66 protein-coding genes and 1 riboswitch (2 of these 67 running past the window's edge) are annotated in these 53,197 nt (G+C 71.1%); of the genes, 31 read left to right on the top strand and 35 right to left on the bottom strand.

Going from position 1 to position 53,197, the window contains the following annotated elements; genetic code table 11:
* The 4 genes in view from CRP55_RS55040 to CRP55_RS29735 are tightly spaced (at most 8 nt apart) and all read right to left on the bottom strand, a layout consistent with a single transcriptional unit that may run on beyond the window.
* Nucleotides 1-701 carry the 5' portion of a WXG100 family type VII secretion target gene (locus CRP55_RS55040; RefSeq protein ID WP_245923469.1) on the bottom strand. Its footprint begins 379 nt before the window's first position, so the window shows 701 of its 1,080 coding nt (coding positions 1-701); its start codon is at nt 699-701; its stop codon lies beyond the left edge, outside the window.
* Nucleotides 702-709: 8 nt separating this feature from the next.
* Nucleotides 710-865, bottom strand: coding sequence for a hypothetical protein (locus CRP55_RS53315; RefSeq protein WP_179855382.1), 156 nt, complete (start codon nt 863-865; stop codon nt 710-712).
* Nucleotides 862-1,179, bottom strand: a complete 318-nt coding sequence (locus CRP55_RS29740) for a type VII secretion target (protein ID WP_097323673.1) — start codon at nt 1,177-1,179, stop codon at nt 862-864. Before CRP55_RS29740 ends, CRP55_RS53315 begins: the two co-directional genes overlap by 4 nt.
* The gene (locus CRP55_RS29735; protein ID WP_097323671.1) at nt 1,169-1,480 is read right to left on the bottom strand and encodes a YbaB/EbfC family nucleoid-associated protein; all 312 of its coding nucleotides are present in this window, start codon (nt 1,478-1,480) and stop codon (nt 1,169-1,171) included. The genes CRP55_RS29740 and CRP55_RS29735 overlap by 11 nt, the downstream gene beginning before the upstream one ends.
* A gap of 83 nt (nt 1,481-1,563) precedes the next feature.
* Between CRP55_RS29735 and CRP55_RS29730 the strand changes: the two genes are divergently transcribed.
* Together CRP55_RS29730 and CRP55_RS29725 are read left to right on the top strand one after the other, a co-directional pair.
* On the top strand, nt 1,564-2,067 hold the full coding sequence (locus tag CRP55_RS29730; protein WP_097323668.1) for a hypothetical protein: 504 nt from the start codon (nt 1,564-1,566) through the stop codon (nt 2,065-2,067).
* 79 nt (nt 2,068-2,146) lie between these two features.
* Nucleotides 2,147-2,929, top strand: a complete 783-nt coding sequence (locus tag CRP55_RS29725; RefSeq protein ID WP_097323665.1) for a polysaccharide lyase family 7 protein — start codon at nt 2,147-2,149, stop codon at nt 2,927-2,929.
* Nucleotide 2,930: 1 nt separating this feature from the next.
* Here CRP55_RS29725 and CRP55_RS29720 read toward each other — a convergent pair whose 3' ends face one another.
* From CRP55_RS29720 to CRP55_RS29700, 5 genes are all read right to left on the bottom strand, one after another.
* Nucleotides 2,931-3,173 carry a hypothetical protein gene (locus CRP55_RS29720; protein ID WP_143234979.1) on the bottom strand — a complete coding sequence of 81 codons (243 nt, stop codon included), beginning with the start codon at nt 3,171-3,173 and terminating at the stop codon, nt 2,931-2,933.
* The gene (locus CRP55_RS29715; RefSeq protein ID WP_143234977.1) at nt 3,170-3,904 is read right to left on the bottom strand and encodes an STAS domain-containing protein; all 735 of its coding nucleotides are present in this window, start codon (nt 3,902-3,904) and stop codon (nt 3,170-3,172) included. The genes CRP55_RS29720 and CRP55_RS29715 overlap by 4 nt, the downstream gene beginning before the upstream one ends.
* A 10-nt stretch (nt 3,905-3,914) precedes the next feature.
* Nucleotides 3,915-4,259 carry an STAS domain-containing protein gene (locus CRP55_RS29710; RefSeq protein ID WP_097323659.1) on the bottom strand — a complete coding sequence of 115 codons (345 nt, stop codon included), beginning with the start codon at nt 4,257-4,259 and terminating at the stop codon, nt 3,915-3,917.
* 111 nt (nt 4,260-4,370) lie between these two features.
* The gene (locus CRP55_RS29705) at nt 4,371-4,832 is read right to left on the bottom strand and encodes a hypothetical protein (protein WP_097323656.1); all 462 of its coding nucleotides are present in this window, start codon (nt 4,830-4,832) and stop codon (nt 4,371-4,373) included.
* Nucleotides 4,833-4,883: 51 nt separating this feature from the next.
* Complete coding sequence (locus tag CRP55_RS29700; protein WP_097323653.1) at nt 4,884-6,326, bottom strand: amino acid permease; 1,443 nt, start codon at nt 6,324-6,326, stop codon at nt 4,884-4,886.
* 65 nt (nt 6,327-6,391) lie between these two features.
* On the opposite strand from CRP55_RS29700, the gene CRP55_RS29695 reads away from it, so the two are divergent.
* On the top strand, nt 6,392-6,994 hold the full coding sequence (locus tag CRP55_RS29695; RefSeq protein WP_097323649.1) for a GDSL-type esterase/lipase family protein: 603 nt from the start codon (nt 6,392-6,394) through the stop codon (nt 6,992-6,994).
* A gap of 10 nt (nt 6,995-7,004) precedes the next feature.
* A complete protein-coding gene (locus CRP55_RS29690; protein ID WP_097323647.1) occupies nt 7,005-7,841 on the top strand; it encodes a DUF6910 family protein in 837 nt (278 codons plus the stop codon).
* A 3-nt stretch (nt 7,842-7,844) separates the two neighbouring features.
* Here the strand turns inward: CRP55_RS29690 and CRP55_RS29685 are convergent, their stop codons facing one another.
* A complete protein-coding gene (locus CRP55_RS29685; RefSeq protein WP_097323645.1) occupies nt 7,845-8,279 on the bottom strand; it encodes a VOC family protein in 435 nt (144 codons plus the stop codon).
* A gap of 126 nt (nt 8,280-8,405) precedes the next feature.
* Between CRP55_RS29685 and CRP55_RS29680 the strand changes: the two genes are divergently transcribed.
* Nucleotides 8,406-10,232, top strand: a complete 1,827-nt coding sequence (locus CRP55_RS29680) for a glycoside hydrolase family 15 protein (protein ID WP_097323642.1) — start codon at nt 8,406-8,408, stop codon at nt 10,230-10,232.
* Between the two features lie 124 nt (nt 10,233-10,356).
* The gene (locus CRP55_RS29675; protein ID WP_218854729.1) at nt 10,357-11,238 is read left to right on the top strand and encodes an alpha/beta fold hydrolase; all 882 of its coding nucleotides are present in this window, start codon (nt 10,357-10,359) and stop codon (nt 11,236-11,238) included.
* Here CRP55_RS29675 and CRP55_RS29670 read toward each other — a convergent pair.
* Nucleotides 11,235-11,747, bottom strand: a complete 513-nt coding sequence (locus CRP55_RS29670) for a helix-turn-helix domain-containing protein (RefSeq protein ID WP_097323640.1) — start codon at nt 11,745-11,747, stop codon at nt 11,235-11,237. The two genes, CRP55_RS29675 and CRP55_RS29670, sit on opposite strands and share 4 nt — an antisense overlap.
* Nucleotides 11,748-11,878: 131 nt before the next feature.
* On the opposite strand from CRP55_RS29670, the gene CRP55_RS29665 reads away from it, so the two are divergent.
* The 4 genes from CRP55_RS29665 to CRP55_RS29650 all read left to right on the top strand — a co-directional run bounded on the left by CRP55_RS29665 (nt 11,879) and on the right by CRP55_RS29650 (nt 14,556).
* Nucleotides 11,879-12,838, top strand: a complete 960-nt coding sequence (locus tag CRP55_RS29665) for an NADH-quinone oxidoreductase subunit B family protein (RefSeq protein WP_097323637.1) — start codon at nt 11,879-11,881, stop codon at nt 12,836-12,838.
* Nucleotides 12,835-13,308 carry a NifU-related iron-sulfur-binding protein gene (locus tag CRP55_RS29660; RefSeq protein ID WP_097323634.1) on the top strand — a complete coding sequence of 158 codons (474 nt, stop codon included), beginning with the start codon at nt 12,835-12,837 and terminating at the stop codon, nt 13,306-13,308. The genes CRP55_RS29665 and CRP55_RS29660 overlap by 4 nt, the downstream gene beginning before the upstream one ends.
* The gene (locus CRP55_RS29655; protein WP_097323630.1) at nt 13,305-13,859 is read left to right on the top strand and encodes a DUF5947 family protein; all 555 of its coding nucleotides are present in this window, start codon (nt 13,305-13,307) and stop codon (nt 13,857-13,859) included. Before CRP55_RS29660 ends, CRP55_RS29655 begins: the two co-directional genes overlap by 4 nt.
* A 124-nt stretch (nt 13,860-13,983) precedes the next feature.
* The gene (locus CRP55_RS29650) at nt 13,984-14,556 is read left to right on the top strand and encodes a hypothetical protein (RefSeq protein WP_143234975.1); all 573 of its coding nucleotides are present in this window, start codon (nt 13,984-13,986) and stop codon (nt 14,554-14,556) included.
* Here CRP55_RS29650 and CRP55_RS29645 read toward each other — a convergent pair.
* The 13 genes from CRP55_RS29645 to CRP55_RS29590 are packed head-to-tail and all read right to left on the bottom strand — an operon-like array spanning nt 14,520 to nt 26,777.
* The gene (locus tag CRP55_RS29645; protein ID WP_097323624.1) at nt 14,520-15,248 is read right to left on the bottom strand and encodes a DUF6390 family protein; all 729 of its coding nucleotides are present in this window, start codon (nt 15,246-15,248) and stop codon (nt 14,520-14,522) included. The genes CRP55_RS29650 and CRP55_RS29645 overlap by 37 nt on opposite strands.
* Nucleotides 15,249-15,307: 59 nt before the next feature.
* Entirely contained in the window at nt 15,308-16,372 is a 1,065-nt protein-coding gene (hypE, locus tag CRP55_RS29640; protein WP_097323621.1) for a hydrogenase expression/formation protein HypE, read from the bottom strand.
* Nucleotides 16,369-17,472, bottom strand: a complete 1,104-nt coding sequence (hypD, locus tag CRP55_RS29635; RefSeq protein WP_097323618.1) for a hydrogenase formation protein HypD — start codon at nt 17,470-17,472, stop codon at nt 16,369-16,371. Before hypD ends, hypE begins: the two co-directional genes overlap by 4 nt.
* Nucleotides 17,469-17,711 carry a HypC/HybG/HupF family hydrogenase formation chaperone gene (locus CRP55_RS29630; RefSeq protein ID WP_097323615.1) on the bottom strand — a complete coding sequence of 81 codons (243 nt, stop codon included), beginning with the start codon at nt 17,709-17,711 and terminating at the stop codon, nt 17,469-17,471. The genes hypD and CRP55_RS29630 overlap by 4 nt, the downstream gene beginning before the upstream one ends.
* Nucleotides 17,712-17,725: 14 nt before the next feature.
* Nucleotides 17,726-20,569, bottom strand: a complete 2,844-nt coding sequence (gene hypC, locus CRP55_RS29625) for a HypC/HybG/HupF family hydrogenase formation chaperone (RefSeq protein ID WP_097323774.1) — start codon at nt 20,567-20,569, stop codon at nt 17,726-17,728.
* 5 nt (nt 20,570-20,574) lie between these two features.
* Nucleotides 20,575-21,036 carry a hydrogenase maturation protease gene (locus CRP55_RS29620; protein WP_097323611.1) on the bottom strand — a complete coding sequence of 154 codons (462 nt, stop codon included), beginning with the start codon at nt 21,034-21,036 and terminating at the stop codon, nt 20,575-20,577.
* On the bottom strand, nt 21,036-21,155 hold the full coding sequence (locus CRP55_RS56540; protein ID WP_438865825.1) for a DUF6893 family small protein: 120 nt from the start codon (nt 21,153-21,155) through the stop codon (nt 21,036-21,038). Before CRP55_RS56540 ends, CRP55_RS29620 begins: the two co-directional genes overlap by 1 nt.
* Complete coding sequence (locus tag CRP55_RS29615) at nt 21,152-22,336, bottom strand: hypothetical protein (RefSeq protein WP_097323608.1); 1,185 nt, start codon at nt 22,334-22,336, stop codon at nt 21,152-21,154. Before CRP55_RS29615 ends, CRP55_RS56540 begins: the two co-directional genes overlap by 4 nt.
* Nucleotides 22,333-22,977, bottom strand: a complete 645-nt coding sequence (locus CRP55_RS29610; protein ID WP_097323603.1) for a DUF6084 family protein — start codon at nt 22,975-22,977, stop codon at nt 22,333-22,335. Before CRP55_RS29610 ends, CRP55_RS29615 begins: the two co-directional genes overlap by 4 nt.
* Nucleotides 22,974-23,537, bottom strand: a complete 564-nt coding sequence (locus tag CRP55_RS29605; RefSeq protein WP_097323599.1) for a DUF5947 family protein — start codon at nt 23,535-23,537, stop codon at nt 22,974-22,976. Before CRP55_RS29605 ends, CRP55_RS29610 begins: the two co-directional genes overlap by 4 nt.
* Nucleotides 23,534-24,004, bottom strand: coding sequence for a NifU-related iron-sulfur-binding protein (locus CRP55_RS29600; RefSeq protein ID WP_097323596.1), 471 nt, complete (start codon nt 24,002-24,004; stop codon nt 23,534-23,536). The genes CRP55_RS29605 and CRP55_RS29600 overlap by 4 nt, the downstream gene beginning before the upstream one ends.
* Nucleotides 24,001-25,764, bottom strand: coding sequence for a nickel-dependent hydrogenase large subunit (locus CRP55_RS29595; RefSeq protein ID WP_097323773.1), 1,764 nt, complete (start codon nt 25,762-25,764; stop codon nt 24,001-24,003). Before CRP55_RS29595 ends, CRP55_RS29600 begins: the two co-directional genes overlap by 4 nt.
* Complete coding sequence (locus tag CRP55_RS29590) at nt 25,761-26,777, bottom strand: NADH-quinone oxidoreductase subunit B family protein (protein ID WP_097323593.1); 1,017 nt, start codon at nt 26,775-26,777, stop codon at nt 25,761-25,763. The genes CRP55_RS29595 and CRP55_RS29590 overlap by 4 nt, the downstream gene beginning before the upstream one ends.
* A gap of 120 nt (nt 26,778-26,897) precedes the next feature.
* On the opposite strand from CRP55_RS29590, the gene CRP55_RS29585 reads away from it, so the two are divergent.
* The 6 genes from CRP55_RS29585 to CRP55_RS29560 all read left to right on the top strand — a co-directional run bounded on the left by CRP55_RS29585 (nt 26,898) and on the right by CRP55_RS29560 (nt 30,090).
* Nucleotides 26,898-27,239, top strand: a complete 342-nt coding sequence (locus CRP55_RS29585; RefSeq protein WP_245923467.1) for a hydrogenase maturation nickel metallochaperone HypA — start codon at nt 26,898-26,900, stop codon at nt 27,237-27,239.
* A gap of 3 nt (nt 27,240-27,242) precedes the next feature.
* Nucleotides 27,243-27,914 carry a hydrogenase nickel incorporation protein HypB gene (gene hypB, locus CRP55_RS29580; protein WP_097323590.1) on the top strand — a complete coding sequence of 224 codons (672 nt, stop codon included), beginning with the start codon at nt 27,243-27,245 and terminating at the stop codon, nt 27,912-27,914.
* 146 nt (nt 27,915-28,060) lie between these two features.
* A complete protein-coding gene (locus tag CRP55_RS29575; RefSeq protein ID WP_097323587.1) occupies nt 28,061-28,246 on the top strand; it encodes a hypothetical protein in 186 nt (61 codons plus the stop codon).
* A 133-nt stretch (nt 28,247-28,379) separates the two neighbouring features.
* Complete coding sequence (locus CRP55_RS29570; RefSeq protein WP_097323584.1) at nt 28,380-28,583, top strand: cold-shock protein; 204 nt, start codon at nt 28,380-28,382, stop codon at nt 28,581-28,583.
* A 140-nt stretch (nt 28,584-28,723) separates the two neighbouring features.
* Nucleotides 28,724-29,434, top strand: a complete 711-nt coding sequence (locus tag CRP55_RS29565) for a hypothetical protein (RefSeq protein WP_097323580.1) — start codon at nt 28,724-28,726, stop codon at nt 29,432-29,434.
* A complete protein-coding gene (locus CRP55_RS29560; protein WP_097323577.1) occupies nt 29,431-30,090 on the top strand; it encodes a hypothetical protein in 660 nt (219 codons plus the stop codon). The genes CRP55_RS29565 and CRP55_RS29560 overlap by 4 nt, the downstream gene beginning before the upstream one ends.
* Here CRP55_RS29560 and CRP55_RS53310 read toward each other — a convergent pair.
* Nucleotides 30,083-31,348, bottom strand: coding sequence for a gfo/Idh/MocA family oxidoreductase (locus CRP55_RS53310; protein WP_179855381.1), 1,266 nt, complete (start codon nt 31,346-31,348; stop codon nt 30,083-30,085). The two genes, CRP55_RS29560 and CRP55_RS53310, sit on opposite strands and share 8 nt — an antisense overlap.
* Complete coding sequence (locus tag CRP55_RS29550) at nt 31,345-32,373, bottom strand: LacI family DNA-binding transcriptional regulator (protein WP_097323574.1); 1,029 nt, start codon at nt 32,371-32,373, stop codon at nt 31,345-31,347. The genes CRP55_RS53310 and CRP55_RS29550 overlap by 4 nt, the downstream gene beginning before the upstream one ends.
* Nucleotides 32,374-32,473: 100 nt before the next feature.
* Here CRP55_RS29550 and CRP55_RS29545 point away from each other — a divergent pair, with 100 nt between their 5' ends.
* From CRP55_RS29545 to CRP55_RS29515, 7 genes are all read left to right on the top strand, one after another.
* The gene (locus CRP55_RS29545; RefSeq protein WP_245923465.1) at nt 32,474-33,697 is read left to right on the top strand and encodes an amino acid ABC transporter substrate-binding protein; all 1,224 of its coding nucleotides are present in this window, start codon (nt 32,474-32,476) and stop codon (nt 33,695-33,697) included.
* A 5-nt stretch (nt 33,698-33,702) separates the two neighbouring features.
* A complete protein-coding gene (locus tag CRP55_RS29540; RefSeq protein WP_245923464.1) occupies nt 33,703-34,578 on the top strand; it encodes a branched-chain amino acid ABC transporter permease in 876 nt (291 codons plus the stop codon).
* Between the two features lie 10 nt (nt 34,579-34,588).
* Nucleotides 34,589-35,587, top strand: a complete 999-nt coding sequence (locus CRP55_RS29535) for a branched-chain amino acid ABC transporter permease (protein WP_245923463.1) — start codon at nt 34,589-34,591, stop codon at nt 35,585-35,587.
* Nucleotides 35,584-36,300: an ABC transporter ATP-binding protein gene (locus CRP55_RS29530; protein WP_097323564.1), complete on the top strand. Its 717-nt coding sequence runs from the start codon at nt 35,584-35,586 to the stop codon at nt 36,298-36,300. The genes CRP55_RS29535 and CRP55_RS29530 overlap by 4 nt, the downstream gene beginning before the upstream one ends.
* Nucleotides 36,266-37,039, top strand: coding sequence for an ABC transporter ATP-binding protein (locus CRP55_RS29525; RefSeq protein ID WP_097323561.1), 774 nt, complete (start codon nt 36,266-36,268; stop codon nt 37,037-37,039). Before CRP55_RS29530 ends, CRP55_RS29525 begins: the two co-directional genes overlap by 35 nt.
* 160 nt (nt 37,040-37,199) lie before the next feature.
* Complete coding sequence (locus CRP55_RS29520; protein WP_245923462.1) at nt 37,200-37,994, top strand: LamG-like jellyroll fold domain-containing protein; 795 nt, start codon at nt 37,200-37,202, stop codon at nt 37,992-37,994.
* 50 nt (nt 37,995-38,044) lie between these two features.
* Nucleotides 38,045-40,084 (top strand): PQQ-dependent sugar dehydrogenase, encoded by a 2,040-nt coding sequence (locus tag CRP55_RS29515; protein WP_245923461.1) that lies wholly within the window; start codon nt 38,045-38,047, stop codon nt 40,082-40,084.
* A gap of 43 nt (nt 40,085-40,127) precedes the next feature.
* On the opposite strand, the gene CRP55_RS29510 is transcribed toward CRP55_RS29515, so the two are convergent.
* Nucleotides 40,128-40,829, bottom strand: coding sequence for a hypothetical protein (locus CRP55_RS29510; RefSeq protein ID WP_143234973.1), 702 nt, complete (start codon nt 40,827-40,829; stop codon nt 40,128-40,130).
* An 85-nt stretch (nt 40,830-40,914) separates the two neighbouring features.
* On the opposite strand from CRP55_RS29510, the gene CRP55_RS55765 reads away from it, so the two are divergent.
* The 3 genes from CRP55_RS55765 (at nt 40,915) to CRP55_RS29500 (ending at nt 42,384) form a co-directional block, all read left to right on the top strand.
* On the top strand, nt 40,915-41,049 hold the full coding sequence (locus tag CRP55_RS55765) for a hypothetical protein (RefSeq protein WP_281260817.1): 135 nt from the start codon (nt 40,915-40,917) through the stop codon (nt 41,047-41,049).
* 94 nt (nt 41,050-41,143) lie between these two features.
* A complete protein-coding gene (locus CRP55_RS29505) occupies nt 41,144-41,770 on the top strand; it encodes a ClpP family protease (protein WP_097323547.1) in 627 nt (208 codons plus the stop codon).
* Nucleotides 41,767-42,384 (top strand): ClpP family protease, encoded by a 618-nt coding sequence (locus CRP55_RS29500; protein WP_097323544.1) that lies wholly within the window; start codon nt 41,767-41,769, stop codon nt 42,382-42,384. Before CRP55_RS29505 ends, CRP55_RS29500 begins: the two co-directional genes overlap by 4 nt.
* A gap of 138 nt (nt 42,385-42,522) precedes the next feature.
* Here the strand turns inward: CRP55_RS29500 and CRP55_RS56075 are convergent, their stop codons facing one another.
* The 7 genes from CRP55_RS56075 to CRP55_RS29465 are packed head-to-tail and all read right to left on the bottom strand — an operon-like array spanning nt 42,523 to nt 48,261.
* Nucleotides 42,523-42,885 carry a helix-turn-helix domain-containing protein gene (locus CRP55_RS56075; RefSeq protein ID WP_097323541.1) on the bottom strand — a complete coding sequence of 121 codons (363 nt, stop codon included), beginning with the start codon at nt 42,883-42,885 and terminating at the stop codon, nt 42,523-42,525.
* 53 nt (nt 42,886-42,938) lie between these two features.
* Complete coding sequence (locus CRP55_RS29490) at nt 42,939-43,709, bottom strand: carbon-nitrogen hydrolase family protein (protein ID WP_245923460.1); 771 nt, start codon at nt 43,707-43,709, stop codon at nt 42,939-42,941.
* 23 nt (nt 43,710-43,732) lie between these two features.
* Complete coding sequence (locus CRP55_RS29485) at nt 43,733-43,960, bottom strand: zinc ribbon domain-containing protein (RefSeq protein WP_097323538.1); 228 nt, start codon at nt 43,958-43,960, stop codon at nt 43,733-43,735.
* A gap of 14 nt (nt 43,961-43,974) precedes the next feature.
* Nucleotides 43,975-44,490: a copper resistance CopC family protein gene (locus CRP55_RS29480; RefSeq protein WP_097323535.1), complete on the bottom strand. Its 516-nt coding sequence runs from the start codon at nt 44,488-44,490 to the stop codon at nt 43,975-43,977.
* Nucleotides 44,487-45,653, bottom strand: coding sequence for a Dyp-type peroxidase (locus CRP55_RS29475; RefSeq protein WP_097323762.1), 1,167 nt, complete (start codon nt 45,651-45,653; stop codon nt 44,487-44,489). The genes CRP55_RS29480 and CRP55_RS29475 overlap by 4 nt, the downstream gene beginning before the upstream one ends.
* 2 nt (nt 45,654-45,655) lie before the next feature.
* Nucleotides 45,656-46,267 (bottom strand): copper chaperone PCu(A)C, encoded by a 612-nt coding sequence (locus CRP55_RS29470; RefSeq protein WP_245923459.1) that lies wholly within the window; start codon nt 46,265-46,267, stop codon nt 45,656-45,658.
* Entirely contained in the window at nt 46,267-48,261 is a 1,995-nt protein-coding gene (locus tag CRP55_RS29465; protein ID WP_245923458.1) for a bifunctional copper resistance protein CopD/cytochrome c oxidase assembly protein, read from the bottom strand. Before CRP55_RS29465 ends, CRP55_RS29470 begins: the two co-directional genes overlap by 1 nt.
* A gap of 124 nt (nt 48,262-48,385) precedes the next feature.
* Here CRP55_RS29465 and CRP55_RS29460 point away from each other — a divergent pair, with 124 nt between their 5' ends.
* Nucleotides 48,386-48,934, top strand: coding sequence for a hypothetical protein (locus CRP55_RS29460; RefSeq protein ID WP_097323524.1), 549 nt, complete (start codon nt 48,386-48,388; stop codon nt 48,932-48,934).
* On the opposite strand, the gene CRP55_RS29455 is transcribed toward CRP55_RS29460, so the two are convergent.
* On the bottom strand, nt 48,903-49,265 hold the full coding sequence (locus CRP55_RS29455; protein ID WP_097323522.1) for a hypothetical protein: 363 nt from the start codon (nt 49,263-49,265) through the stop codon (nt 48,903-48,905). The genes CRP55_RS29460 and CRP55_RS29455 overlap by 32 nt on opposite strands.
* A 111-nt stretch (nt 49,266-49,376) precedes the next feature.
* On the opposite strand from CRP55_RS29455, the gene CRP55_RS29450 reads away from it, so the two are divergent.
* The 4 genes from CRP55_RS29450 to CRP55_RS29435 form a co-directional block, all read left to right on the top strand.
* Nucleotides 49,377-50,804, top strand: coding sequence for a PepSY-associated TM helix domain-containing protein (locus CRP55_RS29450; RefSeq protein WP_097323519.1), 1,428 nt, complete (start codon nt 49,377-49,379; stop codon nt 50,802-50,804).
* A gap of 55 nt (nt 50,805-50,859) precedes the next feature.
* Nucleotides 50,860-51,888: a S66 family peptidase gene (locus CRP55_RS29445; RefSeq protein WP_097323518.1), complete on the top strand. Its 1,029-nt coding sequence runs from the start codon at nt 50,860-50,862 to the stop codon at nt 51,886-51,888.
* A gap of 34 nt (nt 51,889-51,922) precedes the next feature.
* A riboswitch (cobalamin riboswitch) is annotated at nt 51,923-52,095 on the top strand.
* A gap of 29 nt (nt 52,096-52,124) precedes the next feature.
* On the top strand, nt 52,125-53,147 hold the full coding sequence (locus CRP55_RS29440; RefSeq protein ID WP_097323515.1) for an ABC transporter substrate-binding protein: 1,023 nt from the start codon (nt 52,125-52,127) through the stop codon (nt 53,145-53,147).
* A 23-nt stretch (nt 53,148-53,170) separates the two neighbouring features.
* Nucleotides 53,171-53,197, top strand: the 5' end (the start) of a protein-coding gene (locus tag CRP55_RS29435) for a FecCD family ABC transporter permease (RefSeq protein WP_245923457.1). It continues 939 nt past the right edge of the window; 27 of the gene's 966 nt are visible here — the first part of the coding sequence; it begins with the start codon at nt 53,171-53,173; the stop codon falls past the right edge of the window.

Here is a 53,197-nt window from a genome sequence, read left to right as displayed (position 1 = left end):
CTCCGAAGATGTATTCGTATTCCTGACGCAGCAACTCGTGAAGCCGGTCGCGCCCTCACGGACGATGACCTCGACACCGGCCTCCTCGGCCTCCCGCATCGCGGCGTCCCACTCGGCCGGATGAGTCTCGCGGGCGGGCCCGTGTCGGCGCAGCGGATCGGCCCCACCGTGGAACAGATGCGTGCCGCGTGACGGCGCGCCCCGGGGCTGCCGGCGTTCCGGCCGAGCCGGCGCAGGCTCGCGACAAGGCCGTCCAGCAGGCGGGCGATCCGGGCGAGCCATTTGCCGACCAGGGTCGTGACCTGGGTGACCACCCAGGGCGTGCCCAGTCCCAGGGTGAGCCCGGCTTCGGCCAGCCATTTCCAGAGCCGCACGGCGAGCACGGAGACGAAGTCGGCGATCAGGTCGCGGACCATCATGCGGACGGTGGCGACCAGCATGCCCGCGCCGGCGGTCATCTCGCCGAGAGCCGCCGTCGCCTTGGACAGGGCCCTCAGCGACGCCTCGTGCTCGCCGGCGACATGCCGATAGCCGCGGGCCGCGACGCCGGTCCATTCACCCAGTTGGCGTACCGCGCCCTCGTGCAGCGATTCCTGTGCACCCGTCACCGCCCGCGAGACGTTGCTCCAGGTCTGCGCGAACGCGGCGATCTGATCGGGGTCGCCGGCCAGGGCGTCGAGGGCGTCCGACAGCGGTTTCACATGTTCGATCAGCCAGCTGCCACCCCACCGATGGCCGGGTCGATCCAGCCGCCGCCGGAGAAGGAGGCCATCAGCGAGTCGACGTCCTCGGCCAGGAAGACGCCGCTGTACCAGCGGGTGCTGTCCTCGCGCGGCGCGACCAATGGATTGGCGGTGTCGCTCACCGGTCCGGTCCGCTCCGGAAAGCGGTGGCCGTGCGGTCGTCCGCGGCGCTGTAGTTCCGAGCGGTGGTGCGCAGGTCGTCGGCCGAGCGCTCAAGCGAGTCGGCCGCCTCCGGAAGAGCGGAGATGGTCGAGTCCTGCACCTCTTCGAGCAACGCCGGAATCATCTTGCACAGGAAGCCGTACGCGTCGCGGCCCATGTGCACGACCGAAGCGGCCGATCTTCCCTGCCCCACCTGGGCCGCGACCTCGTCGACAATGCCGGCGTGCTCGATGATCGCCGCCGCCTGGGCCTGAAAGCCCGAGTCACCGGTCATCGGCGTCGTCACCCTCAACGGGCCGGGGGAAGCGGCTGTCGAAACTCGACACCACCGACCGACCGGTGGGGGAGTCTGCTCCGACCGTCCGGTGCGCGATCTCGGCGACCGCGCCGGCCAGCTCGGCCTGGGCGCGGCGCATCGTCCGCAGGATCTCGGCCGCGAGCCGGTCGTCGTCGTAGCCGCGGGCCCGGCGATCCAGCCGCAGGTCGGTCACGCACCCCGAGCCGTCGACGGTGACCGAAATGGTGCGGTCCCGGTCGGAGGAAAGCCCAACGCGGACCGCGCACCTCGGGTTCACCGGACGAAGCGCTCGTCACTTTCGGGGTCCTTCCGGGCCCGTACGGGAGAAGTATGGGTCTCAGCCTTGGAAGGAGAAGTGTGATGACCCCTCTCGGTGCGGTTGTTCGGGGACTGGTGGCCGGTGCCGTGGGCACGCTCGCCATGGACACGCTCTGGTATCTGCGCTATCGACGTGGCGGTGGCCAGGACGGCTTCCAGACCTGGGAATTCTCCGCGAGCGTCAAGACCTGGGAGGACGCGCCCGCGCCGGCTCAGGTCGGGCGGCGGCTGTTCGAGGGGCTTTTCCAGCGCAAGCTCGACGACCGTTACGCCGCCGTCGTCAACAACATCACCCATTGGGGGTACGGGATGGGGGGCGGCGCCGCCTACGGCCTGCTCGCCGGTTCTCTGCGCAAGCCCCGGGTGGCTTACGGGCCGCCGTTCGGCGCGGCCGTCTGGGGCACCAGCTATGCGGTTCTGCCCGCCGCCGGTCTTTACAAGCCTATTTGGGAGTACGACCGCAAGACGCTCGCCAAGGATCTCAGCGCGCACCTGGTCTTCGGCACCACGACGGGCGCCGTCTTCCGGGCTATTAAGGATATTTAAGGTTTCGGGGGCTGCCGGGGCATCGATGGACAGCTTTATTGTTAAGCGTCTTGCCAATCCCCCGTAGGGCAGGTTCCCCATGAACAAGCGCAAGTTCCTGGCCGTCGCGGTGTCCGCGGCCGTCGTCGGCACGCTCGGCGTCATCGGCATCACCAGCGCGAACGCCGCCACCCTCGACCCGTCGCTGCCGCCCGGCGGCAACTTCAACCTGGCCGTGTGGCAGCTTCAGCTGCCGGTCGGGTCGCCGGGCAAGCCGGACACGATCTCGCCGGCCCGGCTCAAGGGTGCGAACGGGTACAGCAACCCGGCGTACTTCTGGACCGACAAGAACGACGGGTCGATGACCTTCTGGGCCCCGGAGAAGGGTGTCACCACCCCCAACTCCAACTACGCGCGCTCGGAGCTGCGCGAGATGAACGCCGACGGGTCGGCCGCCGACTGGCCGCTCGCCGGCAACCACACGCTCAGCGCGCAGCTGCGCATCCCGCAGGTCACCAAGAACGTGGCCGTCGGGCAGGTGCACCTGGGCTCCGGCGGCAGCTCGACCAAGCCGCTGCTGGAGCTCTACTACCGGCCCAACGGCGACATCTACCTGGGCACCGAGAACTCACCGGCCGGCGGGCAGACCCTGCACAAGGTCGGCAACGTCGCCCTGGGCGTGAAGTGGACGTACGTCATCAACGTCAGCGGCAACAAGATCAACCTGACCGTCAACGGGTCGAGGACCAGCTACACGATCCCGTCGTCGTTCAATCCGTACAAGCAGTATTTCAAGGCCGGCTCGTACAACCAGTCGTCCTCGCAGAGCACCACCAACGGCGCGAAGGTCAAGTTCTACAGCCTGACCGTCAGCCACGGCTGAGCTACGCGCCGGACCGCCGCTTGTCGGCCTCCACGTCGGCCTCGCCGACCGCCGCCCCGTCCGAGTCGCGGGTGGGGTCGGCGAGGTCGGCGTCCGCGCCCGAGCGGGCCGCGTCGGCTTCGGCGTCCGAGGCGCCGACGAGCGCGCCGCCCTCGGCGTTCTCACTGCTTTCGACATCTTCTCGCGTACGCTCGGCGGCCAGCTCGGCCGCGACGGGGAGTCCTGGTACCTGAGGATTCGTCATGTCCGGCGAGTACCCGCGCGGAGCGCCGCCCACACGACTTTGCCGCCGGTTGTCGGCAGCGTGCCCCAGCGCAGCGCCGTCGCGTCGACCAGCAGCAGGCCCCGGGGCGCATCGGGCTCGAGGGAGCCGCCCGGCGACAGCACGGGCATCTCGGTGCTCCCGTCCCGCACGGCCACCATGAGGTAGCGCCGGCCCCGGGTCAGCCGCAGGTCGATCATCGTGTTCGCGTGCTCGACCGCGTTCGTCACCAGCTCGCCCGTGATCAGGGCGCCCGGGCCGGTCAGATGGTCGAGGCCCCACCGCAGGCAGGTCTCGGTGGCCAGGTCGCGGGCGCGGCGGGCGGCGCCCGAGACCGGCAGCAGCACCTCGCTGATCGACGGCATGTGCTGCCGGGGCTCCGCCGTCAGGGCCTCCTCGACCGTGGCGACCACCGCCACCCGGCCGTAGCCGGCGCGCAGGAGCCGGGCCATGCCCGGGTCGGGGGCGACCAGCAGCAGGGGGGTGCCCGGCGACAGGGAGGCCTGGCGGGCGGCGGCCAGGAACACCGTGGCCGCGGGTGGGTCGACCACGGTCGCCCCGGCCAGGTCGACGACCACCGCGTCGGGCCGTTCGGTCAGGCATTTCAGCAGGGTGACGCGGACCGCGGGCACGGACGCCAGCGACAACCGGCCGAGCACGCGCACCAGAAGGCGTGTCCCGGCCGGCTCGACCTCGCAGCGGACGCCGGTCATCCTCCGATTGTCACGCGCCGTGACCGGTGGGCGCGAGGTGCGGCGACAGCAGACCGGACGCGCCACCGGCGATCAAGGTCGCCCGCACCAGGCCGTCCGCGTTGACGACGCCGTAGGCGAGCCCCCGGCTCAGGGCGGCCTGCCGCCCCTCGAGCAGGCTGCGGATGCCGGCCGCGGTGATCAGCCCGAGGCGTTCGAGGTCGATCAGCAGGACCGACACGCCGCCCTGCTCGACGGCGTTGAGCAGCATCATGGTGAGCGCGTTGCTCACGTCGGCGTCGACCTCGCCGCCCAGGACGATACGAACGATCCCGTCCCCGCTGTCGTGCTTGCTCATGGTGAACGGCCCGTTCATGCTGTCCTTCCGCGCTTTCCCCGGCGTTGATTGTGCGGCACGGGGCGCCCGGACGGGCCGCGAATCACCTGGAGGACGGAACGAGTTCCCTCGTCGCGCGGTCGCGGGGGCTCAGGAGCAGTGGCGGGTGACGGGGGTCAGCCACTCCTTCAGGGTCGGGCCCAGCGTGGTGGTCACGTCCTTCTCGGTCTTGATGGCGGCGAAGAACTTCGGGTCGCCCGACTTGGCGCGCAGCTTCTCGGCGGTCTTCTTGCCGTCGGCCCGCAGGGCGGCGTCGCCGCTGGCGCGGGTGGCGTCGTCGACGGCGGTGGCGAACGCGGCCAGCGAATCCTGCGCGCGTTTCTGGGCGTCCGGTGTGCGCCGGCCGACCAGGGTGGTGAGCGATTCGGCGAAAGGCGCCATGCGCTCGCCGTAGACCTGTCCCAGCGCGTCGCACGTGGATTTCAGCTCGACCGGCACGCTCGGCGGCGCGGAGGCGGCGCCGGGTGTGGTGGAGCCGGCCATCGTGCCGCAGCCGGTGGCCGCGGCCGCGGCGGTCAGCAGTACAGCGGTGAGACCCAGAACGCCGCGCATGCGACACCTCCCGAACCGAACGGAACGAGCAAGTGGGAGCGCTCCCACTGCCTATCGGCGTGACGATACGTCAGGAAGCGAAGCCTGTCGATGCCCGTACGCGAAATAGACGACCAGGCCGACCGCGAGCCAGGCCAGGAAGCGCAGCCACGTCTCCACCGACAGGTTGGTCATCAGGTAGAGGCAGGCCAGCGCCGACAGGACCGGCACCACCGGCGACAGCGGCACCCGGAACGGGCGCTCGAGAGCCGGCTTGGTGCGGCGCAGCACGGGCACGGCCAGCGACACGGTCACGAAGGCGAACAGCGTGCCGATGCTGACCAGGTTGGCCAGCGACGACAGCGGCACGAAGCCCGCGAGCAGCGCGATACCGAGCGTCACCGCGATCGTGATCCGGTAGGGCGTACCCCATCGGGTGTGGATCCTCCCGACCGCCGGCGGCAGCAGGCGGTCGCGGGACATGGCGAAGCCGATGCGCCCGATCGCCACGATGTCGACCAGGATCACGCTGGTCAGGCCGGCCACCGCCGCGATCGACACCAGATGCGCGGCCCAGCCCGCCCCGACGCTCTCGAAGGCCGAGGCGATCGGCGCGCCGGGATCGATCTGCCGGTAGTCGACCATGCCGACCACCACGAACGACACCGCCACGTAGAGGACGGCCGAGACGCCCAGCGTCCCGAACAACCCCAGCGGCAGGTCCCGGCTGGGCTTGCGGGTCTCCTCGCCCAGGTTGGCCACGGCCTCGAAGCCGGTGTACGCGAAGAAGACCACCGCCGCCGCCGTCAGCACCCCGGTGATCCCGAACGCCGACGGCTCGATCCCGAACAAAAGCTGCGACAACGGCTGGGTCAGCCCCGACTCGCTCTCGCCGGCGGGCTGGGCCGGCGGCACGAACGGGGTCAGGTTGGCCGCCTTCAGGAAGAACAGCCCGGCCACCACGACGAAGACGCAGATGCCGACCTTCACCAGCACCAGCGCGTTGGTCACCCGCGACGACTGCTGGATGCCGACCGTGGCCACCGCCCCGAGCAGCAGCGTGATCACGATCGCGCCCACGTTGACCACGCTGTCCTCGCCGAACAGGCTGGGCGGCAGGTCGAGCAGCGAGGCCAGATAGCCCGACCAGCCACGCGCCACCACGGCCGCGCCGAGCGCGAACTCGAGCACCAGATCCCACCCGATGATCCAGGCGAAGATCTCACCCATGGTCGCGTACGCGTAGGTGTAGGCACTGCCGGCCGTCGGTACCGAGGACGCGAGCTCCGCGTAACAGAGCGCCGCCAGCAGGCTGGCCACCCCGGCCAGCACGAACGACACGGTGACGGCCGGTCCCGCGTGATCCCGCGCCTCGACACCGGTCAGCGTGAAGATCCCGGTGCCGATCACGATCCCGATGCCGAAGCCCATCAGGCTGAACGGCCCGAGCCGCCGCCGCAGCTCACCGCCCCGCGCCAGGACGTCTTCGACCGCTTTCGTCCGCAACATCGACATGATGCCCGAGCGTCTACCCAGGGCCCTGAGGATTAATCAACGGCCGCCCGCGCGTTGAACCGGGGGTGACTCTCCGTTTCGCGATTCTCGGCGACTCCATCGCGTACGGCCAGGGCGCCGCGACCCGGCAGGACACGGTCGCGGCCCGCCTCTCGGCCGACCTGACCGCCCACGGCGTGGCCAACGAGCCCCGCGTCTTCGCCGTGCCCGGCGCACAGAGCCGCGACCTGCCCGCGCAGGCCCGGCCGGCGGTGTCGTGGCGCCCCGACGTCGTGCTGATCATCATCGGCGCCAACGACCTGACCCGATTCGTGCCGCCCGCGCAGGCGGTGGCCCCTCTGACGGCGGCCGTCCGCACCCTGCGTACGGCCGGCTCCGAAGTTGTCGTCGCCCCCGCCCCCGATCTCAGCGTCGTGCCGTGGGTGCCGGCCGAGATGCGCGCCCTGGTCCAGGCCGGCAGCCGCATCCTGCACGACGCGCAGACCCGGGCCGTCCTGGCCGAGGGCGCCCACGTGGCCGACATCGGCATGTCGTCGGCCGCCGGCTTCGCGGGCGATCTCAGCCTGTTCAGCGCCGACCGCTTCCACCCGTCCAGCGCCGGCTACGCCGTCATCGCCGCCGCCCTGGCCCCGGCGATCCGCCAGGCCGCGAGCGTCGCCGCCGGGTGAGAATGCCGGTATGCGGCTGACGGTACGGGGCGAGACGGCGCTGGTCTTCGACGACGGCTCGCCGGTGCGGGCCGCCTCGGCCGTCGCGCCGTTCGGGGACGGGTGGCTGATCGCGCAGGACGACGCCACCCACGCCGCCTGGCGGCGGCCCGGCTCGACCGTTCCGGTGCGGGTGATCGACCCGGTCGAGGGCTTCGACGTCTTCAGCTCCGCCGCCGGCACCAAGCACCTCAAGCCCGACTTCGAGGCCGCCTTCCCCATCGGGGACGGCGTGCTGCTGCTCGGCTCCGGCTCGACCGCCGCCCGCATGCGGGCCTCGCTGGTCACCCCGGCCGGCTTCACGGTGACCGATCTGAGTCCGCTCTACCACCGGCTGGCCGCCGCTTTCGGCCTTCCGCTGGAGCACCTCAACCTGGAGGGCGCCTGCGCGGCCGGTGACCGGATGCGCTGGTTCCATCGCGGCGCCACCACGTTGTGCGCCGACGTCGAACTGGTGGACGGCCGTCCCACCGAGATCGCCGGCGTGCGCCGCTACGACCTCGGGCGGGTCGGCGGCGTGCCGCTCGCCGTCACCGACGCGGTCGCCCTCGGCGACGGGCGCGTGCTCGTCAGCGCCGCCGCCGAGGACACCCCCAACCCGGTCGACGACGGACCGGTGGTCGGCGCCGCCCTCGCCCTGCTCGACGACGACCGCGTGCTCGGCACCGTCGCGCTCCCGGCGGAGACCAAGGTCGAGGGCCTGACCGTGCGCGCGACGACCGCCGGCGGCCTCAGGCTGCTGGCGGTCGTCGACGCGGACGATCCGGTCATCCCCTCACGGGAGCTCGACCTCGATCTGAGCTGGTGACGCTCACTCGCGGCCGGGGAAGCGCTGCGTGATCTCCTGCAGGAGCCACACGTTGCCGTCCGGGTCGCTGAACTCGGCGTAGCTGCCGTAGGACTTGCGGTCGGGCTCGGGGCCGGACACGCGGCCGCTGGTGTCCAGGCCGCGCAGGCCGTGCCAGACCTCGCCGACCTCGGCCCCCAGCGACTGAAGCTCCTTGCGGGCGGCCTCGATGTCGTCGACGATCAGCATGTTGTCGCGGGCCGAGCCGGGCTCCTGCGCGCTCAGGCCGGTGCCGAACTGGATCGAGGCGGGCGAGCCGGGCGGGGTGAACTGCACGACGCGCAGGTGGTCGTTGATCGGGAAGTCGGCGTCCAGACGCCAGCCGAGGCCCTGGTAGAAGGCCTTGGCCCGGTCGACGTCGCTGACCGGGATCACGGTGACCTCGAAGCGGAAATTCATGGCGGACCTCCATCGGATGTGGTGACACCAGACTGGCTCCGCGGGCACCCCGTGCGAGCCAGGGAGAGTCCCTGGTCCCGGGCTTCCCGTGCCTGGGCGGGACCCTGGCGCGCCGACAATCGAGGCATGAGCAGTGTCCCGATCGCCGCGCACGCCCTGTTGTCCGACTGCCGTTCGGCCGCCCTCGTCACCGACGCCGGCTCGGTCGACTGGCTGTGCTTCCCCCGCTTCGACAGCCCGTCGGTCTTCGGCCGCCTGCTCGACGAATCAGCAGGTCACTGGTCTTTGACCCCGATTCAGCCGTACGAGTCGAGCCGGCGCTACCTCGACGACACGCTGGTCCTTCAGACCGAGTTCCGCACGGCCACCGGAGTGGTCCGGGTCACCGAGGCCCTGGCCATGGGCGCCGGGAACCGGGGCCACGAGCTGGGCCGGGGATCGCCGCATCTGCTCATCCGATCGGTGACCGGCGTCTCGGGCGAGGTGGCGCTCGAGATGACCTACCGGCCGCGACCCGAATACGGGATCCTGCAACCCCTGCTGGGGTACGCCGAGGGCGGCGTCACGGCCCGGGGCGGCGCCGAATGGCTGGTGCTGTCCACACCCGTACGGCCGGATCTGCGTGAATCGACAGCAACCGCGCGTGTTTCGCTCAGCGCGGGCCAGACGGTCGCCTTCGCTCTGCACCGGTCGACGCTGGAGGAGACGCCGGCCCACGTGTGGTCGCAGGAGGAGCTGGCCCGGCGGCTGGCCGACACCATCGAGGCCTGGCGGTCGTGGTCGGCGATCCATCAGACGTACGACGGGCCGTGGCGCGACCTCGTGCGGCACAGCGGCCGGGTGCTCCAGGCCCTCACCTACCGGCCGAGCGGGGCGATCGTGGCCGCGGCGACCACGTCGCTGCCCGAGGCGGCCGGCGGCGAACGGAACTGGGACTACCGCTACGCGTGGGTGCGCGACGCCAGCTTCACCATGGAGGCGCTGTGGGTGGCCGCCTGCCCGGACGAGGCCGGCGACTTCTTCGCCTTCATGACCACGGCCGCGGCCGGCGCACCGATGCCGTTGCAGATCATGTTCGGGGTCGGCGGCGAGCACGACCTCACCGAGCGCACCCTGCCCCACCTGCGTGGATGGCGCGACAGCAAACCCGTGCGGATCGGCAACGGCGCCTGGGAGCAGCAGCAGATCGACGTCTACGGCGAGCTGCTGGGCGCCGCGGTGAAGCTGCAGGACCAGATCAGCGAAATGGACGACGACGTTCGCCGCTTCCTGATCACGCTGGCCGACACGGCCGCGACGCGCTGGCGCGAGCCGGATCAAGGGATCTGGGAGGTACGGGGCCGGCCGCGCCACTTCGTCTATTCGAAGGTGATGTGCTGGGTGGCCCTGGACCGGGCCCTGGTGATCTTTCCTGACTCGGACAAATCGGACGCTTGGCGTTTTGTGAAAGACGAGATCCACGCGACCGTCCTGCGCGAAGGCTTTTCATCGGCACGAGGCGCGTTCACCCAGTCCTTCGGATCGGACGACCTCGACGCCTCGGTGCTCATGCTGCCGATCGTCGGCTTCCTGCCGGCCACCGACCCGCGGATGCGCTCCACCATCGACGCCGTCGCGAAAGACCTGATCGACCCGCGGGGCCTGGTCTACCGCTACCGGGGCGCCGACGGCCTCGACGGCGACGAGGGCACCTTCCTGCTCTGCACCTTCTGGCTGGCCCAGGCCCTGGCCCTGGCCGGCGAGCACGAACGGGCACGCGAGGTGTTCGAACGGGCAGCCGGCCATCGCAACGACGTGGACCTGCTGGCCGAGGAGATCGACCCGGGCACGGGGGAGATGCTCGGCAACTTCCCGCAGGCCTTCAGCCACATCGGCCTGGTCAACGCGGCCTGGGCCATCACCGAGGCCACGCGGTCGCACCCGGGCACCCCTGGTGGGCCCGCCCGGTATTGAGCCAGGGTTTTGCACGGGTTCGGTGAACACCCTGGTGGGGCCAACGTTAGGGACAACGACGGAGCGGCTTCTGGGGGGATCGACCGTGGTAATCCAACTTCACGCGGACCGCAGCAGGAATCCTTTGCGGATCGGCACACACGAGATCGACGTCAACGGCGTCGCTCAGCGCTATCACGTCCGCGGCAGCGGCCCGGAGGTCTGCGTGGCCGTACCGGGCGGCCCGGGACTGTCCTGGGAGTACCTGCGGATGCCGGCCGTCGAGCGGCGCGTCCGGGTCGTCTACGTGGAGCCGCTCGGCACGGGGGCGTCGGGCCGGCTGCCGTCGCATCCGGACGGTTACACCCGGCCCGTGTACGCCGAGGCGCTCGACCGCGTCCTCGACCGGCTCGGCCGCGAGCGGGTGCACCTGCTCGGCCACTGCCACGGCGGCCTGGTCGCCCAGTACTACGCGCTGCGCCACCCCGAGCGCCTGGCCGGGCTGATCCTGCACATGAGCTCACCGGTCACCGGCACCGAGCAGGACGCCGAGACCCGGCACCAACTGGAGCGCTTCGTGCGGCGCAACCAGTGGAACCCGGCCCTGCCGGCGGTGCTCGACGCCCTGCACGCCATCCAGGACGCGGCCGACGACCGCACGCTGACCGCGGCCACCCGCGACGCCCTGCCCACGCAGTTCGCGCACTACTGGGCCCGGCGCGACGAGCTGGCCGGCCTGCGCCCGAAGATCCGCCGCTCCTTCCTGTCGGCGCCGGAGCCGGTCGACGACCGGGCCGACCTGCCCGGCATGCGCGTGCCGACGCTGGTCACGGCCGGGATGTACGACATCATCGGCGGCACGCGCTGGGCCCGGGAGCTGCATTCGCTCATCCCGTACGCCCGCCTGCTGCTCCTCGCCCGCAGTGGCCACCTGGGGCACATCGAGGAGCCGGAGCGCTTCGCCGAGGGCGTCCTCGATTTCGTCGCCGCGACGCCGGCGGCCGTGAAACAGGCGGTGGCGGCCTAGGGGAAGGGCAGCTCGCCGAAGATCTCGCGGATGCGGGACAGGTCGCGCAGGCGCGGTTCGGTCGCGCCGTTGACCCAGCGGCTGACCGTTTTCACCGACACGTCGAGGCGGCGGGCCGCCGCCTCGAGGGTCATGCCCTCGCGCCGCAGAGACCCGGAGAGCCACACCGCGAACGACACTGCCGGCGCGCCGACGGGGGGCGCCGGCGGCGGGGGCGCTTGCTCCTTGTCATCACCCTTGGGAGTGAAAAGAACGTCGACCTCCGCCTGGCTCGGGTGGATCCGCAGCGACACCTGGATCAGCCCTTCCTGGCCGGCCGACTCGAGCAGCAGGTCGGCCACCTGGTCGCACAGGGCTCGCACATCGTCCTCGGACAGGATCTGCGGGGTCAGGCGGCGGCGGACGAAGTCACGAACGTCCGGAAGGGACGACGCCCGGGGCGGAAACGTCCGGGTCACGATGACCAGGGGAACGATCTCGATCTGTTCCGTGCCGGGAGGAGCCTGCATCGCGTCCCCTCTGTCGAGTGAGCCTCCCATGGAGCTTACGGCGCTCTTCTCATGTCCGGGCGGCGGGAATATGCTCGTCCGGATCGGACGGCCGGAATGTCCGGCATGTCGATCTTCCGAGCGTGGGAGCGATGGCTGACATCCTGCACATTCTCTGGATGAACGGCGGCCTCAGCTGCGACGGCGAGTCGGTGGCCCTGACCGCGGCCACCCAGCCCAGCATCGAGGACATCGTGCAGGGCGCGCTGCCCGGCCTGCCCGAGGTGGCCCTGCACTGGCCGTTCTTCGACTACGACTCCGGGCCCAGCTTCATCGAGTGGTACCACCGGGCCGAGCGCGGCGAGCTGGAGCCGTTCGTGCTGATCGTCGAGGGCTCGGTGGCCGACGAGACCAACAAGGACGACGGCTACTGGAGCGGGTTCGGCAACGACCCGGCGACCGGGCAGCCGGTCACCGCCGGCGAGTGGCTCGACCGGCTGGCCCCGCGGGCGGCCGCGGTCATGGCGGTCGGCACCTGCGCGACGTACGGCGGCATCCACGCGATGGCCGGCAACCCGACCGGGGCCATGGGCGTGCCCGACCACCTGGGCTGGGACTGGCGGTCGCGGGCGGGCCTGCCCATCGTCTGCGTGCCCGGCTGCCCGACCCACCCCGACAACCTCACCGAGGTGCTGCTCTACCTGCTCTACCAACTGGCCGGGCAGGCCCCGATGATCCCGCTCGACGAGTTCCTGCGGCCGCGCTGGCTGTTCGAGGCGACCGTGCACACCGGCTGCGACCGGGCCGCCTACTACGACCAGAGCGAGTTCGCCTCCGGCTACGGCTCGCCCACCTGCCTGGTCAAGGTCGGCTGCTGGGGCCAGGTGGTGCGGTGCAACGTGGCCAAGCGCGGCTGGATCAACGGCGTCGGCGGCTGCCCGAACGTCGGCGGCATCTGCATCGCCTGCACCATGCCGGGCTTCCCCGACAAGTTCATGCCGTTCATGGACGAGCCGGTGGCGGCCGCGGCCGACGACGGGCCGGGGTACGGCTCGCTCGTGCGCACGCTGCGCGGCTTCACCGTGCGGGTGTCGACCGGGCCGCCGCGATGACCACCCCCGACGCCGCCGCGGCCCGGGTCGAGGTGCTGATCGAGCAGTTGCGGGCCGGTCCCGATCCCCGGTCCGCGCTGGTGGCCGACGAGCTGGTCAGATGCTTGGTCCAGTTGTACGGCGAGGGACTGCGCCGCGTCGTCGAACGGCTCGGGCCCGAGGGCGCCACCGCCCTGTGCGACGACCCCCTCGTGGAGAGCCTGCTGCTCGTGCACGACCTGCACCCGGCGGGACCGCGGGAACGGATCACCCGCGCCCTCGAACGGCTGCGGCCGCGGGTCGGCGAGCTCGACCTGCTCGGCATCGGCGACGACGGGGTGGTGCGCCTGCGGGCGGCCGGGAGCCGCGGCTGCGGCTCGGCCCAGCGCTCGCTGATCGAGTCGGCGGTCCGGCGGGTGGCGCCCGAGGCGGTCCGGGTCGAGGTGGAGACGCCACCGCCGCTGCTCCAGGTGACCCGGCGCCCGGGATGAGCGGGCCGGGGCTCCGCCGCTTCACCGTGGCGCCGGTGCCCCGCTGCGAGCTGTGCGCCACGGTGATCGGCGAGGAGCACCGGCACGTGCTGGCCTTGGCCGACCGGTCGCTGCTCTGCGCGTGCCACCCGTGCCACCTGCTGTTTCAGGCGCCCGGGGCGGGACGGTTCCGGGCGGTGCCCGATCGCTACCTCGCGCTCGGCCCGGCCGACGGCGAGGCGCTCGGGGTGCCGGTGACGCCCGCCTTCGTGGTCGCCCACGGCGAAGGGGAGCGGCTGGTGGCGAGCTGCCCGAGCCCGGCCGGCACCACCGAGTGCGAGGTGGACGGTGCCGCCTGGGACCGGCTCGCGGCGGCCAACCCGCTGCTGCGGGAGCCGGTCGCGGACGTCGAGGCGATCTACCTGACCGGCCGGGAGGCGTTCCTGGTGCCGGTCGACGCCTGCTACGCCCTGGCCGGCGCGGTCCGGTCACGCTGGCAGGGCGGGGACGGCGGCCCGGCCGTACGTCACCTCCTCGATGCCTTTCTTCACGATCTTCGGTCCCGGGTGTAGCGGACACATGTGTCCGGTCGGTACGCCCTAGCGGGTGGACAAGACTGGGGCTGGTGCGGTTCGCCGCCGCTGGGGCACGCTGTGGTGACTTTCCCCCCGCCCCGATCGATCATGAGGTGAGACCGTGACCCGGCACCTTCGTCAGACCTGCACGGGACTGCGCGCGATGCTGCGGGCACCTTCACCACGGATCCCCTCGCCGCGTCTCGCCGAGACCACCGTGCGGGAGCCGGAGTCCGGGTGGTGGAGCGCCCTCCCGGAATCCGAGCCGCCGCTCGCATGGGTGGGATCGGTGACGATCGCGGTCGTGGGCGAGGCGGAGACCCGGTGGGGTACGGGCGCTGTGGTGGCCCGCCTCGCGGAGCTGGCCGCCACCGACGAGCTGGTGATCGTCTACGGAGCCCAGCATTGGCCCGGCCCCGGGGCGCGATCCGTGGTGGCGGGGTTGAGGGGCCACCTGCCGCGGCACGACGTGGTCGCCGTTCCCGCGCCGGGCTACCGGGGCAGCGCCGCCCTCGCGCCTCTCGTCGAGGGCGGCAGCCTGCCCGTCGTCACCGTCCCGGACCCGTTCGTCCACGATGTCACGGCCGAGCTGGCCAGTGGCCTCGGTGCCGACCGGGTGGTCCGGTTCCGGCGCACGGTCGAGGGCGTCGAGATGCATCAGGTCTGGAGCCGCGCGGCGTTCAGCCTGAGCTGACCGAGCTGCCTTCTCTCGAGGGCGTCCAGCCGCCCGGCCTGCTCGGCCGTCAGCACGTCGCAGATCCAGTCCCAGTGCAGCGCGACCCGGTCACCGGGCGCCGGAGCGCCGATCAGCGCCCGCCCGCCCGCCGACCACCGGACCTCCTCCGGGCGATCCGGTCCCCTGGCCAGAGAGGTGCCGTCACTGACCAGGGGGCCGGACCGGACGACGGCCCGTTCCCCGTCGACCCGGATCACGACGCCGGGCCGGACCCGGCACCGGTCGAGGACCCGCAGGGCCACCGGCGACGGGCCGGCGCCGAGCAGCGCGGCCCACGGATAGACCTCGAAGACGTGGAAGCTGTGGTGCGCCACCGCCCGCTCGCCGGCCGAGCGCCAGGTCCCGCCGCGCTGCCCGCGGAAGCGGTCGCCCAGCCAGGACACGAGCGCCGCCGGTGGCACCTCGTCGAGCAGCGCGTTGCCGATCCAGTACGCCTCCACCACCGTCTCGTCGAGCGGGTCGCCGACCCCGGCCGCGGCCGCCAGCAGCTCCAGATAGCTCCAGGCGCCCTCGAACCCCCGGGCCCGGGCCGCGATCTCGCCCGGCACGCCCGGCGCCAGCAGGGCCGAGGCGCCGTCCGGCCCGCAGTAGCCCAGCTCGTTCGGCGGGTAGGCGTACCGGGCGAACAACAGCTCCCCGGCCTCGCTCACCGTCGCCCCTCCCCTCGGCCTCGTTCGCGTCCACCTCGCTGTCGCCCGCTCGCTCGGTCTCAGCAGATCCGGGGCAGCTGCTCGCCGATCGGCAGCGGCACCACCCGGGTTCCACCCAGAGCCGTGCGGGCGACCACCATGCCCGGATGCTCGGCCACGCAGGCGCCGATCCGCCGTGACCCGGCGCCGAGCGGATGCGCCCGCATCGCCGCCAGCACGTCGTCCGCGCTCTCGGCCGGGACGAAGGCGATCAGCTTGCCCTCGTTGGCCACCTGGAGCGGGTCGAGCCCGAGCAGGCTGCACGCGTCGCGCACCTCGGCCGGCACCGGCAGGTCACGTTCGACCAGGTCGACGCCGACGTGCCCGGCCCGGGCGATCTCGTTGAGCGAGGCGGCCACCCCGCCGCGGGTCGGATCACGCAGCACGTGCAGGTCGGCGCCGGTGGCGAGCATGGCCGCGACCAGCCCGTGCAGCGCCGCGGTGTCGCTGGCCACGGTGGTGCCGAACTCGAGGCCCTCCCGGCAGCTCAGCACGGCCACCCCGTGCACGCCGATGTCCCCGCTGATCAGCACCGCGTCGCCGGCGGCGGCCCGGCCCGGATGGATGTCGGCGCCCTCGGGCACCGCCCCGACGCCGGTGGTGGTGATGTAGACGCCGTCGCCGCTGCCGTTGTCCACCACTTTGGTGTCGCCGGTGACCAGCTGCACGCCGGCCGCCCGGGCGGCCGCGCCCATCGCCTCGGCGACCCGGCCCAGCTCGGTCATCGCGGTGCCCTCCTGAAGGATGAAGGCGGCCGACAGATAGAGCGGGGTGGCCCCGGCCATGGCCAGGTCGTTGACCGTGCCGTTGACGGCCAGGTCGCCGATCGAGCCGCCGGGGAAGAACATCGGCTTGACCACGAACGAGTCGGTGGACAGCGCGATCCGGGTGCCGCCGACCGTGACGACGGCGCAGTCGCTCCGGCCGGAGCCCGCGGGGGCGGCCGACCCGTAGCCGGGCAGGAACAGATGCTCGATCAGGTCGCCGCTCATCGCCCCGCCGCCGCCGTGACCCATCACGACGGCCGGGGTGTCCCGCAGCGGCAGCGGGCAGCTCCAGCCCTCGAAGTCCAGGCCCGCCGTCATGAGATCGACACCAGGTCCAGCCGGCGGTACGCGTAGTAGGCCGCGCACGCCCCCTCGGAGGACACCATCGTGGCGCCCAGCGGATTGCGCGGCGTGCACTGCTTGCCGAAGGCGGCGCACTGATGCGGCTTGATCAGGCCTTGGAGCACCTCGCCGGAGCGGCACAGCGACGACTCCTCGGTGTGGATGCCGGTGACCGCGAACCGGTGCTCGGCGTCGAACGGCCGGTAGCGCGGGGCCAGCCGCCACCCGCTGCCCGGGATCATGCCGATGCCCCGCCACGTCCGGTCGGTCACCTCGAACACCTCGGCGAGCATGGCCCGGGCCACCGGGTTGCCCTCGGCCGGCACGGCCCGCGGATAGGCGTTGCCCACCTCGTGCCGGCCGGCCTCGAGCTGCACCACGGTCTGCCGGATGCCCTCGAGGATGTCCAGCGGCTCGAAGCCGGTGACCACGATCGGCACCCGGTACTTCGCGGCCAGCGGCGGATATTCGCCGGTGCCCATCACGCTGCACACGTGCCCGGCGGCCAGGAACGCCTGCACCCGGCACCGGGGCGACTCCATGATGGCGGCGATGGCCGGCGGCACCAACACGTGCGATACGAGCAGGCTGAAGTTGCCCACGCCGAGCCGCTCGGCCTGGTGGACCGTCATCGCGTTGGCCGGTGCGGTCGTCTCGAAGCCGATGCCGAAGAAGACCACCTGCTTGTCCGGGTTCTCCCGGGCGATGGTCAGCGCGTCCAGCGGCGAATAGACCACCCGCACGTCGGCGCCGGCGCTCTTGACCGCGAACAGGTCCCGGCCGCTGCCGGGCACGCGCAGCATGTCGCCGAACGAGCAGAAGATCACGCCGGGCTGGGCGGCGATGGCCAGGGCCTTGTCGATGGTCTCGAGCGGCGTGACGCAGACCGGGCAGCCCGGCCCGTGGATCATCTCGACGCCCTTCGGCAGCAGCTGGTCGATGCCGTGCCGGATGATCGAATGGGTCTGCCCGCCGCAGACCTCCATCAGCGCCCAGGGCCGGGTGGCCGCGGCGTGGATCTGGTCGAGCAGCCGCCGGGCCAGGTCCGGGTCGCTGAACTCGTCGAGATATCTCACCGGAACTCCTCTTTCAGGATGCCGAGCCGCTCGAAGTTCTCCAGGGTCTCCCGCGCCGACCGCTCGTCGAGGCGCTGGATGGCGAAGCCGACGTGCACGACGACGTACTCGCCGACCGCCGCGTCCGGTACGTACTGCAGGCACACGCTCTTGCGGACGCCGCCGAAGTCCACCTCGGCCATCGTGGTGCCGTCGGCCTCGGTGATGCTGATGACGCGTCCCGGCACGGCCAGGCACATGGGAGGTCTCCTTCCTAGGCGGACGCGGCGGCCATGAGCTGGCCGAGCGCCAGGCCGCCGTCGTTGGGTGGCAGCAGCCGGGGGAGCAGCACGGTGAATCCCCGCTCCCGCAGCGCTTCGGTGGCCGCGCCGGCCAGCAGCGCGTTCTGGAAGACGCCGCCGCCGAGCGCGACGACGCCGAGCCCACTCGACCGGCGGGCGGCCTCGGCCAGATCGGCGATCAGGGCCGCCACCGCGGCGTGGAACCGGGCGGCGATGTCGGCCGCCGGCACGCCCCGGACCACGTCGGCCGCGACCGCCCGGATCACCGGCCCCGGATCGCCGGTGACCGGGAAGCGGTAGGCCCCGGCCGCGAAACCCACCCGGGCCAGCCCGGCGAGCCGGATCGCCGCCTCGGCCTCGTACTCGACGGTGTGGCAGACCCCGGCCAGCGAGGCCACGGCGTCGAACAGCCGGCCCATGCTGGAGGTGGGCACGCAGCCGAACCCGGTCGTCAGCTGCCGGGCCAGCAGCTCGCGCTCGACCGGCGGGCAAGCCGCGACCGGCGGCAGCTCCGGCGTCCAGGGCACCCCGGCCGCACGCAGGTGGGAGAGGGCCATCCGATACGGGCGCCGCACGCTGGCGTCGCCGCCGGCCAGCGGCACGTAGCCCAGATGGGCTTCCCGGTGGTACGCCTTGTAGTCGGCGACGAGCACCTCACCACCCCACACCGCGCCGTCGTCGCCGTACCCGGTGCCGTCGAAGGCCACCCCGATCACCCGCTCGCCGGCGCCGAGCCCGTGCTCGGCCATCACCGAGGCGACGTGCGCGTGGTGGTGCTGGACCAGCCGCACCGGCCGTCCGCCGGCGTGCGCGCGGGCCCACGCGGCCGACCGATATCCGGGGTGGGCGTCGGCCACCAGCACCTCGGGCCGGACGCCGGTGAGCTCCTCCAGATGGGCCTCGGTGGCGCCGAGCGCCTCGATCGTGCGCAGGTCGTCCATGTCACCGATGTGCTGACTGACCCACGCGTACCGTCCGGCGCCGAGCGCACACGTGTTCTTGAGGTCCGCGCCCACGGCGAGGAGAGGCGGCACCTCGAAGGGCAGGGCGATAGGCAGCGGCGCGTAGCCGCGGGACCGCCGGATCGGCAACTCGCCCCCGGCGGCGTGCCGGGTCACCGAGTCGTCACAGGGCACCCGGATCGCCCGGTCGTGCCGCAGCCAGGCGTCGGCCAGTCCACTCAGCCGCTCCTCGGCGTCCCGGTCATCGACGACGATCGGCTCCCCGGACAGATTGCCCGACGTCATCACCAGAACATCCGGCCCAGGCGGATCACCGGCCAGCCCGAACAGCAGAACATGCAGCGGCGTGTAAGGCAGCATCACACCCAGATCAGGATTCCCCGGCGCCACCGCCTCAGCCACCGCGCCGCGTCCCGGAGGGCTGAGCTGTCGGTCCCCGCCTGAGCCGGGTCGCGAGTCCCAGCGGGTGTCGGGCGGCGTATCGCGGCCTGAGCTGGGTCGCGAGTCCCAGCGGGTGTTGGGCGGCGCATCGCGGCCTGGGCCGGGCGCCACATCCCGGCCGGGGCCGGGCGGCACATCCCGGCCGGGACCGGGCGGCACATCTGGCGCGGCTATGTCGGCATAAATCCGGCGGGGCAGCAGCACGATCGGGTGGCGGACGCCGGTCAGCAGCTCCTCCTCGGCCGTGGTCATCGCGACCAGCTCGCGGGCGACCCCCAGGTCGGACACCATGACAGCGAAGGGCTTGCCACCGCGGCGCTTGCGGCGGCGAAGCTCCTCCACGGCCGCCGCGTTCCGGGCGTCGCAGGCCAGGTGATACCCGCCGAGACCCTTGACCGCCACGATGCGCCCCGCGGCAAGCATGGCCCGCGCGGCCGCCAGTGCGCCCGCGCCGCCCGGTGTGTCCGCGCCGCCCGGTGTGTCCGCGCCGCCCGGTGTGTCCGCGCCGCGCGATGCCTCCGCGCCGCCCGGTGTGTCCGCGCCCGATGCCTCCGCGCCGCCCGATGTGTCCGCGCCGCCCAGTGCGGCTGGGGCGACGGTGCCGTCGGCGGTGCGGAGCTCCAGTTCGGGGCCGCAGGCGGGGCAGGCGATCGGTTGGGCGTGGAAGCGGCGGTCGGCCGGGTCCTCGTACTCGCGAAGGCAGTCGGCGCACATGGGGAAACCGGCCATCGTGGTGGTCGCGCGGTCGTACGGGAGGGTTTCGATGATGGTGAAGCGCGGGCCGCAATTGGTGCAGGAGATGAACGGGTGCCGGTAGCGGCGGTCGCGCGGGTCGCGCAGCTCGCGCAGGCAGTCGTCGCAGGTGGCCACGTCGGGGGAGGCCAGGGTGCGTGCCTCGCCGGCCGGGCCCGAGGCGTCGATGGTGAAGCCGGTGCCGCCCTGCGGGGTCATCGCGGTCTCCTCGACGGCGGTGACCATGGCCAGCGGTGGCCCGTCGGCGCGCAGGCGGCGGCCGTACTCGGTGACCGCCTCCGGATCGCCCTCGACCTCGGCCACCACGCCGGCGGCCGTGTTGGCGACCCGGCCGGTCAGCGCCAGGGCGGCCGCGGTCGCGTACGCGAAGGGCCGGAAACCCACCCCCTGGACCAAGCCGGACACGGTGAACCGCCGGCGCACCCGATCGGCCGGGCGGCCCATCAGCTCCAGCCCGGACCGGGCCTCGGCGGCGGCGTCCTCGTCGACGACCTCGACGGCGAAACCCATGTGGATCAGCACCCACTGGCCGGGCTCGGGTGGGACCTCGAGCATGCCGACGTTGACCCGCCGGGAAGCGCCGAGCACGTCGACCAGGGCCAGCTGGCCGTGGAAGCCGTCGAGGACCTCCACCACCCGTCCGGGTATGCCCAGGCACACGGCGCTCACCCGAGCCGGGACAGCACGGAGCGGACGGCGGCGATGGCCTCCGGGATCGCGGCGGTGACCGACGGGCTCAGCCCGATCCACTCGGCCGTGGTGGCCGCGCGGCAGCCGACCAGATAGGTCATCGGGAGCTTGCCGCCCAGCTGTTCGAGATGCGCCAGCATGGCCGCCGGGTCCATGCCGTGCGCGTCGAACTCCCGGCTGTTCCGGTCGTCGGCGTTCACCTTGAGCAGCACCACCTCGCCCGGGCGGCCGCCGCCGGGCAGCGCGTCGACGAGGATCAGCGCGTCGTAGGCGTCCAGCAGGTCGTAGGCCAGGTGCAGGCCGCGGATGCCGTAGTCGGCCACCCGCACGTCCGGCGGCAGCTCCTGCTCGGCCAACTGCCGCACGACCTCGGGGCCGAAGCCGTCGTCGCCCAGCAGGACGTTGCCGACCCCGGCGACCAGCACCCGGGGCGCCATCACATCGCGCGCATCCGTGCGTAGCGCCGGATGTCGGGCAATGCTCTCACGAGCTCGACGGTGACGGACACGGCGAGCGCGGCGAGAGCGGCGGTGGTGATCAGACCGATGAGTCTCACAACGGCTCCAATTCGTCGGGACTGAAGTAGAGGTAACGGCCGTACCACTCGTGCAGGTCGGCGGCGGGATCGTCGAGCAGGGTCAGGGCGACGTGGGTGCTGCCGTCGACGTCGTCGAGGACCGCGGCGATCCGACCCACCCGGCCCGCGAAGAACATGTCCTGCGCATCGGCCCGCCTGCGCGGCCGCACCCGCACCAGGTCACCCGGCTCGGGCCCGGCGGGGTGGGCTGGTCCGGGCGCGCCCGGCTCACGGCCGGCCGGGCGCGGCAAGCCGGGCCGCCGCTCGGGATCGGCGGGGCGCAGCACGCCGTGCAGCCGCTCCAGGTCGGCCGGGGTGAGGGCGTCGCATCGGTCGACGATCTCGGCCGCGCGGGGGTCGGTGGCTCGGGCCTCGGCCTTCTCGGCGTCGGTCATGGTCATCACGCGCAAGGTGAGGATCTCGTCGATCTCGGTGGAGTCGAACAGGTCGCCCGGGCTTTCCTCGGCGATCCGCGGATGGTCGTACAGGATGATCGGCGCGGCCAGCATGACGTCGCCGTCGCCGGCCAGCACCGGCCAGCACCGATGCTGCCGGCACTCCGGCGCCCCGGTCGGCGGATCCTGGGCCGAGACGAAGCGGCCGCCCTCGGCCACGAGAACGAGGTGGGCCGCGAGCAGCGAGCGGCGCATCGCGGCGTCCTTGTCGGCGACCTCGTCCGGGCACTCATTGGTCACCTCGACGGTCAGCCGTATCCAGCCGCCGAGCCGCTCGCCGCTGATCCGGACGCCGGCCGTCAGCGGCCACCGTCGGCCTGCGGCCCCGGCCTGCCCGGCATTTCCGGCTTGTTCGGCAGCACGGAGGCGCCCGCCGGGAACCCGCGCCGGCAGCGTCACCACGGCCGGCAGCTCGACGGTGGGCAGCTCGACGGTGGGCAGCTCGATCTCGTGCGCGACTGCCGCGTCGCCCTGAAGCTGGAGGAAGCGCAGGTAAACCCGGACGCCGGTCGTCGACGGGCTCAGCAGGCACTGGGCCGACATCGTGGGCTCCTCGGCGAAGGCTCCGGCCGCCGCCCGCGGCGGGCCGAGCACGCCGAACTGCCAGCGCGACCGGTTCTTGGTGGCGCCGGCCCTGTATGGATAGAGCAGGTATCCCTCGTAGAGCACCGCGTCCGCCACCGCCCGCACCGCGTCGATGCTCATGACGTGGCCCGTCCCGAAGCGGCCAGCAACGCCCGCACCGTCTCGTCCCAGCTGGTCAGACCCCGCGCGGAGCGGAACCGGGCCAGTTCCTCGATCAGGCCCGACTCCAGGCGCAGCCAGCCGGTGCCCGGGAAGTACGACTCGATCATCTGCCGCCACACCGCGACCGGCAGCCGGTAGCGGGCCTCGCAGTCCCACGGCACCCGGGTCACCTCGAAGCCGCTGCCGCCGCGCAGGAACACCGTGCCCGAGAAGAGCAGGCTCAGCGGCACCTCGCCGGCCTCCAGCGAGTGCAGGTAGCGGGTTCCGATGACCTCCAGGTCGTACGTGCACGGCAGCGCCAGGTCGGTTTCGGTCTGCCCGGTGAAGCCCTGCACGGTCGTGTCGCACTGCATCCACACGAACGGCCGCAGCGTCTGCCCCCACCGGGCGCGCTCGCCGAACAGCCCGAGCAGCCCGTCCTCCTCGTCGCTGGTGTACGTGCGCAGGTGTGGCTCGATGCGGACCTGGCAGTGCAGCGCCAGCGCGTGGACCCGCTCGCCGGTCGTCTGCGCGATCCGCAGCCGGGCCGTCAGCTGCGGGGCGACCGCCCACGGCTCGGCGGTCACGTCGAGCACACTGAAGTCGTATCCCCCGCTCACGCCGGCCGGCTCCGCTCGCGTACGCCGGCGAAGAACTCGCCGAGCACGGCCCGCGCTTCCGCTCCGCCGTCGAAGCCCCGCCAGCAGTCGCGCAGCCGCCCGGCCAGGCCGTAGCAGGCGTCGATCGGCACCAGGTGGCACGTGTCCCCGTACAGCAGAAGGGCCTCGACGTCCGGAACCAGCAGGTCGAGCCGCGGATCGTGGAAGCTCAGCGGCAGCTCCGACTCGGTGGCCCCGGCCGGCCCGGGGTAGAGGGCGACCACCCGGCCCAGGGCCGAGTTGTGGAACAGGAAGGCCAGGCCGACCGGGATGTCCAGCTCCAGAGGACCGGCGAAGGACAGGTAGCGGCTCGGCACCGAGCGGTAGCGCTGCCGCGCGGCCGGATCGGTGAACAGCAGGTAGCAGGGCCGGCAGCCGCAGATCAGCCGGCGGGTCTCCCGGTCGACCAGGTGCCCGTGGCCGGCGCCGATCGGCTCGGCGCACATCTCGCACCGCTCGCCGGCCGCCGCGGGCCGTTGCCGGACGATCCGCCGCAGCGCGGCCAGCGGCGGCCCGGTCATCGCCGCTCCGCCACCCGGGCGTACAGCGCCGACACCGGGATCACCGGCTGCGAATGTTCGACGTGGATCTGCTCGACCTCGGGCGCCGCCGCCTCGATGGCCTCCCGGACGGCCGCGGGGTCCTGACTCGCGAGCACGCGGACCCGTACCACCGTGCCCAGCGAGAGGATCTCGAGGTGGCCGAAGGCGGCCAGGGCCCGTTCGACCCGGGTGGTCACGTCGTACGGATGGAGGCCGTGCACCAGCAACAGGGACGCCACCAGGTCGTCGCCGGCGATCGCGTCGAGCAGGTCGTCGCTCAGCGCGCCGTGGGCGTGCGCCAGCTCCAGCAACCGCTGCAACCCGGCGCCGTAGAGATCGGCCACGAGCCGGACGAGGTCCTCGGCGCGTTCCCGGGCGGGCGCGTCGCCCGCGGCGATCAGCGCGTCGATCCGGCCGCCGGCCGCCCGCCAGTCGTCCCCGCTCACGCCGCACCCGCCGACTGGGCCGGTGAGTGCAGCAACTCCAGCTCCTTGCCGCCGCCCAGATACATGTGCACGCCGCACGGCAGGCACGGGTCGAAGCTGCGGACCGTACGCATGATGTCGATGCCTTTGAAGTTGTCCCGGTCGTTCTCCTCGAAGATGGGCTGGCCCTCGACCGCGTCCTCGTACGGCCCCGGCGTGCCGTAGCTGTCGCGCGGGCTGGCGTTCCACGGTGTCGGCGGGTATGGGTGGTAGTTGGCGATCTTGCCGTCGCGGATGACCATGTGGTGCGACAGGACCCCGCGCACGGCCTCGGTGAAGCCGCACCCGATGCCGTCGGTGGGCACCTCGAAGCGCTCCCACGTCTTGGTGCGCCCGGCCCGGATCTCGGCCAGCGCCTTTTCGGCGAAATGCAGGGCACAGGCCGCGGCGTACGCCTGGAAGTACGTGCGGGCGCGGTTGCGCTCGATCGTGTTGCTCCAGCGCGGGATCGTCCACTCCAGCTCCACCGGCGGCTTGAGCGCCGTCTTGGGCAGGTTGATCTTTACGCTGGTGCCGGTGGCCTGGACGTAGCCGATGTCGACCATGCCGGCCAGGGCGGTCGTCCACAGCCGGGCCAGCGGGCCGCCGCCGGTGTCCAGGGCCAGGTAGTCGTGGCCGTCGTACCAGCGCGGCGACATGACCCAGCTGTATTTGCCGTCCAGATCGCGTTTCTGCGGATGGGGATGGGTGTGCTGGTTCCACGGGTGGCGGTGGTCGACCGGGTTGCCCAGCGGGTCCCGGTTCACGAAGATCTCCTGGCCGGCCCAGTCGTCGTAGTACGAGGAGCCGAGCAGGATCCGGATACCGAGATTGATCCGTACGAGATCGGTCGTCAGCAATTTGCCGTCGACCACGACGCCCGGGGTGACATACATCTTCTGGCCCCAGCTCGTCATGTCGGCGTAGTTGAAGTTGCAGTGCTCCGGGTCCTGGAAGGACCCCCAGCAGCCGAGCAGCACCCGCCGGTCGCCCACCCGCTCGTATCCGGGCAGCGCCTCGTAGAAGAAGTCGAACAGGTCGTCGTGCATGGGGACGACCTTTTTCATGAACTCGACGTAGCGCATGAGCCGGCTCAGATAGTCGGTCATCAGCTGGATCGTGGCGACCGTGCCGACGCCGCCGGGATAGAGCGTGGAGGGGTGCACGTGGCGGCCCTCCATCAGGCAGAACATCTCCCGGGTCATCCGGCTGACCTGCAGCGCCTCGCGGTAGAACTCGCCGCTGAACGGGTTGAGCGAGCGCATGATGTCGCCGATGGTGCGGTAGCCGTGGTCGCCCGCGTGCGGCGCCTCGGTGGTGTTGGCCCGCTCCAGGACACCCGGGTTGGTCTCGGCGACCATCCGCTCGCAGTAGTCCACCCCGACCAGGTTCTCCTGGAAGATGTTGTGGTCGAACATGTACTCGGCGGCCTCGCCCAGGTTGACGATCCACTCGCCCAGGGCCGGCGGCTTCACCCCGTACGCCATGTTCTGCGCGTAACAGGAGCAGGTGGCGTGGTTGTCGCCGCAGATGCCGCAGATGCGGCTGGTGATGAAGTGGGAGTCGCGCGGGTCCTTGCCCTTCATGAAGATCGAGTAGCCGCGGAAGATCGAGCTGGTGCTCTTGCACTCGGCCACGATCCGCTGCTTGAAGTCGATCTTGGTGTAGATGCCGAGGCTGCCGACGATGCGCGTGATCGGATCCCACGCCATGTCCACGAGCTCGGATTTCTGGGTGGTCATCGCGTCGCCTTCCGCCGGCGCCACTTCGGCTCGCGGTCGAGCGTGTGCGCGGTGATGCCGCGCAGCGTCTTGACCGTCTTGCCGTAGGGGCCGATCGCCTTGGTCGACAGGCCGCCGCCGGGCGGCGCGTCCATGAACGGCATGAACTTGTCGGGGAAGCCGGGCATCGTGCACCCGATGCAGATCCCGCCCACGTTCGGGCAACCGCCGACCCCGTTGATCCACCCCCGCTTGGGCACATTGCACCGCACGGCCGGGCCCCAGCACCCCAACTTCACAATGCATTTCGGCGAGCCGTACGCCTCGGCGAAGTCGGCCTGCTCGTAATATCCGGCCCGGTCGCAGCCCTCGTGGACCGTGCCGCCGAACAGCCAGACCGGGCGCAGCGCGTCGTCCAGCGGGATCATCGGCGCCTGACCGGTGGCCTGATAGAGCAGGTAGGTCAGGGTCTCGGCCAGGTTGTCGGGCTGGATCGGGCAGCCGGGCACGCAGACGATCGGGATGCCCGCGGCGGACTTCCATTTCCAGCCCAGATAGTCGGGGACGCCCATCGCGCCGGTCGGGTTGCCGGCCATGGCGTGGATGCCGCCGTACGTCGCGCAGGTGCCCACGGCGATCACGGCCAGCGCCTTGGGCGCGAGCCGGTCGAGCCAGGCGCTGGTGGTGATCGGCTGGTCGGAGCCGGGATCGTTGCCGAAGCCCGACCAGTAGCCCTCCTCGTGCAGCTCTTCGTTGGGGATCGACCCCTCGACGACCAGCACGAACGGATCGAGCTCGCCGCGCTCGGCCCGGAAGAACCACGAGAGGAAGTCGTCGGCGCCGCCGGTGGGCCCGCACTCGAAGTCGATCAGCGGCCAGTGCACCGCCACCTGGGGCAGGCCGGGCAGCGCGCCGAGGGCGATCTCCTCGATGCTCGGCTGGGTCGCGGCGGTCAAGGCGACCGAGTCGCCGTCGCAACTGAGACCCGCGTTGATCCACAGTAGGTGAATCGTCTGATCCTGTGCTGAGGGCATGGCAGGACCGCCCCTCCGGGTCGACACTGATCCCGTCTGTGACGCGCCTAACACCTTAGTGGAGCACTGTGTAACCATGTCAACGAACGAACGGCTGACATCTGTGCTGATCATGGCGTTGTGGGGGCGCGGGTGCACGAGTTGTCGATCACTCAGAGTATTGTCGACGTCTGCTGCGAACGGGCCGGCGACCGGCGGGTCCTCAGCGTCCGCGTCCTGATCGGAGCGCTCACCGCGGTGCTGCCGGACGCCATGCTGTTCTGCTTCGACGTGGCCGCTGAGGGCACCGCGGCCGAGGGGGCGCGGCTCGACATCGAGCACCGCGCCGGCGCCGTGCACTGCCGCGACTGCGGCGCCGACACCGAGCTGGCGGACTACCTGCTGCTGTGCCCCTGCGGCAGCGCCGACGTCCGGGTCGTCGCCGGCAATGAGCTGACGATCGTGTCGATGGAGGTGGGCTGAGCCGTGTGCGCGACCTGTGGGTGCTCCTCATCGCGGGAAGTCGTCACTCTGGAAGAGCGGGTGCTGGCCAAGAACGACTCCCTGGCCGCGGCCAACCGGCGCCGGCTCGCCTCGTCCGGGATCGTCGCGGTGAACCTGATGGGCGCGCCCGGCGCCGGCAAGACCACCCTGCTCGAACGCACGATCGGCGAGCGTGGCGCGATCGCGGTGATCGAGGGCGATCAGGCGACGCCGCTCGACGCCGACCGCATCCGCCGCGCCGGCGGCGCCGTGGTGCAGGTCAACACCGGCGCCGGCTGCCACCTCGACGCCACGATGGTGGCCCGCGCCCTCGACGAGCTCGACCCGCCGGCCGGCTCGCTGCTGTTCATCGAGAACGTCGGCAACCTGGTCTGCCCGGCCTTGTTCGACCTGGGCGAGGCGGCCCGCGTGGTGATCGCCTCGGTGACCGAGGGGGACGACAAGCCGCTGAAGTACCCGCACATGTTCGCCGCGGCCGACCTGGTGGTGATCAGCAAAATCGACCTGGCGCCCTACGTCGCCTTCGACCCGGCCGCCTGCCGCCGGCACATCGCCGCGGTGAACGCGGCAGCGGCGGTCATCGATCTCTCGGCCACCACCGGGGCGGGTTTCGCGGCCTGGCGTGACTGGCTGGCCGATATTTTCGCCGCCTGATGATTTCGGCGCTCCTGAAATCGTTTCGCGTTGCCGATTCGTGCTACGGTCGGCTCTCATTTCTTCCGTCTGCGGCGGCCGACTGATGCAGCGGTCGCCGCAGACGGGAACCGCCCTGCCGGAACACTCCGGAAATCGAGGAAGAAATGATCGTTGCACGGCAGCTCATCGTTGATGAGCTGCGACGGCGTGGCCAATCCAAGCGGGCCGAGTTCGTTGAGGAGCAGCTGCCGGACGAGGTCGACTCCACCCGTCACGGCGGCCTGCTGGCCACCCTGCACATCGACTTGGCCGAGTTGGTGGCCGCCGCGGAGCGTCGCCCGGCCGATTAAAATGGCTTTCTGTGCTACGGTGGCCCGCGTTGCGGTCTTGATTTTCCCTGAGCGTTTCCTTTCCATTCTTTCGCCAGCGTGATCAATTCGGTGACATACCGCGCCATCCACGCCCGCAGGGAGAAAAAAGATCATGGCTACCGGCACTGTGAAGTGGTTCAACGGTGACAAGGGCTTCGGCTTCATCACCCAGGACGGCGGCGGCGCCGACGTCTTCGCCCACTTCTCGGCGATCCAGACGTCCGGCTTCCGCAGCCTCGAGGAGAACCAGCGCGTCGAGTTCGACATCGCGCAGGGCGCCAAGGGCCCCCAGGCGGAGAACATCCGCCCGCTCTGACTTCCCACCCGATGGCCGGCCCTCACGCGAGGGCCGGCCATCGGCGTATCAGCCCGGGATGACGCCGACCGCGATACCGGAACCCCATCGACCATGGTTCACTTCTCCGGCGCGGTTCGAGGCGGAGGATTCACGGGGCTATGCGATACATGGTGGTTGGTGTGGCGGTGGTGCTCGGCCTGGCCGGGTGCGCCGCGCCGGAGAACGGCGGGCGGGAGCCGGAGGCCGCGCCCAGCGTTTCGCTGCCGGCCGATCCGAAGGCGGCCCTGGCCGTCGGGGCGGGAAAGCTGGGCACACAGTCGGCCCGGGTCACGTTCCGCATCGGAACCGGCGAATGGATGCGCGACGGCGATCTCACCGGCGTCACCGATGAGACGGGCCGGACCTACGAGCTCACCGGGCCGGGCTACGTCATCCGGCGCATCGGCGACGACGCCTGGCTCAAGCTGACCACGATGCCCAAGGACGAGGACTTCGACGAGCAGGACCTCAACAAGTGGGTACGGCAGACCGCGGCCGACCTGGAGGACACGATCACCCTGGGCAGCGGCTTCCCCTGGAAGCTCCCGCAGGGAACCGTGAACCAGGGCTCCGGCATCACCCGGGCCGCCGAACGCTCGTACCGCGGAACCTTGATCCGGAAGCCGAAGGCGAAGGACGGGCACTTCGCCGCCGAGCTCGACCACGCGGGCCGGTTCACGCGGGTGACCAGCGGCGTCGGGGAGTCGTTCGACAACCTCTACGTGCTCGAGTTCTCCGGCTACGGCGTGCCGGTGAAGCTCGAGACGCCCCCGTCCGGCGACGTGATCGACCGGCCCCTCGTCAGCTTGGAAACGGTGTGGCTGCGATGAGCCGGCGGTGGTGGGCGGTGCTGACCGTCGCGGTGTGCCTGGCCGGTTGCGGCGAGGCGCGGGAGGACGTCAAGCAGCCGGAAGTGGCGGTCAGCGTCTCGTTGCCGGCCGACCCGAAGGCGGCGCTGGCCGTCGGGCTGGGGAAGCTGGGCACGCAGTCGGCCCGGGTCGGCTACCGGTTCAACTCCGAGGGGTACGAGGTCCGGTACACCGCCGTCGTCGACGCGGCCGGGACGACGTGGGAGGCGACGGGCGACCGCTGGGTGCTGCGCCGGATCGGCAACGACGTCTGGGTCAAAGTGACCAAGGCGGACGACCTCGGACTGGTTCCCGCGGACCAGCTCGACAAGTGGCTGAAAATGCCCCTGAACTACCTCGACACGACCTCGTTCAAGACGGGCTTCCCGTGGAGCGGGCTGCGCAACGCGGCCGAGGTCGCCACCGGGATCACCAGGACCGGCGACCGGACGTACGAAGGAAAGCTTCCGGACGACGACCTCACGGTGAGCCTGGACGCCGCGGGCCGGTTCACGCGCGTGATGTACGGCGACTTCATGGAGATGACCTACTCCGACTTCGGCACGCCGGTGGCCGTCGAGCCACCGGCGGCGACCGAGGAGGCGGTCTTCCAGCCCGCGGCGGCCGGCATCATGTGAGAGCGGCGGTGACCACCTCGCGGCCGCTGTCGGCGGCCTCCTCGATGGCCAGGGCCAGTGCCTGATCTTGCAGACCCTCAATCAAGGGGTACGGAGGTGGGGCCGCGCCACGGACCCAGGCGGCCATCGCGTCCAGGAGTGTCGCGGTGGCGATCTCGTCGTCGTTGAAGCGGTGGCCGGGATAGGGGTTGCGATAGAGGACCCGGTCGCCGCAGAGGATGGTCTCGGTGTCGAAGCCGTTGAGGTCGAGGTCGTGCCCGGACTGGCGGCGGATCAGCGGGGTGCGGGCGACAGTGCGCGGCGCCGGCATGTGCACGATGTCGTCGTCCTGGAGCTCGCCGTGGGTGCCGCGGACCAGCAGCCGGCGGTGGCGCAGCAGGTTGCGGGTCTGCCCGGTGGTGAAGTCGTAGACGGCGGACCGCCCGTCCCGGAAGTCAATCGTGGCAATGGTCGTGGTGGCCGGCTTCGGCTGCGGATCGTCGGTCCACCCGGAACGGTCGAGCGGCGCGAGCAGCGGCGCCGTGGTCCGCACGGCCCGCACGGCGGCCGGCGCGTGCCCGACACCGAGCATCCCGCGGATGAGGGAGACCGCGTGGTGCTGCTGCGTGGACGAGACGTGCACTTGAGTGGCGGCCCCGATGATGCCCGACCGCACGGCGGCGAGCCGAGCCGCATGCGACGGCATGAGCAGATATTGCTCGGCGACCTGCACAAGCCCTGACTCACCAACCGCACTCCACAGTTCACGCAGCCCCGATAAGAACGAAGTATCGGAAATGCCCGATAGGTGCCCGGCAAAGGCGGCCGAGGGCGGCGCTGCGGGCTGCGGGCCAGGGAAGCGTGGCGCACCAAGGAGGTCTGGCGCGCCGGGGACGTGAGGCGCTGGCTGCGGCGGCGCGCCAGGGAAGTGCGGCGCGGTGGCGTAGGGCGGCACGGTGGCCGAAAGGGGCGCGCCGGGGGAAGGCGGTGCGGTGGGCCGGGGTGTGGGGTCGGCCGGTGGGGTTTCGGCCAGGACGGGGAGGCCCAGGGAGACGGCCTCGAGGATGTAGGTGGGGTTGGCGGCCGGCGGGACCGCGGTCACCAGGAAGTCGGGGCGGGTCTGGCGTACGCACTCGGCCAGCGAGGTGAAGGCCGGCACCGGCAGCGGGCGTGGCGCGCGCAGCACCGCGCCGACGCACTCGAGGCCGGGTAGCGACTGTGCGAGGCGGAGATAAGCCGCGGCCCGGAAACCGAAGCCCGCCAAGACGAACGACGTCATGCCGCCGGGCCGGTGGAGTCGCGGACGATCAGCTGGTGGCCGGTCCGGCGGCGGCGGGGGCGGGCCGCTCGCGGCTTGAGGGCCAGGTCGAGGGCCATCCGGCCCATGTCGGTCATCGGGAGGCGGATCGTGGTCAGGCTCGGTGCGAGGTCGGCCGCCACCGACACGTCGTCGAAGCCGACCACCGACATCCGGGCCGGCACCGCGATGTCGTGCTCGCGCAGGGCCGACAGCACGCCCATGGCCATCGCGTCGTTCAGCGCGATGATCGCCGTCGTCGACGGGTGGTCGCGCAGGATCTGCTCGGTGGCGACCCGGCCGCCCTCGCGGATGAAATCCGTGTGCAGCACGGGCATCGCCGCCGGGTCCAGGCCGTGCGCCCGCATCGCCGCCGCCACCCCGGCCATGCGGTCGGTGACCGTGGTCAGGGCGGCCGTGCCGGCCACGATCGCGATGTTCCGGTGGCCCAGTCCGATGAGGTGCTCGCCCAGCGCGAACCCGCCGGCCTCGTTGTCGGGCAGCACCGCGTCGGCGCTGAGGCTGTGCCGGCCGATCACCGCCAGGCGGCCGCCGTTGCGCTCGTAGAGGCTCAGGACCTCCCGGGAGGAGGCCTCGACCTGCGGGTCGCTGTAGCCGGAGCCGGCCACGATGATGATGCCGACCCGCTGGGCGATCAGGCTGCGGATCTGCCTCAGCTCCTGCGAAGGGTCGCGGCCGGAGTGGCAGATCTGCACCAGCAGGCTCTGCTCGCCCGCGAGCTGGATGACGCCGCCGGCGATCTCGGAGAAGTACGGGTCGTCGACCTGATGGACGACCAGGCCGACGGTCGAGCTGGCGCCGCCGGCCAGGGTCCGCGCGTACGGATTGGCCACATACCCCATCTCGAGCGACACCTGCCGGACCCGGTCGGCCACCTCCTCGCTGACGCCGTCGCGCCCGGACAGGGCGCGGGAGGCGGTCGCGAGGGAGACGCCCGCTCGTTGAGCGACATCGATGAGGCGAAGCCCGGGGCCCGGTTTCGGCATCGTCAACTCCCCAGCTATTGCCAGTGATCTATGGCACAGGTTAGCGTACGTAAGCGCTTTCGGAAGCGCTTTCGTACTCGGTGCAGAGGAGCGTCCGAGGATGCCGATAAATTCTTTCCGCGCCATATCTACCGCGACCGCCGTGTTCGCCCTGGCTCTGGGAACTGCCGGGTGCTCCGGAGATGATCAAGGAAGTTCAGGCAGCAGCGACCCCATCGTCGTCGGCATCTCCTTGCCGCTGACCGGGGATTTCTCCGAGCCCGGCAAGGGCGTCCAGGAGGGATACGAGGCCTGGGCCAAGGTGGTCAACGACAAGGGCGGTCTGCTCGGCCGTCAGGTCGAGCTGAAGATCCTGGACGACCAGTCCAACGCCGACCGGGTGGTCGCCGACTACGAGCAGCTGATCGGCAAGGACCAGGTCGACCTGGTCGTGGGCCCGTTCTCCACCCGCCTGGTGGTGCCCTCGGCCCGCGTCGCCGAGGAGTACGACATGCTTTTCGTCGAGCCCGCCGGCGCCGCCAAGGAGGTCTTCGAGCAGGGCTTCAAAAACCTGTTCTACGCCGCGCCGGCCGTCGCCAACGACCACTACAACCACCTGGCCGAGCACATCCTGGCCCTGCCGGCCGACCAGCGGCCCAAGACGGCCGCCTACGCGGCCATGGACGACCCGTTCGCGCAGGGTACGGCGTACGGCCTCAAGGAGAAGCTCGAAGCCGGCGGCGTCAAGACCGTCGTCAACGAGGTCTATCCGCCCAACACGACCGACTTCAGCGGCATCGCGGCCAAGGTCGCGGCGGCCAAGGCCGACGTGCTCGTGGGCGGCTCGCAGTACCAGGACGGCGTGAACCTCATCGTCGCCCTCCAGCAGCTGGGCTACCAGCCGAAACTGGCCGCCTTCTCGACCGCGCCGACGAACCCGGAGTTCGCCAAGGCGATCGGGAACAAGACGACCGGGATCCTCTCGCCCACCGGCTACAGCCAGGACGCGCCGTACGAGAGCAACAAGGAGTTCGTCGAGAAGTTCAAGGCGCAGTTCGGCAAGGCGCCCGAGGAGGATCAGGCCAACGGCTACACCACCGGCCAGGTCGTCGCCGCCGCGGTCACCGCGGCCGGCTGCGCCGAGCAGGGCGAATGCCAGAAGAAGCTGGTCGACTGGCTGCACTCCAACAAGGTGGACACCGTCGTGGGCCCGCTGAGCTGGGACCAGACCGGCAAGCCGCAGGGCGCCCACATGATCCAGCAGTGGGTGGACAACGACATCAAGATCGTCCTTCCCGCGGACGTCAAGGAGGCCGACTTCGTCTACCCGAAACCGGCCTGGTGACCGGGATGCTCCTCTTCCAGAGCATTCTGCTCGGCCTGCTGCTCGGCGGCCTGTACGCCCTGCTCGCCTCCGGGCTGACGCTCTACTTCGGCATCATGCGGGTCGTGATGATCGCCCACTCGGCGTTCCTCATCCTGGCCGCCTATCTGGCCTGGTGGATGCACGACCGGATCGGCGTCGACCCGCTGCTGTCGATGGTGGTCACGGTTCCGCTGTTCTTCGCGGCCGGTGTCGGGTTGCAGCGCCTGCTGCTGACCCGGCTCCGGCCGGCCACCCTGACCATGATGTCGGTGCTGCTGACCTTCGCCATCGCGCTGACCGTCGAGGGCCTGCTCGGCTACGCCTTCACCGGCACCCAGCGCCGCGTCCAGCTCGGCTACAGCTCGGCCAGCTTCGAGATCTTCGGGGCCAGGATCGCGGTGGTCAAGCTGATCGCGTTCGTCCTGGCCGTCATCGCGCTTTCCGGGTTGTACGTCCTGATGAAGCGCACGCGGTTCGGATGGGCCCTGCGGGCGACGATCCAGCATCGTGACGCCGCCCGCCTGCTCGGCATCGACACCGAGCGGGTGGCCGGTTACGGCTTCGGCATCGGCCTGGCCACCGCGGCCGTCGGCGGCACGGCGCTGTCGCTCGACACCACCATCTACCCGTCGCTGCACTGGCACTGGATCGGCCCGCTGATGGCCATCATCGTGGTCGGCGGCCTGGGCAGCGTGCCCGGCGCGGCGGCCGCGGCGATGGTCCTCGGGATGGCGCAGAGTCTGCTGCAGATCCCGATGGGCACGACGTGGGCGCAGACCGTCTTCTACGTGGCCCTGTTCGCGACCCTCGCGTTCCGGCCGCAGGGATTCTTCGGAGGCCGCCTTGCCCAACGCTTCTAAGAGAATTCTGGTGGGTACGGCGATAGCGCTGCTCGCAGCCGCAATCCTCGTCTTCCCGAGTCTCGCGCCCAACCCGTACATCCTGTCCTCCGGTGTCCTGGTCCTGAACTACGCCGTGCTGGCCACCTCGTGGAATTTCGTCGGCGGCTTCACCGGCTACATCTCGCTCGGGCACGGCGCCCTGGCCGGCCTCGGCGGATACGCGACCGGGCTGCTGGTCGTCAAGGCCGGGCTGCCCTCGTTCGCCGCCCTGGCGGTGGCCGCCCTGCTCGTGGCGGCGCTGGCGGTGCCGCTGGGCATGGCCGCCCTGCGGGTGCGCGGCGCCTCGTTCGTCATCGTCTCGATCGCGCTCGTGCTGATCCTCCTGCTGGTCTTCCAGAGCTGGGCGTCGTTCACGGGAGGATCGCGCGGCCTCGTGGTGCCGCGGCCGTTCGACCTGAGCCGCCCCGAGCACCACCGGGTCTTCTACTACCTGTTCGCGGTGCTGCTCGCGATCGCCGTGCTGGCCTGGTGGCTGATCGACCGCTCGCGTTTCGGGCTCGGCCTCAAGTCGATCCGCGAGGACGAGGACAAGGCCGAGGCTCTGGGTACGCCCACTTTCGCGTACAAACTCATCGTCTTCGTCGTCTCAGCGGGTTTCACCGCGCTCGCCGGTGGTCTGTACGCGCTGTGGTTCGGCGACCTCGACCCGGTGTTCCAGTTCTCCATCCTGACCGGCTCCTATCTCGTGCTGATGGCCCTGCTGGGCGGCGTGCGCAACCTGTTCGGCCCGGTGGCCGGCGCCATCCTGGTCGGCACAGCCCTCGAATACTTCAAGGTCGAGTACGGCGACACCCCCCTCCACCTGGTCGCCACCGGCGTCCTGCTGGCCCTGGTCGTGCTCTTCATGCCCGACGGCGTCCTCCCGGCCATCGGCGACCTCCTCAAGCGACTTGACCGCACGAAGAAGTCTTCCATCCGCGAGGTAACAGCAGCCGAACTGGCCGAGCAACGAAAGGCGGCGGTATGAGCCTCGCGACGCACGAGCTGCGGAAGGCGTTCGGTGGCGTGACGGCGCTCGACGGCGCCACGGTGGACTTCCACCCGGGCAAGGTCAACGCTCTGATCGGGCCGAACGGGTCGGGCAAGACGACGTACTTCAACTGCGTCACCGGCATGATCAAGCCGGACTCGGGGCGCGTCACCTACAAAGACCGCGACCTCACCGGCAAGGCGCCGCACCGCATCGCGCGGGCCGGGCTCGGCCGCACGTTCCAGCTGTGCCGCACGTTTCCGCGCATGACGGCGCTCGAGAACGTCCTGGCCGCCGTTCCCCACGGCGGTCTGCGCTCGTTCCGGACACGAAGCGACATCGAGCGCGCCATGAGCTGGCTGACCCGGCTCGGCATCGAGCATCTCGCGCGGAGCGAGGCCCGCGACATGTCGTGGGGCCAGCAGAAGCTGCTCGAGCTGGCCGGGGTGCTGATGGCCGAGCCCGAGACGGTCCTGCTCGACGAGCCGGCCGGCGGGGTCAACCCGGCGCTGCTCGACCGCATCGGCACGCTCATCCGCGAGCTCAACGCCGAGGGGCGCACCTTCGTCATCGTCGAGCACAACATGGACCTGGTGATGAGCATCAGCGACCACATCGTGGTCTTCGACCGGGGCCGGCCCATCGCGGAGGGACCGCCCTCGGTCATCCGCTCCGATGAACGCGTGCTGGGGGCGTACCTTGGCGTCTGAATTTGAATTTGAATTGGTCGATGTGCAGGCCGGCTATGGCCGGGCGGCGCCGGTGCTGCGAGGCTTCAGCGTCAGCGTGCCGGCGGGCGCGATCGTCTGCCTCGTCGGGCCCAACGGCGCCGGCAAGTCGACGGTGCTGAAGGTGGCCGGCGGTCTGCTCAAGCCCCGCGACGGCCGCGTGATCGTCGCCGGAAAGGACGTGACCGGCGCCGGGCCGCAGCAAATGCTCGGTCACGGAGTGTCGCTGGTCCTGCAGGGACACAGCGTGTTCCGCGAGATGACCGTCGAGGAGAACGTGTTGCTCGGCGCGTACACCCTGCGGGACGCTCGCAAGATCGCTGAGCGCGTCGCCTTTGTGAAGGAGATCTTCCCGGTGGTGGCCGACCGCTGGGGATCGCTCGCCGGGCTGCTCTCCGGCGGGCAGCAGAAACAGGTGGAGTTCGCCCGGTCGCTGATGGTGGATCCGAAGGTCGTCCTGCTGGACGAGCCCTCGATGGGACTGGATCCCAAGGCGACCAGCACGGTGTTCGAACAGGTCGTGCGGATGCGCGACGCCGGAACGGCGGTGCTGCTCGTCGAGCAGAACGCCCGGCGCGCGCTGGAGACCGCCGACCTCGGGTGCGTGCTCGATCTCGGGCGCGTGCACATCTCCGGGCCTGCCCGGCAGCTTCTGGCCGATCCACAGCTCGGGGAGCTCTACCTCGGCGGCCGTCCCGCCGAGCCTGTGCCGGATATCTGAAAGGTCGTCCTCTGTGAGACGAACTGGAGGAATCGCTGTCGCTCTGGGAATCGCGCTAGTGGCAGCGGGATCACCTGTAAGCGCGGACGCACCGGGTCCGCATGACGTCTATCCGCCCCTACGTTCCTCGGTTGTCGCCCTCTACGATTTCGATCATCCGGTGCCCGGAGACACGGCCCTCGAGAAGGACCAGGGCCGTTCCGGTACGGAGATCGAGCTGATCAACGGCGGTGCCGCGCAGCGTGTGCGCGACGCGGCTTACCGAGGCGCCGGGCGGGCGCTTCAGACCCGCCAAACAAATCCGACCTCATCCGGGAACGACGACTGGAAGGCTGGGATCTATGCCCAGCCCGGCGTACGGACGCTGCGAGCCTTCAACGCGGTCGGCGGGACGACCGTGATGGGCTGGTTCAAGCGCTCCATGGACGGCCCGGCCCCGAACACGGTCACGGCCGACCCGAACGACCTCTACAACGCGATCGGCCTGGCCGGCCTGCTCACCGGCGACTCCGACGGGCACGGCGTACGGGCGCTGCTCGAGCTGATCGACGTGAACGGCACGCTGCGGCTGGTCGCGCTCGGCCGGCGCCTCGACGGCGGCAACTCGCAGACCTTCGCCGCCACCGAGGACTGGAAGACGCTGCTGCCCAAGGACAAGTGGGTGCACATCGCGGCGACCTTCGACTTCAACGCCGGGACGATGGCGCTGTATCGCAACGGCCAGCCGGTCGAGGGCTTCTACACGCGCACCGACGACCCGTGGCTGGTCGCCGGGCCGGGGCCGCACGTGACGACGGCGAGCGACCCGCGCGGTATCAAGATCGGCGGGAGCTTCCCGCAGAACACGGTCGAGCGCAACCCGTGCGACTGCCGGATGGACGCGCTCACGTTCCTCGACCGGTCGCTGTCCGCGCGTGAGGTCGCGGCCCAGTACCGCTACTACTTCCGTCACTGAAAACGGGGATGAATCTGATGAGACGGTTCCTATTATCAGCCGCCGTCATTGTGTCCACATTGGTCGCGGCGCCGACCGTGGCCCTGGCCGCGCCGGCCGGTGAGCCGATCGACGACCCGATCCCGGTCGAGCCGGTCGCCTCCTCGCTGGGGCTCGAGCTCACCGAGTACGCGTCGTTCCCGCAGTCGTTCACGGTGCCGTCGCTGACCGACCAGCGGCTCAACCGCGTCGCCCGGATCAACACGATCCTGGAGCTGCCGGACGGCTCGGGCCGCCGCGCGGTCCCCGACCTGAACGGCAACCTCTATCTGGTCGAGAACGGCGTGCCGCACGTCTACCTCGACGTACGCGCCCAGTTCCCCGCCTTCTTCTCCGGGCGCGGGCTCGGGCAGGGCTTCGGATACGTGACGTTCCACCCGGACTTCCGCCGCAACGGGCTGTTCTACACGATCCACACCGAGCAGGCCGCACAGACCACCGCGGTGCCCGACTACCAGCAGCCGAACACCCTCTTCCACGGCGTCATCAACGAGTGGAAGGCGGCCGACCCGGCGGTCGGCACCTTCGCCGGCACGCACCGCGAGATCCTGCGCATCGGGTTCGCCGGTCAGATCCACGGCATCCAGGAGATCAACTTCAACCCGACGGCGCGCCGGGGCTCGGCCGAGTACGGCAAGCTCTACCTCGCGGTCGGCGACGGCGGTCAGGGCTTCCGCAACACCGACCCGCAGAACCTCGCCCTGCCGCACGGCAAGCTGCTGCGGATCGACCCGAGCGGCACCAACGCGCCGAACGGCAAGTACGGGATTCCGGCCGACAACCCCTTCGTGGGGCGCGCGGGGGCGCTCGGGGAGATCTACGCGATCGGCTTCCGTGATCCTCACCGGTTCAGCTGGGACCGGGCGACCGGCCGGATGTACCTCGGGCACATCGGCGAGAAGTCGACCGAGGCGATCTACGAGGTGCGCGCGGGCGACAACATGGGCTGGAGCGAGCGCGAGGGCCGGCTGGTCTTCGACCGCGACGCGACGAACGTCTGCGATCGCCTCTATCCGCTGCCGGCCGACGACGCGAAGTACGGGTACACCTATCCGGTCGCCTCGTACGACCACAATCCCGCGCCCGGCTGGAACTGCACGGACGACGTCGGCGTGGCCGTGGCCGGCGGTTTCGTCTACCGCGGCACCGACATTCCGAAACTGCGCGGCAAGTACATCTTCGGCGACCTCGTCGCGGGCACGGTCTTCTACACCGAGGCGAGCGAGATGCGGCGCGGCCAGGCCCCGGCCACCATCCACCGCCTGCACCTGTTCACGCCGCAGGGTCAGTCCGTACGGATGCAGGAGCTCTCCTCGCCGGGCGCGCCCGGCGACCCCAACCGCGTCGACCTGCGCTTCGGCACCGACGCCAAGGGTGAGCTCTACATCCTGGCCAAGGCCAACGGCAAGATCTGGAAGGTGACCGGCGCCGCGTACTTCGCTGACGAGAAGGCCGGCCACACGAAGGTCACCAACACCGCCGGCGCGGCCAACTGGGCGCCGGTGACGCCGTCGAAATGGCGCTTCGAGAACGGCCAGGTGATCCTCGCCGAGGCCGGTGAGGCCCGGCCGGGCCCGCGCCGCCCGTTCGAGTACGCCGTACTGACGAAGGGCCCCGCGTTCTCCAGCGTCGAGATCACGGCCCAGGTACGCCTGGACGAGCCGGTCGAGATAACCAACCGCGACGTCATCATCGTGTTCGGCTACAAGTCCGACACGGAGTTCTACTACGCACACCTCTCGACCGACAACACCATCTATCCGCACAACGGCATCTTCAAAGTCAACAACGCCGACCGTGAGCGCATCGACTACCAGTGGAACGGCCGCTCCCGAGGCGCCAACCCCGCCATCGTCGACACGGCCTGGCACAACGTCCGCCTGAAGCACATACCGTCAACGGGTGAGATCGCCGTCTACGTCGACGGCAACTGCGACCCGCTGATGACCGCCCGGGACACCACCTTCAGCTCGGGCCGGGTCGGCTTCGGATCCTTCGACAACATCGGCCGCACCCGCGACTTCAAGGTCACCGGAACCCCGGCCGCCTGAGGAGAACCGGCCGGGTGGGCGCACGCCGCCCACCCGGCCGGCATCACCAGAACCCGGTCGACAACGGGTCCACGTACTCCACATCGATCACCTCGGCGGCCGGCGGCGGCTGGAGCTCCACGGAAGTCCCGAAGTCGGAGAACGTGTACTCGTACAGGTTGTCGAACGGCTCAGCGGTTCCGACACCCAGCCTCGTGATGCGCCCCGCCTGGTCGAGTTCGGCGGAGAAGTGCGTGATCTTCTCGGAATCAGTGGCCGTCGCGCCCTTGAAGGCGCGCTCGCCGGTCCGTACGAAATCCGAGCCGTTCTTCACGGCCCGGCGCGGCAGTTTCCACGGGAATCCCTCGCTGAAGGTCGTCGAGGTGTCCATGTTGAACACCGACCGCCGCATCCACTTGTTCAGATCCTTCTCGTGGAAGAACCACTGATCGGCCGGAGTCCCTTCGGGCCGCTTGAGCAGTTTGAGCCAGACCTCGTCACCGATCCGCCGCACCACGAACGACTCGCCGGTGATCTCGTAGTTGGTCCCGGTGGCGTCGACCACCCCGGACCCGAACGTCTCACGGGGCCATCCCCCCGACCCGAGCGTGAACGAGACCCGAGCCGACTGCGTGCCCAGCTTCCCCGCCCCGAACTCCAGGGCCGCTTTCGGATCCGCCGGCAGCGAGACGCTGACCGCCACCTCGGGCCGTCGTCCGCCGTCCTCCGGCCCCGCGCAGGCGGACAGCCCAAGCACCACCACCACACCAGCGACCATGTACCGCACGGCCCCGTATTCCCTCCACCTCGAAACCTGAGCCGGAGAAGTGAACCACGATCACGTCCCAGGTGTGTTCCTGGCCGTGCGCCGGTTGCGGACCAACCGTTCCCGGCCGCTTCTCACGGTGACCGCCGCCAGTGTCGTCATGCTGCTGGTCATGGCCACGCCGCCGGGGTGGGAGATCTTCGACTGGTACGTGTCCTGACCTCGTCTGCTAATGGCAGATCGGCTTGGTGATCGGGTCTCCCGGCTCTCATGGTGGGTTCAGCGAATGCGAGCACGAGAGCGGGGAGACGAGCATGCGATCTGCTGCTGGACAAGCGCCGTGGACGGCGGGAAGCATCGACGATCAGGTGGCGGCCAGGCTGCTGCATCAGCGCATCATCGTGCTGGGGGCGGAGGTCGGCGACCAGATCGCCAACCGGCTCTGCGGGCAGCTTCTGCTGTTGTCGGCCGAGGACCCCCGGAGCGTCATCAGCCTGTACATCAACTCGCCGGGTGGGTCGGTCAGCGCGGGGCTGGCCATCTTCGACACCATGCGGCTCATTCCGAACGACGTCAGCACGCTAGCCCTCGGGCTGGCCGGCAGCATGGGGCAGTTCCTGCTCACCGCGGGCACGCCGGGCAAGCGGTTCGCCCTGCCGCACGCCCAGGTGCTGATGCATCAGGGGTCGGCCGGGTTCGGTGGGACGGCGGCCGATGTCGAGATCTACGCCGAGCAGTTGGAGCGGGTCGGTGCGACGCTTCTGCGGCTGACGGCCGAGCACACCGGGCAGCCGATCGAGACCGTGGAGCGGGACAGTCGCCGCGATCGCTGGTTCACCGCGCCGGAAGCGCTCGAGTACGGGCTCATCGATCACATCCTGGACAGCGTCGACGACGTACGCCCGGCCCTGTCCCGTCAGCCGATGGGGTTGAGCGCATGAGCCAGTACACGATTCCCACAGTGGTCGAGAAGACCCCGAACGGCGAGCGGGCGTACGACATCTATTCGCGCCTTCTGTCCGACCGGATCATCTTCCTGGGCACCGAGATCGACGACGGCGTGGCCAACGTGGTGATCGCCCAGCTGATCCATCTCGAGTCCGCGGGGGAGCAGGAGATCGGGCTTTACATCAACTCGCCCGGTGGCTCGTTCAGCGCCCTGACCGCGATTTACGACACCATGCATTTCGTACGGTGTGACATCGCCACCATATGCGTCGGTCAGGCGTCCTCGGCCGCGGCGGCCCTGCTCGCGGCGGGCACGCCCGGTCGGCGATCGGTGCTGCCGCACGCCAAGGTGACCCTGCATCAGCCGTCGAGTCAGGCCCGGGGCACGCTGCCCGACCTGGCGGTGGAGGCCAAGGAGGTGGCCCGGGTGCGGGCCGAGATGGACGCGATCCTGGGCCGCCACACCGGCCACTCGGTCGAGAAGATCAGGGCCGACACCGACCGCAGCATGACCCTCTCGGCCACCGACGCGGTCGCCTACGGCCTGGCCGACCGCGTGATCACCAGCCGCCCGGAGCGGGCGTACCGCCTGTCCGCAGCTAGCTGACCAAGGCGGCCGATTCGGAGCGGGCCGGTCAAGCGCGCGAGCAGAGCGCGCCGATCAAAGGGCGCCGAGCGGAGCGCGCCGATCAAAGGGCGCCGAGCGGAGCGCGCCGAGCGGAGCACGCTGATCGGGCCGCGCTGGTCACGCCGCGAGGAGCATGACGTCGCCGGAGCGGTGGGGCGGCGTGGTGGGCCGGCGCATCGGGCGCACCACGGGGGTGACCGGTGCGACCGGCCGCAGGCGGAGGACCGGGGCGCGGTGCTCGACGAGCTCGCGCCCCACCTCGGCCAGCAGGTCGGAGAGCTCGACGCCCAGCGCGTCGCAGACGGCGGCCAGGATCTCCGAGCTGGGCTCCTTGCGCCCGCGCTCCACCTCGGACAGGTATTGCACCGACACCGCGGCGTCGCGGGCCACCTCGGCCAGCGTCCGTTCCTGTTCCAGCCGGTGGCGGCGCAGCACCCGGCCGACCAGCGTGCGCAACAGGGGACGTGACCTGTCCGTCATGCCGTCACCGTACCCAGCGGCCGCCCCCGGGGGATACCGGTTCAGCCAGGAGCTTAGAGAGCCGAGACCACGTCCTGGCGGCGCTGGCCGAGATACCAGTTCGCCGTCTGCGACAGGTCGATCGTCTGCCTGAGCAGGCCAGGGCGGCCGGCGGGCAGCTCGGCGAGCACCTCGCCGCGCGGCGACACCACCATGCTCGGGCAGTGCTGGTCCGGGTCGGGGATGTTCGCCGAGACGAGGTAGCGCTGGTTCTCGGCCGCCCGGCTCACCAGGTGACTGCGCCACACCCCTTCGGGCTCGCGAGGGTTCGCGGCGTTGGTGAGGTAGACGAACAGTTGCGCTCCGGCTACCGCCAGATATTGCCACTGCTCGGGGAAGCGGATCTCCCGGCACAGCTGCACTCCCACGGTGATGTCGCCGTCCGGGCCCGGAATCGCGAAGGTCGGCAGGTCGTTGCCGGGCCGCAGCGGGCCACGCTCGTTCATCGCCAGGTTGATCTTCCGATAGATCGCTGCCGGGCCGGAGGAAGGGAAGAGCAGGCCGGCGTTGAACCAGTCACCGTCCGACGGCAGCAGCGAGCCGCAGAAGACGGTCACCTGCTTCTCCCCGGCGAGGGCCGCCACCTGCGCGACGGCCTCGGTCACCACGGCCGGATCCAGCGTGCTCAACGGTGACAGATCCTCGCCGTAGCCCGACAGCATGCCCTCGGGAAAGACCACCACGTCCCCGGCCCTCGTCTCGCCGAGGACGTCTCGCACGGTGGCCAGGTTGGCCTCGACGTCCCAGACGGCCGGCACCTGTGCCGCCACGATCGACATCAGCATGCCGATGATCGTGCACCACGGGCTCAAGCCGCGACGAGCTCCTCGCGGGCGGCGCCGCGGGCCCGGCCGCAGTTGGTGCAGGTCACGAAGTGGCGGGCGGCGCGGACCGGGAACAGCGGGATGAAGAAGAGGCTGAACCGCGTGGTGCGGCGTACCAAGGTCTGCGCCGCCGTGGCGCCGCAGACCTCGCACCGCCCGAGCCTCGACCCGATGATGGTGTCCTTGCTACGAAGACCGAAGATGAGCAGCACCTCACCAACGGTACTCAAACTTGTCGACGGCGCATCCTGAGAAAGAAGGCCACCGCCGCGAGGACGATGCCGGCGGAGACGGCGATCAGCACCGGGATCATCGCGAAGCCACCGTCCTTCGACGAGGATGACGGTGCCGCCACCGCGATCGCGGCCGCCGGCTTGGCCGGGTCGTCCACGACGAACGTGTACGAGCCCTGCACGGCATGGCCGTCGACGGAGACCGTGCGGTAGGCGACGGTGTACAGCCCGTTCGCCAGCTCTCCGGTCAGGGTGAGTACGCCGGTGTTGCCCTGGATGGCCGGGGGAGTGGACGGCACCCGCTGCCGGTTCGCGCCGGAGACGACGATCGTGGTGAAGTCGGGCTTCAGCGTCTCGACGAACCGCAGCGTCACCGATGTCGGCGGGGCCGCGAGCTTGCTGTCGGCGGCCGGTTCGGCGTACGTCAACTGGTTGTGGGCCCACGCCGGCGATCCGGGCACCAGGAACGCGCCGAGGACCAGCAGCGCCACGAGCAACCGCCGCGTCATCCGAGCACCTCGGCGCCGATCCAGCCGTCCTCGGCGCAGCCGGCCGGCACCGCGAACACGGCCGAGCCGATCGGGGTGATCCATTCGTTCAACAGGTCCCTCTCCGCGAGGCGTTGCTGGAGGGGCAGATATTGCCGCTCGATCGACGCCTGATACGACGCGAAGATGAGCCCGCTGTCCGGGTGCCCGGCCGCGTTCGGGGCGCCGTCGTAGTTGTACGGCCGCCGCAGAATCTTCAGCGCCGGGTCGGTGACGTGCGCGCGGGTGACGTGCGCGTAGTCCGGCATCACCGGCAGCCCGCCCGCGTCGAGCGCCGCGAAGTCCGGCTCGTCCCGCTCGTTCACCCCGGTGAAGGGCGCGCCGCTGTCCATGCGCCGCCCCACGGCGTTCTCCTTGTCGGTCACGCTGAGCAGGTCCCATTTCTCGATTTCGGTACGGATGCGGCGCACCACCAGCGTCGTCGAGCCGTCGGGCGCCCACACGGCCGTGTCCAGCGCCCCTCCGGCCGGGTTCGCCGTTCCATCCAGCTGACCGAGAAGGTTGCGCTGAGTGAAACCCGCTTGCTGTACGCCGGGTGAGCGCCGGAAGCCGGTCTGCACCCACCGCACAGCGCCGAAGGGCCGAGCGTCCTTGATGAGCATCCGCTGCGCGTGGGCGACGGTCAGAGCGTCGTCCGCACAGATCTGTATCAGCAGATCCCCACCTGACCACCGCTTCTCGAGCCGGTCGATGGTGAAGCCCGGCAGATCCTTGACCGGCGACGCCACTTTCGCCGCGCTGTAGAGCCCAGGCCCGAACCCGAAGGTGACAGTGAGCCGCGCCGGCAGCACAGCCAACTGGGCGTCGGTGTCACCGAGCGCCGGCACCCCTTGGGTGAGCCGCCGAGCATCATCGGTGAGCAGCCGCATCATCCGCCCGAGCGCCCGCCGATCCGTCCCACCCGGCAGAGTGAACGCCACGAACGACGCGTGCGCCGGCGGTTCCGTGGCGATCCCGGCCTGCCGCGCCCCATGAAAGGCAACCACCGCCGACCCGGTGTCCGGAGCCGCGCCCGCCCCCGCGCCGGGCTTCGGCGCGCCACTCGCCGCAAGCGCGCCTAGAGCACCCACGGCGACACCCCCACCGGCGAGGGCGCCGCCGGTGAGGATCGTGCGTCGACGGATGGTCACATGCCCGCCATCGAGGGAGCGGCCGACGGCGCGTAGCTCTCCTGCGCGCCCGCGAACGGCTTGGCCACCGCGCTGAACTCCACCTTGCCGCCGTCGGCGAGAGTGAGCGTGAACGTCAGCTCGTCGCCCGGCTTGATGGCGGCCGACGGCTTCATCAGCATCAGGTGGTCACCGCCCGGCGAGAGCTCGTGAGTGCCCCCGGCCTTGATGAGGAAGCCGCCCTCCTTCGGCCGCATCACCATCTTCCCGTTGTCCATCGCCATCTCGTGCAGCTCCATCGGCGACACCGACGTCGCGGCCGACACCACGGTCACGTCGGCCGAGGTGGTGTTGACCAGCGTTCCGAAAGCAGCCGTCATCCCCGAGTCGACCGCCTTGACCCACGGGTCCTTCACGGTGAGCGCGGCCCCCGGCGCCTCGGCCCCCGCGGCGGCCGACGCACCCGCTCCGGCGGCGGACCCGGCTTCGGTGGCGGTCGACCCGGCTCCGGCGGCAGGGGAATCCGGTGCCGCGTCGGACGAATCGGACGCACACCCGGCCAGGCCGGCGGCGGCGACAGCGGCGGTAGCGACGGCGACAGCGAACGACCGTCGAGAGAAGCTCAGCATCATTTTCTTCCTGTTTGAGGGGCTTCGTCCTCATTAGTCGCCGGAACGGGCGCGGAAGTTCCCGCCGCGGCGGCCAGGAAAGCGTTGTACCGGGCCAGGTCGTCCTGTTCGCCCGACGCCTCGGCGCGGTCGGCCGCGCGGTCCAGGCGGGCCTGCTCGCGCTCGTCGGTGCGTATCCACTGGCGTACGAGAAGAAGCATGATGGCCGCCGCCGGAAGCTCACCGAAAGCCCAGGCCAGACCGGCGCCGAGGCGCTGGTCCGCCATCAGCGAGGACGCCCACGACGGGTGGACCGCGCTGTACCAGTCGAGGCCGATGACCGTCGTCGCCTGGAGCAGCACGAAACCGAAGAAGGCGTGGGCCACCATCGCCAGGAAGTGGACCAGCGTCAGCAGCGCCGGATGGACGCGCCGCCGTCCCGGGTCGATGCCGATGAGCACCCAGAAGAGCAGATATCCGGCGAGCACGAAGTGGGTCAGCATCGCCAGGTGGCCCAGGTGATAGCGCATCAGCGTGCCGAGCAGCCCGCCGAAGTACAGCCCGTAGAGGCTCGTCACGTAGATGGCCAGAGCCACCACCGGATGGCTGAGCAGCCGCGCGCATCGGCTGTGCAGCACCGTCATCAGCCACTCCCGAGCGCCGCGCACCTGCGGGTCGGCCGGGCGGCGCAGCGCGCGCAGGGCCAGCGTGACCGGCGCGCCGCCGACGAGCAGGATCGGCACCACCATCGACAGCACCATGTGCTGGACCATGTGCACGCTGAACAGGACGTACGCGTACCGGGCGACGCCGAGACCGGTGATCGCCGCCAGCAGCAGCATCCCGCCGATCCACGACGCCGTCCGGCTCAGCGGCCACGCGTGACCGGCCCGGTGCAGCCGCAGCACCCCGGCGACGTAGAAGCCGATTCCGGCCGCCGCGACCGCCAGGAAGAACATGTCCGGCAGTGGATCGCCGAACATGCGTAGCGCGGTCGCCGGCTCCGGCATGCCGAAGCCCAGCAGGTCGACCAGCGGATCGGGCTCCTCCACCACGACCGGCGTCGGCGTGCGCGACAGCGCCACCGCCAGGCCGACCGCGGCGCCGAGCACGACCAGTTCGCCGGCGGCCAGGCGCAGGAACGACCCGGGCCGCCCGTTCGTCAGCGCCGGCAGCGTCCGCGAACGGTGCACGGCGCCAATCAGCCCGACGACACCGAGGGCCACGACCTTCAGGAGCACGAGTACGCCGTACCTCGTGGTCCAGAGCGCGGGCAGCTCACCCAGCCGGACCGCCGCGTTGGCCACCCCGCTGACCGCTGTCGCCACGAAGCACCCGAGGGCGAGGCGGCTGTAGCGGGCGGCGGTCTCGGCGAACCGCCGTACCCGCCGAATCAATAGAAGCCCGACCAGGCCGCCCACCCAGAGCGACGCCGCCAGCACGTGCACGGCCAGGCTGGTCACCGCGATCTGGTGGTTGCCGGCCGAGGCCGCGTGGCCGGTGAAGGCGGGCGGCAGCACGGCGATCGCGGCCAGCACGGCCACGGTGAAAGCCAGACCGCGCGACACCCCGGCCCGGCACAGCACCGCCACGAGCAGCGCGAGCCCGGCCTGCACGAGCAGCGCCTGGCCCTGGTTGATGGAGAGGGCGAAGCTGACCACGGAGTGTGAGCTGAGGTCGCCGACCGGCACGCCCAGCACGTCCGACACCGTGAGCACGAGCAGGGCGAGCGCGGCCATCGCCCAGCCGAGCGCGAGCCACGTGGTCCGGCGCAACAGCACCCAGCCGTGCGCCGAGACGCTGGGGCCGTCGCCGGGCAGCAGGAAGGCCGCCGTGACCGTGATCCCGGCCACCAGGACGCCGAGAGCGTTCGCGGCAAAGGTGACGAAAGGCAGCGCCCAGGTGGTCGCCGCGCCCGGGCTCGGAATGCCCGGAAGAACCGTGTCGTCGACCCCGCCACCGAAAAGCAGGGCCGCTACCAGCGCAAATACGGCCGCTCCGGCGACTGCCGGCACGACCTTGATCCCCAACCGCACGGTGAGGTGGTCGTCAGTTCCGTCCCGATGGTTCCCGGGAACTTCCGGGGCGTGCTGGACGACTTCCTCTACAGTTCCAGGTTCCGATCGAGAGCGGTGAGGCATGGCTGACGACGCATCGACGACCCGTAGCGGCCGGGCCTGCCTCCGCCGGGGCGGCGGCGAGCGCTCCCCGCTGACGCTGCGGCACGAGGGGCGCGGACTGACCCTGGGTGTCCGGCGGCGCGTCACCGAGCGTGCCGGATCGCTGCGCGGGCTCATCGTCGGCATGTCCCTGGCCGTGATCGCGTGGATCGCCGCGGCCGTCGTGTTGTTCGCGGGCACCCCGATGCCGCACGCGGCCGGCGCCGGCCCGTGCCCGGCCCGCAAGGCACTGATCGATTCCGACGGTGGAAGCACCCTGCGCGTGCTGCCCGAGATCGCGGCGGGCGGGGCCACGACGCTGCTTCACCTCTGTGTCGACGAGGGCACCGAGGCCGTACGGAAGTGGTCGGTGACCGCGACCGGCGACTCGGGCGAGACCGTCGCCGTGGCCGTGCAGCCGCTCGGCGACCGGCTCGCCATCGCCACCGCCCCGCTGACCGGTGACACCGCCACCCTCGACGTGCTGACCGACGTCGCTACTTTCCAGGTCGCGTTGCGCCTGCGGTAGAAAGCCATTGCCCGGCCGGGGTCAGCACGGCCAGGCCGACCACTTCGCCGCCGGCCCGCTCGACCCGCACGGTCGGGCAGCCGTCGGTCGGGTGGTGCCAGCCGCCGGTCGTCTCATCGTGGACGGCCGACTTCCGGCAGTGCGGCTCGTCGGCGTACCCCCAAGCAAGCAGAAAGTCGCGCCCAGCGCAGGAATAACGCCCGACGGTCGCCACGCGGTCGCCGTCGGGCCGGTGGTAGAACTCGGCCGACAGGCCCGGTACCGCCACCCCCTCGAACGGCGCGTCGGTGAGGCTGCGGTCCAGGCGGTACTCGGAAAGATCAGGAAGCACGCCCTCATGGTCGTCGGGGAGGCGTGACGAGTTCCCGGAATCGGCGGGAACTACCCGGCGGTGTCGAGCGACCAAAGCTCCAAACGCTCTGACGACTGTGACGGAGAACGCATGTCCACCGCCGCGCCGCCCTCAGCACCGTCTTTGTCCCCGTCCCGCCCGGCCGAGAAGCGGAGCTTCGGCCCGCTGCTGCTGCGCCTGCACTTCTACGCGGGCATCCTGGTCGCGCCGTTCCTGCTCGTGGCCGCGCTGACCGGCCTCGCCTACGTCTTCTCGCCCCAGCTCGACCGCATCGTCTACGCCGACGAGCTGACCGTCGACCCAAGCGGCGCCCCGCAGCCTCTCGCCACCCAGGTCGCCGCGGCTCAGGCCGCCGTTCCCAACGGCATTCTTGCGGCTGTACAGCCGGGTGAGGGCTCGACGACCACACAGGTCGACTTCACCTTGGCCTCGCTGGACGAGGAGCACCAGCGGACGGTCTATGTGAATCAGTATTCGGGCGAGGTCACCGGCCAGCTGACGACGTGGTTCTCCTACACACCCGTGCGCACGTGGCTCGACGACATGCACCGCAACCTCCATCTCGGCGTGGTGGGGCGGCACTATTCGGAGTTCGCGGCGAGCTGGCTGGGTGTCATCGTGCTCGGCGGCCTCGCGTTGTGGTGGCGCCGCCAGCGCGGCAAGCGCATGCTGCGCCCCGATCTGTCGGCCCGCAAAGGCGTGCGCCGCACCCGGGGCTGGCACGCGGCCACCGGAGTGTGGCTGGCGCTGGGCCTGCTGATCCTGTCGGTGACCGGCCTGACCTGGTCCCGGTACGCCGGCGCCAATTTCGGCGCCGCGGTCGACGCGCTCAGCGGCAGCCGTCCCTCGGTGACCACCTCCGTCACCGGCGCACCCGCCGAGGGCGGCGGCCATCACGGCGGCGGCACGGCCGGCCCCACCACGGCCGATCCGGCCGCGATCGACGGCGTCGTGAAAGTGGCCCGGGACAACGGGATCACCGGCCCGGTCACGGTCACGGTGCCGCCCGACAGCGCCACCGCGTGGTCGGTGACCCAGGAGCGCGATCTGTGGCCGGTGGCTCACGACAGCGTCGCCATCGACGCCGCCGCGGGCACGGTGACCGACCGCGTCGACTTCGCGGACTGGCCGCTGCTGGCCAAGCTCACGTCCTGGGGCGTGGGCGCCCACATGGGACTGTTGTTCGGCCTGCCCAACCAGATCCTGTTGGCCGCGCTGGCGATCGGCCTCATCTGCGTCATCGTCTGGGGCTACCGCATGTGGTGGCAGCGCCGCCCGACCCGGGTCGACCGCCGGGCCCCGGTCGCCGCCCCGCTCGGCACCCGGGGCGCGTGGCAGCAGATCCCTTCGTGGGGCATCGTGGTCGGCGTCCCCGTGGTCATCGCCCTGGGCTGGGTGGTCCCGTTGTTCGGCATCCCGCTGGCCGCGTTCCTGCTCTTCGACCTCGCCGTCGGCGCTGTCCGCAGCCGCCGGCAGCCACCGCCGGTACCGGTCTCCCCGGCCCCGGCCGGCCGCTGACGCTCGCGCCGGGTATCGGGTGGCGGCCCTGTGGACGATTGCCGAGAATGACCGGATGTCCATCCGATACCCAGCTCCACTGCGCCCCGGTGACCGCATCGGTGTCACGGCTCCGTCCCAAGGTGTCGGCGAGAGCCTCAAAGACCGCCTCGACGTGGCGATTCGAACCGTGGAGGAGCGCGGGTACGAGGTCGTGGTCGGTGACTGCATGGACGGCGCCGGGCACGTCAGCGCTCCGGCCGCCGACCGGGCCCGTGAGCTGACCGGCATGCTCACCGACCCCGGCATCAAGGCCGTCGTGCCGCCCTGGGGCGGTGAGACGGCGATCGACCTGCTGCCGCTGCTCGACTGGGACGCGCTGCGGGCGGCCGACCCGACCTGGATCGTCGGCTTCTCGGACATGTCGACGGTCATCACGCCGTTGACGCTGCTGACCGGGATGGCGACCGTGCACGGCAACAACCTGATGGACACGCCGTACCGCGCGCCGCACGGGCTGCTGACCTGGCTCGACATCGTCACGATGCCGCCGGGAACGACCTTCTCGCAGACCTCGCCGGGTCGCTACCGCTCCACCGGGTGGGTCGACTACCGGACGAGTCCGGACGTGAGCGAGTTCATTCTCGACGCCCCGGGTCGATGGACCCGGCTGGACGGCGATGACGACGTGGAGGTCGAGGGCCGGCTGATCGGTGGCTGCATCGAGACCCTGTGCAACCTGATGGGGACTCCCTACGGCGACGTCGCGTCGTTCGCGCGGGCGCAGGCACCCGAGGGGCTGCTGGTCTACGTGGAGGCAGCCGGGGACGACGCGGCGACCATCTGCCGAAATCTGCACGGGATGCGGCTCGCCGGGTTCTTCGAGGCGGCGAACGCCGTTCTTGTCGGCCGCACCGAGGCGCCGCCCACCGGCTCGCTCGACCAGCGCGAGGCGGTCCTGGACGCCCTCGGCGGCCTCGATGTCCCGATCATCGCCGATGTCGAGTGCGGCCATGTGCCGCCCTACCTGCCCATCGTCAACGGCGCCCGCGGCCGTGTCCGCTGCACCGGAGACCGCGACGAGCTCCTCCAGATCCTGGACTGACCCGCCCTGTTGATCATGGTGGCGTGCCGCTCGGCTATGGTGGTCGGGCCGTGGTGCTCGGGAAGCCGGTTCGAAGCCGGCGCGGCCCTCGCCACTGTGATCGGGATGCCGGAGGCCACCGCGAGGTCACTGGGCGTGAGCCTGGGAAGGCCGGCCGCCGGAGCACCACCCGTCAGCCAGGAGACCGGCCACGGCACCGCAACGACCCGTCCACGAGGTGCTGGAAGGCGGTCCCGATGCGCGTGCGCGCTCTACGGTCCCCTCTGTCCTGGCTCGCGGCCGTCCTGGCTGTGGGTCTTCTCGCCGGCTGTGGTGGCGCGTCCGAGGCTTCGGGCAAGCCGGCCGGCCCGTCGATCCCGAACTGCGGGGTCGAGGTGCCCACCGGTACCCCGCCGGCGCGCGTTTTCGCCGCGTTCCACAACGCCATCGAGGCGGTGTACGCGCTCGGCGCCGGCGACAAGGTGGTCGGCGCGGCCTACCTCGACAATCAGCTGCTGCCCGAGTACGCCGCGCAGTTCACGGCGGCCTCCTACTACCCCGAGGAGTACCCGAGCCGCGAGGAGGTGCTCCGGCTCGACCCCGACTTCGTCGTCTCCGGGTTCACCGGCGCGTACACCGCCGAGGGCCTCGGCACCCGGGCCGAGCTGAACAAGATCGGCATCGGGTCGTACCTGTTCACCCAGTACTGCCCGTCGGCCGACGGCAAGGACCAGAAGGACCTGGCCGGCAACGACGTCTCGCTCGACAGCGTCTACGGCGACCTCACCGATCTGGGCCGTGTGCTCGGCAAGACGGCCGAGGCCCGGGCGCTGGTCGAGAAGATGAAGAAGACCGTCGCCGGCACCGAGAGCAAGCTCGCCGGCGTGACCAGGCCGCGGGTCGCCATGCTCAACCGGCCCGGCGGCGGCGAGCTGCGCGTCTTCGGCACCGGTGACGTCGCCACCACCATCATCGAGAAGGCCGGCGGCACGCAGGCGTTCGGCGACGTGCCCGGCCGGCTCACCCGGATCGGCACCGAGGAGCTCATCAAGCGCAGGCCCGACGTGATCGTCGTGCCGGCCTGCTGCGGGGCCGGCGTCGGCCCGTCCGGGGCGCAGGAGGTCATCGACGGGCTGAGGAAGGATCCGGCTCTGGCCAACGTGCCCGCCGTGCGCGACGGCCGGATCTACGCGGTCACGTTCGCCGAGGTCACCCCGGGCGTACGGAACGCCGACGCGGTCGCCCGCCTGGCGAAACTCCTGCACCCGGAGAAGTTCTGAGCCGGCGCGCCCTGGGCCTGGCCGTGGCCGTCGCCGTGCTGGCGGCGGCC

This window comes from Paractinoplanes atraurantiacus (assembly GCF_900215205.1).
GTDB classification, from domain to species: Bacteria; Actinomycetota; Actinomycetes; order Mycobacteriales; family Micromonosporaceae; genus Actinoplanes; species Actinoplanes atraurantiacus.
The sequence above is the reverse complement of the archived record's forward strand: the minus strand, read 5'-3'. Positions and strand labels throughout refer to the sequence as shown.

Excerpts from the sequence above, each read along its gene's own strand:
- CRP55_RS29740 (WP_097323673.1), bottom strand. The coding sequence starts at position 1,179 with ATGACCGGTGACTCGGGCTTTCAGGCCCAGGCGGCGGCGATCATCGAG.
- CRP55_RS29730 (WP_097323668.1), top strand. The coding sequence starts at position 1,564 with ATGACCCCTCTCGGTGCGGTTGTTCGGGGACTGGTGGCCGGTGCCGTG.
- CRP55_RS29725 (WP_097323665.1), top strand. The coding sequence starts at position 2,147 with ATGAACAAGCGCAAGTTCCTGGCCGTCGCGGTGTCCGCGGCCGTCGTC.
- CRP55_RS29720 (WP_143234979.1), bottom strand. The coding sequence starts at position 3,173 with ATGACGAATCCTCAGGTACCAGGACTCCCCGTCGCGGCCGAGCTGGCC.
- CRP55_RS29715 (WP_143234977.1), bottom strand. The coding sequence starts at position 3,904 with ATGACCGGCGTCCGCTGCGAGGTCGAGCCGGCCGGGACACGCCTTCTG.
- CRP55_RS29710 (WP_097323659.1), bottom strand. The coding sequence starts at position 4,259 with ATGAACGGGCCGTTCACCATGAGCAAGCACGACAGCGGGGACGGGATC.
- CRP55_RS29705 (WP_097323656.1), bottom strand. The coding sequence starts at position 4,832 with ATGCGCGGCGTTCTGGGTCTCACCGCTGTACTGCTGACCGCCGCGGCC.
- CRP55_RS29700 (WP_097323653.1), bottom strand. The coding sequence starts at position 6,326 with ATGTCGATGTTGCGGACGAAAGCGGTCGAAGACGTCCTGGCGCGGGGC.
- CRP55_RS29690 (WP_097323647.1), top strand. The coding sequence starts at position 7,005 with ATGCGGCTGACGGTACGGGGCGAGACGGCGCTGGTCTTCGACGACGGC.
- CRP55_RS29685 (WP_097323645.1), bottom strand. The coding sequence starts at position 8,279 with ATGAATTTCCGCTTCGAGGTCACCGTGATCCCGGTCAGCGACGTCGAC.
- CRP55_RS29680 (WP_097323642.1), top strand. The coding sequence starts at position 8,406 with ATGAGCAGTGTCCCGATCGCCGCGCACGCCCTGTTGTCCGACTGCCGT.
- CRP55_RS29670 (WP_097323640.1), bottom strand. The coding sequence starts at position 11,747 with ATGCAGGCTCCTCCCGGCACGGAACAGATCGAGATCGTTCCCCTGGTC.
- CRP55_RS29665 (WP_097323637.1), top strand. The coding sequence starts at position 11,879 with ATGGCTGACATCCTGCACATTCTCTGGATGAACGGCGGCCTCAGCTGC.
- CRP55_RS29660 (WP_097323634.1), top strand. The coding sequence starts at position 12,835 with ATGACCACCCCCGACGCCGCCGCGGCCCGGGTCGAGGTGCTGATCGAG.
- CRP55_RS29655 (WP_097323630.1), top strand. The coding sequence starts at position 13,305 with ATGAGCGGGCCGGGGCTCCGCCGCTTCACCGTGGCGCCGGTGCCCCGC.
- hypE (WP_097323621.1), bottom strand. The coding sequence starts at position 16,372 with ATGACGGCGGGCCTGGACTTCGAGGGCTGGAGCTGCCCGCTGCCGCTG.
- CRP55_RS29630 (WP_097323615.1), bottom strand. The coding sequence starts at position 17,711 with ATGTGCCTGGCCGTGCCGGGACGCGTCATCAGCATCACCGAGGCCGAC.
- CRP55_RS29620 (WP_097323611.1), bottom strand. The coding sequence starts at position 21,036 with ATGGCGCCCCGGGTGCTGGTCGCCGGGGTCGGCAACGTCCTGCTGGGC.
- CRP55_RS29615 (WP_097323608.1), bottom strand. The coding sequence starts at position 22,336 with ATGAGCATCGACGCGGTGCGGGCGGTGGCGGACGCGGTGCTCTACGAG.
- CRP55_RS29605 (WP_097323599.1), bottom strand. The coding sequence starts at position 23,537 with ATGACCGGGCCGCCGCTGGCCGCGCTGCGGCGGATCGTCCGGCAACGG.
- CRP55_RS29595 (WP_097323773.1), bottom strand. The coding sequence starts at position 25,764 with ATGACCACCCAGAAATCCGAGCTCGTGGACATGGCGTGGGATCCGATC.
- CRP55_RS29590 (WP_097323593.1), bottom strand. The coding sequence starts at position 26,777 with ATGCCCTCAGCACAGGATCAGACGATTCACCTACTGTGGATCAACGCG.
- CRP55_RS29575 (WP_097323587.1), top strand. The coding sequence starts at position 28,061 with ATGATCGTTGCACGGCAGCTCATCGTTGATGAGCTGCGACGGCGTGGC.
- CRP55_RS29570 (WP_097323584.1), top strand. The coding sequence starts at position 28,380 with ATGGCTACCGGCACTGTGAAGTGGTTCAACGGTGACAAGGGCTTCGGC.
- CRP55_RS29565 (WP_097323580.1), top strand. The coding sequence starts at position 28,724 with ATGCGATACATGGTGGTTGGTGTGGCGGTGGTGCTCGGCCTGGCCGGG.
- CRP55_RS29560 (WP_097323577.1), top strand. The coding sequence starts at position 29,431 with ATGAGCCGGCGGTGGTGGGCGGTGCTGACCGTCGCGGTGTGCCTGGCC.
- CRP55_RS53310 (WP_179855381.1), bottom strand. The coding sequence starts at position 31,348 with ATGACGTCGTTCGTCTTGGCGGGCTTCGGTTTCCGGGCCGCGGCTTAT.
- CRP55_RS29550 (WP_097323574.1), bottom strand. The coding sequence starts at position 32,373 with ATGCCGAAACCGGGCCCCGGGCTTCGCCTCATCGATGTCGCTCAACGA.
- CRP55_RS29545 (WP_245923465.1), top strand. The coding sequence starts at position 32,474 with ATGCCGATAAATTCTTTCCGCGCCATATCTACCGCGACCGCCGTGTTC.
- CRP55_RS29540 (WP_245923464.1), top strand. The coding sequence starts at position 33,703 with ATGCTCCTCTTCCAGAGCATTCTGCTCGGCCTGCTGCTCGGCGGCCTG.
- CRP55_RS29530 (WP_097323564.1), top strand. The coding sequence starts at position 35,584 with ATGAGCCTCGCGACGCACGAGCTGCGGAAGGCGTTCGGTGGCGTGACG.
- CRP55_RS29525 (WP_097323561.1), top strand. The coding sequence starts at position 36,266 with ATGAACGCGTGCTGGGGGCGTACCTTGGCGTCTGAATTTGAATTTGAA.
- CRP55_RS29505 (WP_097323547.1), top strand. The coding sequence starts at position 41,144 with ATGCGATCTGCTGCTGGACAAGCGCCGTGGACGGCGGGAAGCATCGAC.
- CRP55_RS29500 (WP_097323544.1), top strand. The coding sequence starts at position 41,767 with ATGAGCCAGTACACGATTCCCACAGTGGTCGAGAAGACCCCGAACGGC.
- CRP55_RS56075 (WP_097323541.1), bottom strand. The coding sequence starts at position 42,885 with ATGACGGACAGGTCACGTCCCCTGTTGCGCACGCTGGTCGGCCGGGTG.
- CRP55_RS29490 (WP_245923460.1), bottom strand. The coding sequence starts at position 43,709 with ATGCTGATGTCGATCGTGGCGGCACAGGTGCCGGCCGTCTGGGACGTC.
- CRP55_RS29480 (WP_097323535.1), bottom strand. The coding sequence starts at position 44,490 with ATGACGCGGCGGTTGCTCGTGGCGCTGCTGGTCCTCGGCGCGTTCCTG.
- CRP55_RS29470 (WP_245923459.1), bottom strand. The coding sequence starts at position 46,267 with ATGCTGAGCTTCTCTCGACGGTCGTTCGCTGTCGCCGTCGCTACCGCC.
- CRP55_RS29460 (WP_097323524.1), top strand. The coding sequence starts at position 48,386 with ATGGCTGACGACGCATCGACGACCCGTAGCGGCCGGGCCTGCCTCCGC.
- CRP55_RS29450 (WP_097323519.1), top strand. The coding sequence starts at position 49,377 with ATGTCCACCGCCGCGCCGCCCTCAGCACCGTCTTTGTCCCCGTCCCGC.
- CRP55_RS29445 (WP_097323518.1), top strand. The coding sequence starts at position 50,860 with ATGTCCATCCGATACCCAGCTCCACTGCGCCCCGGTGACCGCATCGGT.
- CRP55_RS29440 (WP_097323515.1), top strand. The coding sequence starts at position 52,125 with ATGCGCGTGCGCGCTCTACGGTCCCCTCTGTCCTGGCTCGCGGCCGTC.